This window comes from Nocardioides sp. P5_E3, from assembly GCF_054049275.1.
On sequence record NZ_JBFUMR010000031.1, the window covers coordinates 1 to 56,195 of the forward strand.

General features: G+C 69.8%; 55 protein-coding genes. 28 read left to right on the top strand and 27 right to left on the bottom strand.

Annotated features, from left to right (window positions below; translation table 11 throughout):
- Positions 1-200: 200 nt before the first annotated feature.
- The 10 genes from ACXJKB_RS18120 (at position 201) to ACXJKB_RS18165 (ending at position 10,208) form a co-directional block, all read left to right on the top strand.
- Positions 201-1,298, top strand: a complete 1,098-nt coding sequence (locus tag ACXJKB_RS18120) for a DegT/DnrJ/EryC1/StrS family aminotransferase (RefSeq protein ID WP_457190815.1) — start codon at positions 201-203, stop codon at positions 1,296-1,298.
- Positions 1,295-1,906, top strand: a complete 612-nt coding sequence (locus ACXJKB_RS18125) for a sugar transferase (protein ID WP_457190817.1) — start codon at positions 1,295-1,297, stop codon at positions 1,904-1,906. The genes ACXJKB_RS18120 and ACXJKB_RS18125 overlap by 4 nt, the downstream gene beginning before the upstream one ends.
- Positions 1,899-2,543, top strand: a complete 645-nt coding sequence (locus ACXJKB_RS18130; RefSeq protein ID WP_457190819.1) for an acetyltransferase — start codon at positions 1,899-1,901, stop codon at positions 2,541-2,543. Before ACXJKB_RS18125 ends, ACXJKB_RS18130 begins: the two co-directional genes overlap by 8 nt.
- Before the next feature lie 20 nt (positions 2,544-2,563).
- Complete coding sequence (locus ACXJKB_RS18135; protein WP_457190918.1) at positions 2,564-3,691, top strand: glycosyltransferase; 1,128 nt, start codon at positions 2,564-2,566, stop codon at positions 3,689-3,691.
- Positions 3,688-4,818 (top strand): EpsG family protein, encoded by a 1,131-nt coding sequence (locus tag ACXJKB_RS18140; protein WP_457190820.1) that lies wholly within the window; start codon positions 3,688-3,690, stop codon positions 4,816-4,818. Before ACXJKB_RS18135 ends, ACXJKB_RS18140 begins: the two co-directional genes overlap by 4 nt.
- A 28-nt stretch (positions 4,819-4,846) precedes the next feature.
- The gene (locus ACXJKB_RS18145; RefSeq protein ID WP_457190822.1) at positions 4,847-5,641 is read left to right on the top strand and encodes a glycosyltransferase; all 795 of its coding nucleotides are present in this window, start codon (positions 4,847-4,849) and stop codon (positions 5,639-5,641) included.
- A gap of 88 nt (positions 5,642-5,729) precedes the next feature.
- Positions 5,730-6,692: a WxcM-like domain-containing protein gene (locus tag ACXJKB_RS18150; protein WP_457190824.1), complete on the top strand. Its 963-nt coding sequence runs from the start codon at positions 5,730-5,732 to the stop codon at positions 6,690-6,692.
- Positions 6,689-7,810 (top strand): DegT/DnrJ/EryC1/StrS family aminotransferase, encoded by a 1,122-nt coding sequence (locus tag ACXJKB_RS18155; protein WP_457190826.1) that lies wholly within the window; start codon positions 6,689-6,691, stop codon positions 7,808-7,810. The genes ACXJKB_RS18150 and ACXJKB_RS18155 overlap by 4 nt, the downstream gene beginning before the upstream one ends.
- A 134-nt stretch (positions 7,811-7,944) precedes the next feature.
- Positions 7,945-9,009, top strand: a complete 1,065-nt coding sequence (locus ACXJKB_RS18160; protein WP_457190828.1) for a hypothetical protein — start codon at positions 7,945-7,947, stop codon at positions 9,007-9,009.
- A 308-nt stretch (positions 9,010-9,317) separates the two neighbouring features.
- Positions 9,318-10,208, top strand: a complete 891-nt coding sequence (locus ACXJKB_RS18165; RefSeq protein ID WP_457190830.1) for a glycosyltransferase family 4 protein — start codon at positions 9,318-9,320, stop codon at positions 10,206-10,208.
- A gap of 259 nt (positions 10,209-10,467) precedes the next feature.
- On the opposite strand, the gene cysN is transcribed toward ACXJKB_RS18165, so the two are convergent.
- Positions 10,468-11,760, bottom strand: coding sequence for a sulfate adenylyltransferase subunit CysN (gene cysN / locus ACXJKB_RS18170; RefSeq protein WP_457190831.1), 1,293 nt, complete (start codon positions 11,758-11,760; stop codon positions 10,468-10,470).
- Positions 11,760-12,674: a sulfate adenylyltransferase subunit CysD gene (gene cysD, locus ACXJKB_RS18175; protein WP_457190833.1), complete on the bottom strand. Its 915-nt coding sequence runs from the start codon at positions 12,672-12,674 to the stop codon at positions 11,760-11,762. The genes cysN and cysD overlap by 1 nt, the downstream gene beginning before the upstream one ends.
- A gap of 168 nt (positions 12,675-12,842) precedes the next feature.
- On the opposite strand from cysD, the gene ACXJKB_RS18180 reads away from it, so the two are divergent.
- Both ACXJKB_RS18180 and ACXJKB_RS18185 read left to right on the top strand, forming a co-directional pair.
- Positions 12,843-13,115: a hypothetical protein gene (locus ACXJKB_RS18180; protein WP_457190835.1), complete on the top strand. Its 273-nt coding sequence runs from the start codon at positions 12,843-12,845 to the stop codon at positions 13,113-13,115.
- An 83-nt stretch (positions 13,116-13,198) separates the two neighbouring features.
- Positions 13,199-14,350, top strand: a complete 1,152-nt coding sequence (locus ACXJKB_RS18185) for a family 16 glycosylhydrolase (RefSeq protein WP_457190837.1) — start codon at positions 13,199-13,201, stop codon at positions 14,348-14,350.
- On the opposite strand, the gene dtd is transcribed toward ACXJKB_RS18185, so the two are convergent.
- Together dtd and ACXJKB_RS18195 are read right to left on the bottom strand one after the other, a co-directional pair.
- Positions 14,347-14,775: a D-aminoacyl-tRNA deacylase gene (dtd, locus tag ACXJKB_RS18190; protein ID WP_457190839.1), complete on the bottom strand. Its 429-nt coding sequence runs from the start codon at positions 14,773-14,775 to the stop codon at positions 14,347-14,349. The two genes, ACXJKB_RS18185 and dtd, sit on opposite strands and share 4 nt — an antisense overlap.
- Before the next feature lie 19 nt (positions 14,776-14,794).
- The gene (locus ACXJKB_RS18195) at positions 14,795-15,949 is read right to left on the bottom strand and encodes a hypothetical protein (protein WP_457190841.1); all 1,155 of its coding nucleotides are present in this window, start codon (positions 15,947-15,949) and stop codon (positions 14,795-14,797) included.
- A gap of 23 nt (positions 15,950-15,972) precedes the next feature.
- Here ACXJKB_RS18195 and ACXJKB_RS18200 point away from each other — a divergent pair, with 23 nt between their 5' ends.
- The gene (locus tag ACXJKB_RS18200) at positions 15,973-16,794 is read left to right on the top strand and encodes a 3-keto-5-aminohexanoate cleavage protein (protein ID WP_457190843.1); all 822 of its coding nucleotides are present in this window, start codon (positions 15,973-15,975) and stop codon (positions 16,792-16,794) included.
- A 25-nt stretch (positions 16,795-16,819) separates the two neighbouring features.
- Here the strand turns inward: ACXJKB_RS18200 and ACXJKB_RS18205 are convergent, their stop codons facing one another.
- The 5 genes from ACXJKB_RS18205 to cysC form a co-directional block, all read right to left on the bottom strand.
- Positions 16,820-18,211: a polysaccharide biosynthesis tyrosine autokinase gene (locus tag ACXJKB_RS18205; protein WP_457190845.1), complete on the bottom strand. Its 1,392-nt coding sequence runs from the start codon at positions 18,209-18,211 to the stop codon at positions 16,820-16,822.
- Positions 18,212-18,370: 159 nt separating this feature from the next.
- Positions 18,371-18,733 carry an endonuclease domain-containing protein gene (locus ACXJKB_RS18210; RefSeq protein WP_457190847.1) on the bottom strand — a complete coding sequence of 121 codons (363 nt, stop codon included), beginning with the start codon at positions 18,731-18,733 and terminating at the stop codon, positions 18,371-18,373.
- 511 nt (positions 18,734-19,244) lie between these two features.
- A complete protein-coding gene (locus tag ACXJKB_RS18215; protein ID WP_457190849.1) occupies positions 19,245-20,255 on the bottom strand; it encodes a sulfite exporter TauE/SafE family protein in 1,011 nt (336 codons plus the stop codon).
- Positions 20,248-20,784 carry an arsenate reductase/protein-tyrosine-phosphatase family protein gene (locus ACXJKB_RS18220; protein ID WP_457190851.1) on the bottom strand — a complete coding sequence of 179 codons (537 nt, stop codon included), beginning with the start codon at positions 20,782-20,784 and terminating at the stop codon, positions 20,248-20,250. Before ACXJKB_RS18220 ends, ACXJKB_RS18215 begins: the two co-directional genes overlap by 8 nt.
- Positions 20,777-21,970 (bottom strand): adenylyl-sulfate kinase, encoded by a 1,194-nt coding sequence (gene cysC / locus ACXJKB_RS18225; protein WP_457190853.1) that lies wholly within the window; start codon positions 21,968-21,970, stop codon positions 20,777-20,779. Before cysC ends, ACXJKB_RS18220 begins: the two co-directional genes overlap by 8 nt.
- Before the next feature lie 40 nt (positions 21,971-22,010).
- On the opposite strand from cysC, the gene ACXJKB_RS18230 reads away from it, so the two are divergent.
- On the top strand, positions 22,011-22,997 hold the full coding sequence (locus ACXJKB_RS18230; RefSeq protein WP_457190855.1) for an asparaginase: 987 nt from the start codon (positions 22,011-22,013) through the stop codon (positions 22,995-22,997).
- On the opposite strand, the gene ACXJKB_RS18235 is transcribed toward ACXJKB_RS18230, so the two are convergent.
- Positions 22,932-23,432: a VanZ family protein gene (locus ACXJKB_RS18235; protein ID WP_457190858.1), complete on the bottom strand. Its 501-nt coding sequence runs from the start codon at positions 23,430-23,432 to the stop codon at positions 22,932-22,934. The two genes, ACXJKB_RS18230 and ACXJKB_RS18235, sit on opposite strands and share 66 nt — an antisense overlap.
- Before the next feature lie 143 nt (positions 23,433-23,575).
- Here ACXJKB_RS18235 and ACXJKB_RS18240 point away from each other — a divergent pair, with 143 nt between their 5' ends.
- The 3 genes from ACXJKB_RS18240 to ACXJKB_RS18250 all read left to right on the top strand — a co-directional run bounded on the left by ACXJKB_RS18240 (position 23,576) and on the right by ACXJKB_RS18250 (position 27,621).
- Complete coding sequence (locus tag ACXJKB_RS18240) at positions 23,576-24,070, top strand: helix-turn-helix domain-containing protein (RefSeq protein ID WP_457190860.1); 495 nt, start codon at positions 23,576-23,578, stop codon at positions 24,068-24,070.
- Positions 24,071-24,123: 53 nt separating this feature from the next.
- Entirely contained in the window at positions 24,124-24,846 is a 723-nt protein-coding gene (locus ACXJKB_RS18245; RefSeq protein WP_457190862.1) for a hypothetical protein, read from the top strand.
- A 189-nt stretch (positions 24,847-25,035) separates the two neighbouring features.
- Positions 25,036-27,621, top strand: coding sequence for a hypothetical protein (locus ACXJKB_RS18250; RefSeq protein ID WP_457190864.1), 2,586 nt, complete (start codon positions 25,036-25,038; stop codon positions 27,619-27,621).
- Here ACXJKB_RS18250 and ACXJKB_RS18255 read toward each other — a convergent pair.
- From ACXJKB_RS18255 to ACXJKB_RS18280, 6 genes are read right to left on the bottom strand one after another with little or no spacing between them, the layout of a single operon-like run.
- Positions 27,603-28,325, bottom strand: a complete 723-nt coding sequence (locus tag ACXJKB_RS18255) for an urease accessory protein UreD (RefSeq protein WP_457190866.1) — start codon at positions 28,323-28,325, stop codon at positions 27,603-27,605. The genes ACXJKB_RS18250 and ACXJKB_RS18255 overlap by 19 nt on opposite strands.
- Positions 28,300-29,013, bottom strand: coding sequence for an urease accessory protein UreG (ureG, locus tag ACXJKB_RS18260; protein WP_457190868.1), 714 nt, complete (start codon positions 29,011-29,013; stop codon positions 28,300-28,302). The genes ACXJKB_RS18255 and ureG overlap by 26 nt, the downstream gene beginning before the upstream one ends.
- Positions 29,006-29,638, bottom strand: coding sequence for an urease accessory protein UreF (locus tag ACXJKB_RS18265; RefSeq protein ID WP_457190870.1), 633 nt, complete (start codon positions 29,636-29,638; stop codon positions 29,006-29,008). Before ACXJKB_RS18265 ends, ureG begins: the two co-directional genes overlap by 8 nt.
- Positions 29,638-31,335 (bottom strand): urease subunit alpha, encoded by a 1,698-nt coding sequence (locus ACXJKB_RS18270; RefSeq protein ID WP_457190872.1) that lies wholly within the window; start codon positions 31,333-31,335, stop codon positions 29,638-29,640. The genes ACXJKB_RS18265 and ACXJKB_RS18270 overlap by 1 nt, the downstream gene beginning before the upstream one ends.
- The gene (ureB, locus tag ACXJKB_RS18275; RefSeq protein WP_457190874.1) at positions 31,328-31,651 is read right to left on the bottom strand and encodes an urease subunit beta; all 324 of its coding nucleotides are present in this window, start codon (positions 31,649-31,651) and stop codon (positions 31,328-31,330) included. Before ureB ends, ACXJKB_RS18270 begins: the two co-directional genes overlap by 8 nt.
- A gap of 10 nt (positions 31,652-31,661) precedes the next feature.
- Positions 31,662-31,964, bottom strand: coding sequence for an urease subunit gamma (locus ACXJKB_RS18280; RefSeq protein ID WP_457190876.1), 303 nt, complete (start codon positions 31,962-31,964; stop codon positions 31,662-31,664).
- A 77-nt stretch (positions 31,965-32,041) separates the two neighbouring features.
- Between ACXJKB_RS18280 and ACXJKB_RS18285 the strand changes: the two genes are divergently transcribed.
- Entirely contained in the window at positions 32,042-32,335 is a 294-nt protein-coding gene (locus ACXJKB_RS18285) for a DUF2516 family protein (protein ID WP_191193302.1), read from the top strand.
- Positions 32,336-32,474: 139 nt separating this feature from the next.
- On the opposite strand, the gene ACXJKB_RS18290 is transcribed toward ACXJKB_RS18285, so the two are convergent.
- From ACXJKB_RS18290 to ACXJKB_RS18300, 3 genes are read right to left on the bottom strand one after another with little or no spacing between them, the layout of a single operon-like run.
- Positions 32,475-33,893: a sugar nucleotide-binding protein gene (locus tag ACXJKB_RS18290; protein WP_457190878.1), complete on the bottom strand. Its 1,419-nt coding sequence runs from the start codon at positions 33,891-33,893 to the stop codon at positions 32,475-32,477.
- Entirely contained in the window at positions 33,890-34,888 is a 999-nt protein-coding gene (rfbB, locus tag ACXJKB_RS18295; protein ID WP_457190879.1) for a dTDP-glucose 4,6-dehydratase, read from the bottom strand. Before rfbB ends, ACXJKB_RS18290 begins: the two co-directional genes overlap by 4 nt.
- A gap of 10 nt (positions 34,889-34,898) precedes the next feature.
- Complete coding sequence (locus ACXJKB_RS18300; protein ID WP_457190881.1) at positions 34,899-36,803, bottom strand: DUF4012 domain-containing protein; 1,905 nt, start codon at positions 36,801-36,803, stop codon at positions 34,899-34,901.
- 63 nt (positions 36,804-36,866) lie between these two features.
- Here ACXJKB_RS18300 and rfbA point away from each other — a divergent pair, with 63 nt between their 5' ends.
- The 5 genes from rfbA to ACXJKB_RS18325 all read left to right on the top strand — a co-directional run bounded on the left by rfbA (position 36,867) and on the right by ACXJKB_RS18325 (position 40,997).
- A complete protein-coding gene (rfbA, locus tag ACXJKB_RS18305) occupies positions 36,867-37,733 on the top strand; it encodes a glucose-1-phosphate thymidylyltransferase RfbA (protein WP_457190883.1) in 867 nt (288 codons plus the stop codon).
- 78 nt (positions 37,734-37,811) lie between these two features.
- Positions 37,812-38,390 carry a hypothetical protein gene (locus ACXJKB_RS18310; protein WP_457190885.1) on the top strand — a complete coding sequence of 193 codons (579 nt, stop codon included), beginning with the start codon at positions 37,812-37,814 and terminating at the stop codon, positions 38,388-38,390.
- Positions 38,387-38,698, top strand: coding sequence for a hypothetical protein (locus ACXJKB_RS18315; RefSeq protein WP_300047301.1), 312 nt, complete (start codon positions 38,387-38,389; stop codon positions 38,696-38,698). Before ACXJKB_RS18310 ends, ACXJKB_RS18315 begins: the two co-directional genes overlap by 4 nt.
- Positions 38,695-40,470 carry an alpha/beta hydrolase gene (locus ACXJKB_RS18320; RefSeq protein WP_457190887.1) on the top strand — a complete coding sequence of 592 codons (1,776 nt, stop codon included), beginning with the start codon at positions 38,695-38,697 and terminating at the stop codon, positions 40,468-40,470. The genes ACXJKB_RS18315 and ACXJKB_RS18320 overlap by 4 nt, the downstream gene beginning before the upstream one ends.
- 11 nt (positions 40,471-40,481) lie before the next feature.
- Positions 40,482-40,997 carry a hypothetical protein gene (locus ACXJKB_RS18325; RefSeq protein ID WP_457190889.1) on the top strand — a complete coding sequence of 172 codons (516 nt, stop codon included), beginning with the start codon at positions 40,482-40,484 and terminating at the stop codon, positions 40,995-40,997.
- 6 nt (positions 40,998-41,003) lie between these two features.
- Here ACXJKB_RS18325 and ACXJKB_RS18330 read toward each other — a convergent pair whose 3' ends face one another.
- A complete protein-coding gene (locus tag ACXJKB_RS18330) occupies positions 41,004-41,939 on the bottom strand; it encodes a GDP-mannose 4,6-dehydratase (RefSeq protein ID WP_457190891.1) in 936 nt (311 codons plus the stop codon).
- Positions 41,936-42,916: a GDP-mannose 4,6-dehydratase gene (gene gmd / locus ACXJKB_RS18335; RefSeq protein WP_457190893.1), complete on the bottom strand. Its 981-nt coding sequence runs from the start codon at positions 42,914-42,916 to the stop codon at positions 41,936-41,938. The genes ACXJKB_RS18330 and gmd overlap by 4 nt, the downstream gene beginning before the upstream one ends.
- 42 nt (positions 42,917-42,958) lie before the next feature.
- On the opposite strand from gmd, the gene galE reads away from it, so the two are divergent.
- Positions 42,959-43,972: a UDP-glucose 4-epimerase GalE gene (gene galE, locus ACXJKB_RS18340; RefSeq protein WP_457190895.1), complete on the top strand. Its 1,014-nt coding sequence runs from the start codon at positions 42,959-42,961 to the stop codon at positions 43,970-43,972.
- Positions 43,972-44,739, top strand: a complete 768-nt coding sequence (locus tag ACXJKB_RS18345; protein ID WP_457190897.1) for an N-acetylmuramoyl-L-alanine amidase family protein — start codon at positions 43,972-43,974, stop codon at positions 44,737-44,739. Before galE ends, ACXJKB_RS18345 begins: the two co-directional genes overlap by 1 nt.
- A gap of 25 nt (positions 44,740-44,764) precedes the next feature.
- Here the strand turns inward: ACXJKB_RS18345 and ACXJKB_RS18350 are convergent, their stop codons facing one another.
- A complete protein-coding gene (locus ACXJKB_RS18350) occupies positions 44,765-45,667 on the bottom strand; it encodes a dihydropteroate synthase (RefSeq protein ID WP_457190899.1) in 903 nt (300 codons plus the stop codon).
- A gap of 31 nt (positions 45,668-45,698) precedes the next feature.
- On the opposite strand from ACXJKB_RS18350, the gene ACXJKB_RS18355 reads away from it, so the two are divergent.
- The gene (locus ACXJKB_RS18355) at positions 45,699-46,382 is read left to right on the top strand and encodes a dihydrofolate reductase family protein (RefSeq protein ID WP_457190901.1); all 684 of its coding nucleotides are present in this window, start codon (positions 45,699-45,701) and stop codon (positions 46,380-46,382) included.
- Positions 46,383-46,385: 3 nt separating this feature from the next.
- Here the strand turns inward: ACXJKB_RS18355 and ACXJKB_RS18360 are convergent, their stop codons facing one another.
- Genes ACXJKB_RS18360 through ACXJKB_RS18370 form a run of 3 tightly spaced genes read right to left on the bottom strand, consistent with a single transcriptional unit; the run spans position 46,386 to position 48,665 of the window.
- Positions 46,386-46,910: a type 1 glutamine amidotransferase domain-containing protein gene (locus tag ACXJKB_RS18360; protein ID WP_457190903.1), complete on the bottom strand. Its 525-nt coding sequence runs from the start codon at positions 46,908-46,910 to the stop codon at positions 46,386-46,388.
- 57 nt (positions 46,911-46,967) lie between these two features.
- Positions 46,968-48,128: an acyl-CoA dehydrogenase family protein gene (locus tag ACXJKB_RS18365; RefSeq protein ID WP_457190904.1), complete on the bottom strand. Its 1,161-nt coding sequence runs from the start codon at positions 48,126-48,128 to the stop codon at positions 46,968-46,970.
- 42 nt (positions 48,129-48,170) lie between these two features.
- On the bottom strand, positions 48,171-48,665 hold the full coding sequence (locus tag ACXJKB_RS18370; RefSeq protein WP_457190906.1) for a DUF1707 SHOCT-like domain-containing protein: 495 nt from the start codon (positions 48,663-48,665) through the stop codon (positions 48,171-48,173).
- 94 nt (positions 48,666-48,759) lie between these two features.
- Between ACXJKB_RS18370 and ACXJKB_RS18375 the strand changes: the two genes are divergently transcribed.
- Both ACXJKB_RS18375 and ACXJKB_RS18380 read left to right on the top strand, forming a co-directional pair.
- Positions 48,760-50,112 carry an MFS transporter gene (locus ACXJKB_RS18375; RefSeq protein ID WP_457190908.1) on the top strand — a complete coding sequence of 451 codons (1,353 nt, stop codon included), beginning with the start codon at positions 48,760-48,762 and terminating at the stop codon, positions 50,110-50,112.
- A gap of 79 nt (positions 50,113-50,191) precedes the next feature.
- Positions 50,192-53,374: a reprolysin-like metallopeptidase gene (locus ACXJKB_RS18380; RefSeq protein WP_457190909.1), complete on the top strand. Its 3,183-nt coding sequence runs from the start codon at positions 50,192-50,194 to the stop codon at positions 53,372-53,374.
- A gap of 17 nt (positions 53,375-53,391) precedes the next feature.
- Here the strand turns inward: ACXJKB_RS18380 and ACXJKB_RS18385 are convergent, their stop codons facing one another.
- Together ACXJKB_RS18385 and typA are read right to left on the bottom strand one after the other, a co-directional pair.
- Positions 53,392-54,045 carry a hypothetical protein gene (locus tag ACXJKB_RS18385; protein ID WP_457190911.1) on the bottom strand — a complete coding sequence of 218 codons (654 nt, stop codon included), beginning with the start codon at positions 54,043-54,045 and terminating at the stop codon, positions 53,392-53,394.
- A gap of 7 nt (positions 54,046-54,052) precedes the next feature.
- Entirely contained in the window at positions 54,053-55,945 is a 1,893-nt protein-coding gene (gene typA / locus ACXJKB_RS18390; RefSeq protein ID WP_457190913.1) for a translational GTPase TypA, read from the bottom strand.
- Positions 55,946-56,195 lie beyond the last annotated feature (250 nt).

The window sequence follows — 56,195 nt, forward strand, 5'->3', positions numbered from 1 at the left end:
CACGTGAGCCCCTTGTCGGCCAATGTCGTGCGTGCCTTCGACCTGGACACGGCGCATCTCGGCCTGCTCCAGGCATTCGAGGACTGGGTGCACCTGCCCGACGCCGAGGCACCTTTCACCCGGGTCGCCGAGAGCGAGACTCTGGCATCGTGACTGATGGAGCGGTGACACGGCGTCGCATCCTCCTGTCGCCTCCCGACGTGGGGGAGCTCGAGCAGGAGTACGTGCTGCGGGCGATGCAGTCCGGTTGGGTGGCACCCGCGGGACCCGACCTGGCTGCCTTCGAGGAAGAGGTGGCCGGACGTGTCGACGTGAACCACGCTGTCGGCCTTGCGTCGGGCACGGCTGCTCTTCACCTCTGCCTCGTCTCGTGGGGGGTGGGGCCGGGTGACGTGGTGCCGGTGTCGACCTTCACGTTCGCCGCGACGGTGAATGCCATCCGCTATGTAGGCGCCGAGCCCTACTTCATCGATTCCGACGAGTCCTCGGGCAACATGAGCCCGACGTTGCTCGAGCGAGGACTTGCGGATCTGCGGTCCGCGGGGCGCCGTGTCCCCGTGGTGATTCCGGTGGACCTCTTCGGCAAGAGCGCCGACTACGAGGCATTGGGCGCCGTCGCCCGAGGCTCAGGAGCGCGCATCCTCTCCGACGCAGCGGAATCGCTGGGCGCGAGTCGAGGGGGCCGGCCCGCCGGGTCGTGGGGCGCCGCCGCGGTCGTGTCGTTCAACGGCAACAAGATCATGACCACGTCCGGCGGTGGGATGCTGCTGACGGACGACGAGCTCCTCGCTCAGCACGTCCGCAAGCTCTCCACGCAGGCCCGTGAGCCGGTCGTGCACTATGAACACGTCGAGGTCGGTTACAACTACCGGCTCTCCAACATTCTCGCGGCGCTCGGCCGGGCGCAGCTTGCCCGTCTCGACGACATGATGAAGCGCCGCCGCGAATGGCGCGAGCGCTATCGCGCCCTGTTCGCCGGGCACGAGGGCGCACGAATCCTCGGGGGAGACGACGACACCGAGGACAACTGCTGGCTCACGCCTCTCGTGGTGGACCCCTCCGTGTCCCGATTCACGGCGGGTGACCTCGCCGCCGCCCTCGAGCAGGCCGACGTCGAGTCTCGCCCGCTGTGGAAGCCGATGCACCTGCAGCCGGTCTCGCAGGGCTTCGACGGCGCGATCGACGGTACGTCCGAGCGTCTGTTCGAGCACGGGCTGACCCTGCCGACCGGCTCTGCCATGCAGGACGAGGAGTTCGCTCGTATCGAGGCAAGCATCCGTGAGGTAATCGCACGGTGAAGCTGTACGACCCCGTCAAGCGCGCGGTCGACCTGGTGGTCGCTTCTGCTGCGCTGATCCTCTCGAGTCCCGCTCAGGCCGTCATCGCCGTCGTCGTTCGTCGCCGCCTCGGTTCCCCGGTGCTCTTCCGCCAGGACCGGCCCGGAAAGGACGGGGAGATCTTCGAGCTGGTCAAGTTCCGCACGATGCTCGAGCCCGACGCCAGCCGCGGGCTGGTCTCGGATGCGGACCGCATGACGCCCCTCGGGTCCTTTCTCCGCTCGACGAGCCTCGACGAGCTGCCGACACTGTGGAACGTCGTCAAGGGCGACATGAGCCTGGTCGGTCCTCGTCCCCTCCTGGTCCGCTACCTCGACCGCTACTCCGAGGGCGAGGCGCGGCGTCACGAGGTGCGCCCCGGTATCACCGGTCTGGCCCAGGTCAGCGGTCGAAACGCGATCACGTGGGCGGAGAAGTTCGCCAAAGACGTCGAGTACGTCGACACCCGGAGCCTGCGCGTCGACATGTCCATCGTCTGGCGAACCGTGGCCCAGGTTCTCCGGCGCGACGGAATTTCAGCTGCGGACGACGCCACGATGCCCGAGTACATGGGGACGGGTCGTGGCTGAAGCTCTCGTGATCGTCGGAGCGGGCGGCTTCGGACGGGAGTCAGCGGACGTGGTGGATGCCATTAACCACGCTGAGCCGAAGCCTCGTTGGAACTTGGTCGGCTTCGTCGACGACGCCATCTCGAAGGACAACGCGGCTCGACTGTCCGCGCGCGGCATCCCTCACGTCGGAACGCTGGACGAGCTCGTCGAGGGCCATGACCGACCGGCGTACGTGGTTGGCATTGGCGCTCCTGCCGTGCGGCAGGTCATCGCGGACCGGCTCGACCGGGCGGGGTTTGTCGCTGCCACACTGATCCACCCGGCCGCCACCATCGGCTCGGAGGTGGGCGTCGGGGCCGGGACGATCGTGTGCGCCGGAGCCCGCGTCACCACAAGTATCGCAATCGGCCACCATGTGCATCTCAACCCGAACGTCACGGTTGGCCACGACACCGTCCTCGGCGACTTCGTCAGCATGAATCCCGCGTCCTCCGTCTCCGGAGACTGCGTAATCGGGGACGGGGTTCTCATTGGAGTTGGTGCCGTCGTCGTGAACCAGCTCCTTGTGGGCCGCGGTGCGGTCGTGGGCGCTGGAGCGTGCGTGGTCCGTGACGTTGAGGAAGGTATGACTGTGAAGGGGGTGCCCGCTCGATGATTGATCCCAATAGGTATGTGATGTACGCCGTCACGTCATCGGTCACCGCGCGAGCCTTTCTCGTAGGTCAACTCAGCGCCGTGTCGGAACGCGCGCGTGTCTCTCTGCTCGTGGGGGATGACCTGCCCACCGAGTTGCTGGCAGCAGAGGGAGTGGACGGGTTTACATTGGGGTTGCCCCGGAGGCCGTCGCCTTTCCAAGACCTGCGAGGACTCGTCAGATTGGTGATTCTTCTGCGCAGGGAGCGACCCAGCGTCCTGATCTTTGGCACGCCCAAGATGGGTTTGTTGGCCGCTATCGCAGCCGCACTGGTTCGGACCCCGCGGCGGATCTATGTAATTCACGGCGTCCGTTGGGAGGCAATGACTGGTGCGCCGCGCATGCTGCTTCGGGCTCTCGAGATGCTCTCTTGCCGGTTGGCCACTGATGTGGTGGCTGTGAGCGACTCCGTGCGCTCGATCGCGGAACAACAGCTGCGCGTCCCCAACAACAAAGTCAGAGTCATCCACCATGGTTCGGCCAATGGAATCGACTCCGAGCGCTTTGTCCCGTTGCTTGGGGCGGCCCGGGACAGCGAGCGGCGTAGGCACGGAATAGCCGCTGAGGCTGTCTTGTACGTCTTCGCGGGACGCCTAACCCGGGATAAAGGCATAGAGCAACTCGTCAGAATCTGGCCGCGGATTGAAGAACAAGTCGGCGACGCCCACTTGGTCGTTGTCGGGCAACCCGAGCCTGTCGATTCTGTGGACGAGCAGGCTATATCTCAACTCGGACGTATGTCGTCGGTTTCCCTTCTGAGCCCGACGCCGGAAATCGAGCTCCTATTCGGAGCAGCGGACTTGAACTTATCCCTGAGTCGGCGGGAAGGAATGCCCACCGTCATCCTCGAAGCGGCGTCTTGCGGGGTCCCGACGGTCGGTTTCGCGGTGACCGGTGTCGTTGACGCCGTGAGTAGCACGACCGGAGTACTCGTACCGTTGGACGCCCAACCCCGCTTCGTCGCCGAGGCCGTCTCCCTTGGGCTGAACCCGGGGGCACGGAATGCTCTAGGTTTCAATGCGCGCGCCCGGATTCAACGCGATTTTGTACCCGAAGACGTGTGGGAAGCTTGGGCGCAATTCCTGACGCTCGATAGGAGCCAGGCGTGAGCCAAGTCTTCTCCTTCGTGCCAGCAAGCCTTGTCATCATCTCTATCCTGATGATTGCATTAGCGATATCGCAGGACCCGCTTATCAGGAACCGGTGGCCCGCCCGAGTTGTGGCCGGCTATTGGGCCGCCATGGTCGTCTACTTCGTGGGTACGAGAGAAGTGCCGTACGACAGCGATATGGCGGTCTATCTCGGGCAATTCGCACGTGCCGCCGCGACTCCATCCCTGATGGACTATCTAACGAGCGTCGACGGCGACCGCGCGTTTGCTGTTTTCCAATGGGGTCTTTCCCGGGTGGGGGCGGACCCACGGATCTTCACTCTGGCAGTTGCTCTAGTCACTGTTGCAGCCACCTGGCTGGCTTCAAGGTTAGTCCTGCCTGCGCCTTCCGCCGCAGTCGCCTTCTTTGCGTGCACCCTCTCGCCGTTCTTTGTCTTCTACGCGACGAACACGGTGCGGCAGGGGCTGGCTGTCTCCGTGCTGTTGGCGGGATCCGTTGCGCTGATGAACGACAGACACAGTGTCCGTCGGTGGGGGCTTGCGCTCGTCGCTCTTGCGCCCCTTGTGCATCTGTCCGCAGCTGTACCTGCCGTGCTGGCCATCTATTTGTGGTGGCGTCCCATGCGGACGTCCCGGTGTCTGATGCTCTGGGCAGTCGCTGGGCTGACCTACGTGACTGGCTTCAATGCGAAGTTGCTGGCCTACTTCGGCGGTGACGAGCGACTATCCCAATACGCGGATGCAGACGTTCTCAAGGCTTACGGCGGTGGTGTCAATCGACTTGACTTCCTTGTGTTGAGCGTAATCCTGGTTATTGGCGCTATGATTCTGGCGCGAAGTGCGCTCGACGCTGAACCTGCTGAAGCCGAGCGGATGCATTTTCTAGTAAATCTGCTAATCCTGTGGAACGCGTATTTCTTGTGCATGGGATTTCTTGCCTATTCGGACCGCTTTGCAGCCTACTCGTGGCTTCTGTTCCCGCTTTGTGCTGGGCGCCTCGTGTTGTCTCCGTCCCCCGGGAAGGGTGACCTACTCAAGCTTGCGTTTGTTACCGCACCTATTGCCCTAACGGTGTACCTGCAAGGCGTTCCGGACGTGATTCAGCAGACCTCCGTGATTGGATAGCATGCCCGAAAACGAAGTAAGTGAAACTGTGAGTTTCCTGATGCCCGTGGCGAGTCCTGCCCCTTTTCTTGCGGAGACGCTCGCTAGTGTCCGGTCGCAAACCTATGAGGACTGGCGGTTGACGGTGGTTCTCGACGGCGAGGACGAGACATCCGAGTCCTTGATCCGAGGGCTGGTCCCGGACGACAGGTTGACGCTCGTCACCCTTTCAAACCGCGGGGGCATAAGTCGGGCTCTAAACATGGGGTTGGAAGCCACAAAGGCCGAGTGGGTCGCTCGAATTGACGCGGATGACCGAAATCTTCCACGCCGCCTTGAGTCGCAGATGCGGTACGTGACGAAACATCCGGAAACCGTCCTACTGGGGGCGAGCGCACGCCTCATCACTGAGACCGGAGATCCTTTCGGAAACCGCGACGTGTACTCGGGACCAGACATCCGGCGGGCGCTGCTAGTAAAGAACCGTATCGTCCACTCGACGGCTCTCTTCAGGAGGCGTGATGTGATAGCTGTCGGCGGGTACAACGCGCGTTGCTTTCTTCGCGAAGACTACGAGCTGTGGCTCCGCCTCAGTACGCTCGGACGAATCGCGAACCTAACTGAGCGACTCGTGGAGTACCGATTGAGCCCGAGCCAATCGAGCCGTCGTCCTTCCACACCAGCCGCATTGAGGTACGTGTCAGCAGCCCGCCGAGACGCCTGCGCCGCTCTGGGTGTGTCGAAGCCGCGCTCGATGGTATTCGATGTTGCGTGGCGGGCCGCGCAACAGCCGCGAGTCCAAGCCGCACTTTCGAACGCTAGGAATGGAAGTCTCAGGAAGTGAAGGCAAGACAGGGGCTAGCGCCACCGGTTGGCGTCCATGAGGTCGTGATGACCGAGCCATGCGACAAAGGAAATGAGAGGGGCTCGCCATGACAGGGACATCGCAAGACGGTGCCGACGATGCGGATGACGGCCTTGTGCTCGTCCATCAGCACGCAATCGTAGAGTCCTCCGAGATTGGCCCTAGATCTCGGATAGGCGCATTTGCCCATGTGCGGCCCGGCGCGCGCATCGGCTCGGCCGTCGATATATCCGACGGCGTCTTCATCGAGAACGACGTGATTGTTGGCGACCGGGTCACGGTGAAGTCTGGCGTTCAACTGTGGGACGGCTTACGCATCGAGGACGACGTGTTTGTCGGTTCGAACGCTACGTTCGCGAACGATCGTTTTCCTAGGAGCCAGCCGGGACGCTTCCTGCCCATCATCCTCAGGGAGGGTTGCAGTGTGGGCGCGGGCGCTGTGGTGTTGCCAGGCGTCACCATCGGTGAAGGCGCCATGGTGGGGGCCGGCGCGGTGGTCACGTGTGACGTTCCGCCGCGAGTTGTCGTCGCGGGCAACCCAGCGCAGATCATCGGATACGCCGACGTAACGCGGGAGTCAGACGGCTCCTCGGGCACCGCGCTGGCGGCATCATCCGGCGAGCAACAGGAACCACCGGTCTTCACGACCCTGTTACGTGTCCCTGATCTCAGGGGTGAACTTATCGCGGGAGAGGTAGAAAACGGGCTGCCCTTTGCGCCGCAACGCATATTCATGGTGCACTCGGTTCCCAGTCGGAGGGTTCGTGGGGAACACGCGCATCGTCAGTGCCGACAGTTCCTGATCGCTGTGGCTGGGTCCGTGCGCGTCGTCATGGAGACTGCGGATAGCAGGCGCGAGGTGCTACTGGACTCACCTCATCGCGGCTTGCTCATAGAGCCAATGGTTTGGGGAGTCCAGTACAACTATTCGGCGGACGCCGTCCTCTTGGTGCTCGCCAGTCACCCTTACGACGAAGGGGACTACATTCGCTCCTATGACACGTGGCGTTTAGAGGTCAACAAGCGATGATTATGCAAGTTCCTTACCTTGACCTCCGCAGACAGCACGCCGAGCGGTTAGCCTCATTCGCAGACGCTTGCGCGTCTGTTGTCAGGTCAGGCTGGTACGTCCTCGGGGATGAAGCGGCCTCATTTGAACGCGAGTGGGCCGACTACTGCGGTAGTTCCCACTGTGTAGGCGTAGCGAACGGGTTGGATGGCCTAGAGCTATCCCTCCGCGCTTTGGCGTTGCCTCCTGGAGGCGAGGTCATCGTCCCGAGCAATACATACATCGCTACGTGGCTGGCTGTCTCCAACATGGGACTGGTCGTCCGTCCCGTCGAACCCGACCCCGAGACGTTCAACCTGAGCGGCCCAGGCGTTCAGGAGGCTATGAATCATGACACCGTCGCCATCATGGGGGTTCACCTGTTCGGTCAACTCGCGGACACCGGCATTGAAGCTGTGGCACGGAAGGCCCGAGTCCCTCTGGTGCTCGATTCAGCTCAAGCGCACGGAGCCAGGGCCGGTTCGGAAGTCACGAGTGGCACGTTGGGAACGATGTCTGTGTTCTCTCACTACCCAACGAAGAATCTCGGGGCCATGGGCGACGCCGGCACGGTGATGACTGACAACCCTGATCTAGCTCGCACCATTTCGGTCTTACGGAACTACGGCTCTGAGCGTAAATATCACAACGAAGTTCGTGGCCGGAACAGCCGGCTGGATGAGATCCAAGCAGCGATCTTGCGAGTGGGGCTCAGGTTTCTCGACGACGACAACGGAAGGCGTCGTGAGATCGCCGCTAGGTATCATGATGGGCTCCGAGGCGCTTCCGGCATCACTACTCCTACGGCGCCGTCAGATATACATGCCCACGTCTGGCACGTCTACAATGTCACGTGCTCCTCTGCCGAAGAGAGGGTCAGGATCTCTACAAGGCTTTCCGAACTCGGAGTCGGAACGCAGTTGTTCTACCCGGTCCCCCCGCACATGTCGCGGGCCTACGCAGACCTAGGCTGGGAAGCCGGTGACTTCCCAATCGCAAAGAAGCTTGCCGAAACCAGTATCGCCCTTCCGATAGCGCCCTATCTGAATGACTCCGAGGTCGACTACGTCATCAGTGCCGTCAGATCGTGCGTAGATTAGGTCTCGGAACCGCGGCGGGAGTCCTTTCTGCCTCAGCGGTCGTGGCGGTGTGCGCGCTGGGCTCGGCGCTGGTGACGGCGCGCGCGCTGGGTGCGTATGGCCGCGGCGAGCTTGCATCCGTACATGCTCCGTACTTGCTGATCGCGGCTCTCGTCGCAGGAGGGTTGCCGTACGCGTTCGCCTCGGCATTGCACGCGCGGGGGCTGTCCTCTTCGCTGGCGTCGGTGGGCGTCGTCATGACAGGCTCAATGGGCCTCGTCGGAGCGGTAGCGATCTTGGTGTGGGCATTGGTGACAAATGCGCCGGAAGCGTGGATCGCCGCGTTCTGTTTGCCAGCGGCTTCGGTCTTTGCGCTCTACCTTGAGTATGAGCGACAAGGTGGTGCGGGCCGGGCATACAACCTCAGCAGGGTTGTTCCAGCCGTTCTCACGCTAACTGGGTGCGCATTGCTCTTGGCTCTCGACGTTCGGGATGTGGGCTGGTACTTGGCGGCGATGATAGTCCCGACCACGGCAATGACATTGAAGCTCTATTGGTCGCGTATCGGACTATTTCGTGCAGGGCGCCTCAAAATCAGCGGTCGGGTGCCACCGGACGTCTCGGGGCAGGCGCTGAAGGCTTGGCCGAGCGCGATCACGGATTCTTTGCTGCTTCGTCTTGACCAAGTCATGCTCGCGGTTCTACTAGCTCCTCAAGCTCTCGGGAAATATGCCGTAGCCGTACTGCTGGCCGAGTCTGTCGGTATCATCCGCCACGGTCTCTGTGCGGCGCGGTTTCGTTCCTTGACGGTCCCCGTTGGTGAGGAGCTTTCCCGCAGTGTTCGCGCGTTCTTGACACAACTGAGCGTGATAGCACTGCCTTGCTATGCCGCTGTTGGGCTGTTTGCCCAGTTCGCAGTGGTTCCTCTGTTGGGCCCGTCCTACAAAGGTGTGGCCGCCGTGGCCTGGGTGCTGCTTGCCGCTCAGATTGCCCTGGACTGGCACCTAGCTCTGGGTACGGTCCTTTTAGCACAGCAGAAGCCGGCCGCGTTCTCCCGAAGCTCGGTAACGGCCCTCGCGATTCATGTGTTAGCGTTCTTTGCACTTACACCCACATTTGGGGTTATTGGAGCGGCTATCGCTACTTTAGTGGGGTATTTAACGGCAGCTTCTATGACTGGGGTGGCAACGAAAAGGCTTTCTAGAAAGGCAATGGTGTGAGGGTACTGTGCATTGTCCCAGAATACTTCGGAGACCTTCCAGACCGGGGGCTGGGTGGGATAACTACATATTTTATGAATATGGCAGCGGGCTACGTGTCGCAAGGTCTGGAAACGATCATGTTGACCGGGGCGATCGCTGCGCCGCTTGGGTCACATCGCTCCGGACCTTCTGGCGAGCTTGTCGTGGCGGCTTACAGGCACAGGTCGGCGTATGGCGCAGGGGTCGGAGGGCGGTTGCGCTATGAAGTGCAGCGCGAGTGGCGCTTGGCGTGTGTTACATGGAAGTACCGGCAAGGCATACAAGCGATGGAGATCCCTGACTGGCAGACGCCGTTGGCCGCCCCGGTACTGGTGCCACGCTCCACCTTATTCATGAAGCTCCATGGGCCGTCTGACTTCGTTCGTATCATCAACGGCCAAAGTCCGAGACCGCACTGGCGCCTCTTAGACTTCCGTGAGAGATTCTGGGCCGCACGGGTCGGCCTCATCACATCCGGCGCGCACGTCTTGGTCAAGCACGCAAAAGAAGTCTGGGGGCTGAAGCGTGCAGTCCCTGTGACGCTGGACCCCATTGCATTAAGCGTGGTTTCGCAAGAGTACGCCCCGGTAGAACTTCACACGAGGTCGTCAAATGAGGTTCACATCGTCAATGTGGGAAGGTTGGAACACCGGAAGGGACAGCACATCGTTTGTCGAAGCCTGTCGATGCTCGTCGGCGATCTGCCACCATGGAGATTGCACTTCGTTGGTCCTGACACCGACACTGGTCCTGGTGGTTCGAGCTACAGGGACTACTGCTTAAGCCTCGTGCCAGCGGAGTTACGTGAAAGGGTCTCATGGCATCCCCCAGTTGACTTGGGTGTCCTGTCAAGCGTCTACGGTCGAGCTGATGTAGTGCTGATCTCGTCATTGGACGGCAATTATGGCTACACCACGCTTCATCCTCTCGCAGCCGGCAGTTGTGTCATCAGCACTCTCGAACCGGGTTGCAGCGACTCGGCATACATCGTCCACGGCGTGGACGGCTACCTATACCCCAGCACCGACGCGTCCGTGCTGGCGTCCCTCCTCAGCGATCTGGTTGCCGACCCGGAACGTCGTGCACTTCTGAGAAGTGGCGCGATGCGCCGCGCGGCCAGTGAACTGGATCCTGCGGTCGTGGCTTCGCGCGTCCTGCACGATCTGGCAGGTGGGTGACGGCCGCTCTTATGTTTGAGGCCTTGCGCAGAGGATCGCGCTTGGAATGTGGCTTCAGCCAGGCCCGTCTAGCTGGTCGACGCGCGAGGGCGGATGGCGCGGCAGCCCAGCAAGGGCAATCCAGTTGTGCCCGACCGCGCAGCCTACGTGGACGAGATAGACAACCACGCCCACCCAGCGCAACAGTTAACGGTCGGTCGCAGAGATAACCGCAGCGGGCGAGTCGGATCGACTCGCCCACTATCTTGCGGGTAGTCGATCAGGTGCCGGAGTTGATCATCCCGGCGCCCACGGTGACGCCGGTGGCCTCGTCGATCAGGATGAACGAGCCCGTGGTGCGGTTCTTCGAGTACGGGTCGCAGAGCAGCGGCACGGTGGTGCGCAGCTGGACGCGGCCGATCTCGTTGAGGGAGAGCTCGCCGGCCTCCTGGTCGCGGTGCAGCGAGTTCACGTCGAGGCGGTACTGGATGTCCTTGACCATCGCGCGGCCCATGYGGGTGGTGTGCTTGATGGCGAGCTTCTGGCGCGGACGCAGCGGCTCGTTGGTCATCCAGCAAATCATCGCGTCGATGTCCTGGCTGGGCTTGGGCGCGTTCTTGGGGCGGGCGATCATGTCGCCGCGGGAGACGTCAACGTCGTCCTCGAGGTGGATCGTCACCGACATGGGCGGGAAGGCCTCGGAGATCTCCTGGTCGAAGAGCTCGACCTTGGAGATGGTCGACGTCATGCCGCTCGGAAGAACGACGACCTCGTCGCCCTTCTTCAGCACGCCGCCGGCCACCTGGCCGGCGTACCCGCGGAAGTCGTGGTACTGGTCGGACTTGGGGCGGATGACGTACTGCACCGGGAAGCGGGTGTCCACGAGGTCGCGGTCGGAGGCGACGTGGACGTGCTCGAGGTGGTGCATGAGCGTCGGGCCGGAGTACCACGGGGTGTTCTCGGACCGGTTGACGACGTTGTCGCCCTGCAGCGCCGAGATCGGGATGACCTCGAGGTCAGGGATGTTGAGCTTCGTCGCGAAGGTCGTGAACTCCTTGTGGATCTTCTCGTAGACCTCCTGCGACCAGTCGACGAGGTCCATCTTGTTGATCGCCAGCACGAGGTGTGGCACGCGCAGCAGCGAGAGCAGGACCGCGTGGCGGCGGGACTGCTCGGTGAGGCCCTGACGGGCGTCGACGAGGACGAGGCCCAGGTCGGCGGTCGAGGCGCCGGTGACCATGTTGCGCGTGTACTGGATGTGGCCCGGGGTGTCGGCGATGATGAACTTGCGCGCCGGGGTGGCGAAGTAGCGGTAGGCCACGTCGATGGTGATGCCCTGCTCGCGCTCGGAGCGCAGGCCGTCGGTCAGCAGCGCCAGGTCGGTGTAGTCGTAGCCCTTGGACTGGCTCGTCGACTCCACCGCCTCGAGCTGGTCCTCGAAGATCGACTTCGAGTCCAGCAGGAGGCGCCCGATGAGCGTGGACTTGCCGTCGTCGACCGAACCGGCGGTCGCGAAGCGGAGCAGGTCCATCTCGCCCTGAGCGGCGGTGTGGGCGTCAGTGGTGCTGGCCATCAGAAGTAGCCTTCCTTCTTGCGGTCTTCCATGGCTGCCTCGGAGAAGCGGTCGTCGCCACGGGTGGCGCCTCGCTCCGTCACTCGGGCGATTGCGATCTCGTCGATGATGGCTGCGGTGTCGGTGGCAACCGACTCGACGCAGCCGGTCTGGGTGCGGTCACCCACGGTGCGGAACCGCACCATCTTCTTCTCGACCTTCTCGCCACCCTTGGGCTGGATCTCCGGGCCGATGGAGAGCAGCATGCCGTCGCGCTCGACGACCTCGCGCTCGTGGGCGAAGTAGATGGAGGGGATCTCGATCTCCTCGCGGTGGATGTAGTGCCAGATGTCGAGCTCGGTCCAGTTCGACAGCGGGAAGATCCGCATGTGCTCGCCGGCGTGGATGCGGCCGTTGTAGAGGCTCCACAGCTCGGGGCGCTGCATCTTGGGGTCCCACTGGCCGAAGTCGTCGCGGTGGGAGTACACGCGCTCCTTGGCGCGGGCTTTCTCCTCGTCACGGCGACCGCCACCGAAGGCGGCGGTGAAGCCGTTCTCCTCGATCGCGCCGAGCAGGGTGCCGATCTGCATGCGGTTGCGGCTGGTCTTGCCGTCATCGACCACGTGACCCGCAGCGATCGCCTCATCGATCGTGGCCACGATCATCCGCGCACCCAGCCGCTCGACCCACGAGTCGCGGGTGGTCAGCACCTCGTCGAAGTCCAGGCCGGTGTCGACCTGGAGCAGCGGAAACGGCAGCTTGGCCGGGAAGAACGCCTTCTCCGCCAGGCGGAGCATGACGATGGAGTCCTTGCCGCCGGAGAACATCAGCACCGGCTTCTCGAACTCGGCGGCGACCTCACGGAAGATGTGGATCGACTCGGCCTCGAGCTGGTCCAGCTGACTCAGCTGGTAGTCGACGTGGGTGTTGGTCATGGCGTTGCAAGGACCTCTCTCAGGGACAGCAGCCATCATCGTAGCGACGGGCAGCGCCTCGGACGATTCGCACTGCCGGGTGTGGTCAACCCGTGGCTCCCGGGACCGGTTTCGGCTCCCCGGATTCGGAGAGGTTTGGGATCGGTGTGAGCGGGGTAACACGTCTTCATGTTGATATGGGCGGCGGTGATCCTCGCAGCGTGGATCCTGCTGTCCCTCCCCGTCGCCGTGATTGTCGGCCGGATGTTCGAGGCCCGTCCCGGCGCCGTGGCCCCGCCCGTGCGAGTGCCGTCCGTCGCGGTGGACCGAGTGGCACACCTCTCGCGCGTCGAGTGCCGCCGCAGCGAGGCATCGCGGTGGGCGCACGAGGCACGGGTGCTCGCCACCTCGCGTCGGCGGGTGGCAGTGATGTCCGGGAGTGCCGCACGCATCACCGGGTGACCGCCGGCCCCTGACGGGCTGACCCGTCTGGCGGGTCCGGGACGATTGGTCTCGGTCGCGGTCCCTTCGCCACAATGGCGCGCATGCGAACCACCCCCCGGGCCCTCGCGGCCGTTCTCGCAGGCGCCCTGCTCGTCACCGGCTGCAGCTCGTCCGACGACGGCGACCCCACGCCGCCGTCGTACGAGAATAGCGACAGCGTGCACGCGCAGGTGCTGCCCCAGCTGGCCGCCAACGGCGAGGACGTCGAGTCCGCCAATGACGCCGCCTGGGTCGTGGACGCCACGATCGGCGACGCGGAGGAGGGGACCGCGGTCACCCTGGTGGCGAAGGACGACGACGGCTGGTCCGACGTCGACGAGCAGGAGACCGACGCCAAGGGCCGTGTCTCGCTCACCAGCCGCGACTCCGGCGACCTCCACGTGGTGGTCGGCGACGGCGACGACGCGATCGGCACGAAGGTCTCGACCGACGACGCCCCCGAGGCCACCTTCACCGACGACTTCGACGACGAGGACTCCGTCGACCACCCCGACGGCTCCTGGCACACCCGGGACCAGGGCTACACGGGCGTCCGTACCTGCTCCAAGGCCAGCGCGGACGCAGCCGAGGTCGCTGACGGCGTGCTGAAGCTCAGCGTGATGGAGGACCCCGACCGTCAGGGCGACGAGTGCCAGCTCCCCGGAAAGCGCAAGAAGTTCCCGTACCGCCTCAACGGCCACGTCGGCACCGAGGGCCGGATGGAGTTCACCTACGGCTTCGCGGCCGCACGGATCAAGACGCAGGCGGCTCGCGGGCAGCACGCGGCCTTCTGGATGCAGGCGGTCGGCGGGCAGGGCACCGGCGGCCCGAAGAAGGGCGGCGCCGAGATCGACGTCATCGAGTACTTCGGCGACGACCACCCCGAGGGCGGGCTGACCAGCTTCACCTACTTCCTCGACAAGAACGGCGAGAAGCAGACCGTCGGCGGCTGGCTTCCCAACGCCGACGAGCTGGGCGACGACTGGGCCGAGCAGTACCACGTCTTCTCCGTGGAGTGGACGCCCGACGAGTACGTCTTCCGCATCGACGGCAAGGTCACCCAGCGCCTGAAGGGGGAGACCTCCGGGCGTCCGGAGTTCCTCATCCTCAGCCTGCTGTCGTCGGACTACGAGCTGCCGCGCTTCAACGGCAAGCTGCCCGAGACCATGGACGTCGACTGGGCACGGGTGTGGGAGACGGGGCCGAAGCCCTAGGGCGTTTCCAGGACGAGGGTGATCGGGCCGTCGTTCACGCTCTCGACGCGCATGTCCGCGCCGAAGCGGCCGCGCTCCACGCGGGCGCCGAGGCGTTCGAGCTCGGCGCAGACGGCGTCGTAGAGCGGCTCGCTCACCGGGCCCGGCGCGGCCGCCTGCCAGGTGGGCCGGCGGCCCTTGCGCGCGTCGCCGTACAGCGTGAACTGGCTGACGACCAGCACGGGCGCGCCGACGTCGCTGGCGCTCTGCTCGTCGCGCAGGAGCCGCAGGTCCCAGATCTTGCGGGCCGTCCACGCGACCTCGGTCGCGCCGTCGTCGTGGGTGACACCGAGGTAGACCAGCAGTCCCGGGCGGTCGAGCTCGCCGACGACCTCGCCGTCGACGCGCACGCTGGCGGACAGCACCCGCTGGATGACGGCACGCACGTCGTTGCTCCTGCTCGCGTCAGACGCGGGTGAGGACGCCGACCTCGACGAGGTCGTCGACGTGGGTCTGGACGAGCGACCTGGCGTCGCCGGACTCGGGCTCGCCGAGCTCGACGAGGAGCGCCTCGCCGAGGCGGTCGAGGCTGGCCGACCCGTCACCGAGCAGGGTGAGGACGCGGGTGGCCAGGAAGGACAGTGCGACGACGGTCTCGCCTAGCATCACGCAGCCGACGCCGTCGCTGACGTGGAAGTCGACGAAGTCGCTGCGGCGTACGCGCTCCCCGCTGTCGGTGGTGTCGGGTCCGAGGAGCTCGACGACGGTCGGCTCGGGCGCCGCATCCGGCTCGAGGTCGCGCGACGGCGGGTGGTTGAGCAGCTGCTGGGTGACGGCGACCAGGTCGTCGGCCTCGCGGTAGTCAACCCGGTGCACCCCGCCCACTTCCTCGACGAGCGCAGCCAGGCGGTGCAGGGGCTTGTCGAGCGAGCGCAGGTAGGACGCGTTGCCCGACAGGTGGGCGATCGCCTCCGCGGTGGGGAGCTCGGTGAGCACGGGCGGGACGAAGCCCTCGGCGTGGCGCTCGAGCAGGAGCACCGCCGCCGGGCGGAGGTCGCCCGGCGCCTGGCGCAGGCCGAGGTCGTCGGGGGACAGCAGGCCCTGAGCGGGGTCGTCGGTCGAGAGCAGCGGCTTGCTGTAGGGGAGCAGGTCGAGCGCTGCGGTGAAGGCGACGGTGTCGTCGGTGACGTAGCCGAAGTGGCGCGCGAGCGTCCGGGCGGCGGTCGAGCGCCCGCTGCCGGCGGGGCCGACCAGCACGACGCACCGGCCGGTGTCCGGGTCGGCGACGGCCGCGGCACGCAGCATCAGGAGGTCGCCCTCGTTGGCCTCCATCGCCTGCAGGGTGACGGCCAGGGCGACCTGGTCGCCGACGACCGACCCGTCGGAGCCGGCGATCGCACCATGGGCCGCGGCGTCCTCGACCGCGGCGGGGTCGTCGTCGACCACCACCCGCACGCTCGGGCCCGCCGCGTCGTCGACCAGGCGGGCGTCGCAGCGCGACCAGGCGCGGACCAGGTCGTCGGCGAGGCTGTCGGCATGGCCGCCGGCCACCTCGACGTGGACCTGGGTCCCGAGGGCGGTCACGGCGACGACGTGGCGAGGGCTGGCCGAGAGGGTCACGCGCGGGAGTCTAAGGTGCGCGCATGGACGAACTGCTCATCACGGTGGCACCGACGGGCGCCGAGACGGCGAAGGCCGACTGTCCGCAGCTCCCGACCACCCCGGAGGAGGTGGCTCGCACCGCGGCCGACTGCGAAGCAGCCGGCGCGGCGATGATCCACCTCCACGTGCGCGACACCTCCCACCAGCCCACGCTCGACCAGGGACTGCTGCGCGAGTGGGTCGCCGCGGTGCGCGAGTCGTCCTCCCTCGTCGTCCAGCTCTCGACCGGCGGCTCGGTGCACGACCCGCTCGACGAGCGGCTCAAGGTGCTCGACGCCGAGCCCGACTCGTGCTCGCTCACCATGGGCACGACCAACTTCGGCGACGACGTCTTCCTCAACCCGTGGCCCTTCGTGAAGGACCTCTACCAGCTCGCGCTCGAGCGTGGTGTGGCTCCGGAGTTCGAGCTCTTCGACCTCGGACAGGTGCACGCGCTCGGCCGTCTCATCCAGCAGTACGGCGCCCCGGCCGGCGGCAAGGTGCACGTCGACTTCGTGATGGGCGTTCCCGGTGGCATGCCCGGCACCGCCCCCGCGCTCGTCGCCGGTGTCGCCGCCCTCCCGCCCGAGGTGACGTCGTGGTCGGCCACCGGCATCGGCCGCTCGACGCTGTCGGTCGCGATGGCCTCGCTGTCGATGGGCGGCCACCTGCGCGTCGGCATGGAGGACGTGCTCACCATCAGTCGCGGCGTGCCGGTCGAGTCCAACGCCCAGCTCGTCGAGCGCGCGGTCGAGCTGGGACGGATCGCGCAGCGTACGCCGATGAAGCCGGCACAGTGCCGCGAGCTGCTCGGCCTGGCCTGATTACTCCGGGCTGGTCCGGGGTGGTTCAGCGTCGGCGGCGCTTGCCGCCCCCCGCCGTCGCGGTCTCGTCCTCGAGCGGGGCGTAGCCGTAGCCATAGCCATAGCCGCTGGCTGACTTCTTGGCCGGGGTCTGGTTGACCACGACGCCCAGTGTCGTGGCGTCCACGGACTCGAGCCGCTCGATGGCCGTCGACAGCTGGTCGCGCGTCGTACGCCCGTGGCTGACCACGACGACCGCGCCGTCGGCGCGGGTGGCGAGCAGCGCCGCGTCGGTGACCGGCAGGAGCGGCGGCGCGTCGAGGATGACGACGTCGTAGCGCTGGCGCAGGTCGAGCAGCAGCATCTCCATCGCCTGTGACTGCAGGAGCTCCGAGGGGTTGGGCGGGATCTGGCCGCACACCATGACCTCGAGCGACGTGTCGGCGTACTGCTGCATGACGTCCTCGGCGGTGACCTTGCCGATCAGCACGCTGGTGGTGCCGATCGCGCCGTCGAGCTCGAGGCGGTCGGCGATGAGCGGACGGCGGAGGTCGCACTCGACCAGGGCGACCTTCTGGCCGGCCTGGGTGAGGGTGACCGCGAGGTTGACCGCGGTCGTGCTCTTGCCCTCGCCGGGCAGGGCGCTGGTGACGACGATGACCTTCTGGGCGTTGTCGATGTCGACGTACTGCATGTTGGTTCGCAGCACCCGGAACGCCTCGGCCCACGGGGTCGCAGTGAAGAGGACCTCGCTCGGGGCGCGCTTGGCGTCGGCGTCCTGGAAGATGTTGCCGAGGACCGGGGCCGAGGTGATCTCGGCGATGTCGTCGGCGCCCTTCACGCTGGTGTCGAGGAGCTCACGTGCCACGGCCAGGCCGACGCCCAGCAGCAGCCCGAGCACCGCCCCGAGCGCGAGGTTGCGCACTGGCTGGGGTGATACCGGTGACGAGGCCACCTGGGCGTCGTCGATGAGGGTGGCCTTGACGACGGCCGAGGACTTGCCGTTGGGGGTCTCCAGCTCCTCGACGAGCAGCTGGAGCTGCTCGGCGTAGGCCTGGGCGATGTCTCGGGCCCGCTCCGGATCGGCGTTGGTGGCCGTGATCTCCAGCAGCACGGTCTCGGGCACCGCGGATGCGGTGACCTGGCCACGCACGGCCGTGGCATCGCCCTCGTCGAGCTCGCCGGCGACCCGCTCGGCGAGCTGGTTGCTGGTCACCAGGTCGGCGTAGGACGCCACGCGCTGGGTGGCGAAGAGGTTGCCGGTGTAGGCACTGTTCTCGTCAGTCTGGCTCGTCGACACGAAGAGCCGGGTGCTCGACGAGTAGAGCGGGGTCACCGACCACGTCCAGACGGCGGCGATGGCCAGCACGACCAGAACACTTCCGAGAACCAGCCGCCACCGTCGTCGGACGGTGCGCCAGTAGTCCTGCAGCTCCACGGGCTTCCTTCTTCTTGTCAACAAAACTTTGACAAGAGTAAGCGCTGGGTCGCCCTCGCCCTTCATCCTCGCGGGCGGGGCGGAAGGGGGGCCGATCCCGGTCCGCCGCGCCCGCAACACGCCGTACGACGTCTCGCGACACGCCGCCCGTGACCTGCTTCAGGCCGCCCGAACGGCCCCGAGGTCGCGGGAGGTGAGAGCGAGGGCGGCACGGACCGTGGTGACGACCTCGTGAGGGGAGAACATCACCTGCTCCCAGGCGAAGCGGAGCACGATCCACCCGCCGAGGACGAGGGCGTTGTAGCGCCGGCAGTCCTCGTCGTGCTCCGCCTTGCCGGCGCGGTGCTTCCACGAGTTGGCCTCGATCGCGATGCCGGCGAACGGCTCCGCGAGGTCGGGGTGGTAGGTGACGTGGCCGATCGTGGTCTCCCACTGTGGGACCACGGCGATCCCGGCCTCGATGAGGATCGCGCGCAGCACGGACTCGAAGGGATTGGCCGCCAGAGGCGTCGCGTGGGCCACGACCCGTCGAGGACGGTGCGCACCCTGCTCGTGCCCAGCCGTCGATGTCGTGTCGGGGCACGTCGCGGACGTGCACCTCCGCCTCCACAGCCCGACGCGGCTTGGTGCGGACGCCGAGCTGCGGGTAGCGCGCCGGCCACTTCGACTCCCAACCCCAGTGGGCCACCGCGCTGAGGAGTCGCAGGTGCCCGTCGATCTCAGCAGCGAGCTCGCGCGCCACGTCGGCCGAGCGCAGGGCGTAGCGACCGCGCGCCAAGAGGATCACCGAGCGGGCCGCGACTGCGTGGCGCAGCCGCCTGCGGGTGGCGAGTCGGAGGATGTCGGTCGTCGAGCCGATGCCGCCGAGGCGGGTGAGGGCTGCGACGGCATCCATGGTCGGAGTCTGTCGAGACGCGTCGGCCACCGCGAACGGCTCTCCACAGGGGCCGTAGGACGACCGCGACACCCGCGACACGCCGTACGCCGTCCCGGACACGCCGGGCTTCCACGCATCGCGCGCGAAGGAGCGGCCCTACGGCCGGTCGACCTTCTTCATCCCCACGACCCCGGGCTGGTAGTCGGGGTCCTCGAGCTGGGCGATGGTCGGCGAGCCGAACATCGGCAGGCCCTGCTGCTTTCGCAGGAAGCCCCAGACGATGGGCAGGACGACCAGCACGACGAGGCCGATGCCGGCGATGAGGATGGGGTGGGTCTCCTCGACGCCGAGGGGCGCCCAGCCGGACTTGTCGAGCAGCGCGACGCCGCTCATCGTCAGCACGACGACGATGCCGCGGCGGATGAAGGACTGCGGCACGCGCGGGGCGAGGCTGGCGCCGAGGATCGTGCCGGGCACCGAGCCGATGAGGAGGGGGACCAGGATCGACCAGTCGATGCCGTGGAGGGCGATGTTGGAGATCGCCGCGGCCAGGACGAGCGGCACGGCCTGCACGAGGTCGGTGCCGACGAGCCGCACGGCCGACAGGCCGGGGTAGAGCATCAGCAGGGCGATCATGATGACCGAGCCGGAGCCGACGCTGGTGATGCCGACGAGCAGGCCGCCGAGCATGCCGACGAGCAGCGTGGGCACGATCCGGATGGCGGGGTTGTCGTCGTGGACGTGGGTGCCCGAGCGGACGCGGAGCAGGTTGACGTACAGGCGCAGGGCATACGTCGCCGCCGCGAGCAGGAGCGCGAAGCCGATGCTGATGACCAGCACGTGGTTGAGCTCTTCGGTGTCGTCGGTGAACCACGCGACCAGGTGTGGCCCGAGCAGCGCCATCGGGATGGAGCCGATCATCAGCCACATCGCGAGCCGCATGTTGGGCGAGCCCTCGCGCTTGTGCACGATCGCGCCACCGGTCTTGTAGACCGCGGCCGCGGTCAGGTCGGCGGTCACGACCACGGCCGGGGAGCCGACGCCCAGGAACAGCAGCGCGGGGGTCATCAGGGCGCCACCGCCCATGCCGGTGAGGCCGACGACGATGCCGACGAGGAAGCCGGCGGCGAGGATCGAGAAGAACGCGGCAGTCAGCAGGTCAGCCACCGGAGCCTCCTGGAGCGAGCCGAGGGACGATCACACCCAACATTCGCGACATTGTGTCTGCTGCCGTGGCCGCAGCCGATTCCCCGCGCCGGTAGGGGTCGGCGATGTCGTGCTCGCGGCGCGCCGCCGTACGACGTGCGCCGACCGCGGCGACCAGCTCGCGCCCGCGCAGGTCGGGGTGCTCCTCCACCGCGGCGGCGAACTGGCCGACGGTGAAGACCTTGCGGAGGTGCTGGGGGAACTCCTCGAGGATGAAGCTGCGGTGCGTGGCCTCCGCGGTCAGCACCAGGTCGGCCTCGGCGAGGAGCGGCCCGGTGACGCGGCGGCTCGCGAACCCGGACGAGGTGTCCTCCACGAGTGTGGCGACCATGACGTCGTCCATCGCGTGGCTGTCGAAGCCGTGCGTGCCCGCGCTGGAGAACTCCACCCCGGAGCCGGGGCCGGACAGGCGGCGCGCGGTGAGCTCGAGGAAGGGCGAGCGGCAGATGTTGGCGGTGCAGACGAAGAGCACCCGGAGCGGTTCAGTCATCGGTGCCCCGCAGGTGGAGGTAGCCGGCCTCGTCGAGCGCGACCAGGACGTCGTCGAGCGCGTCCTCGATGGTGCGGCCGGTGGTGTCGACGCGCACGGCGGGGTCGACGGGCTCCTCGTAGGGCGAGGAGATGCCGGTGAACTCGGGGATCTCACCGGCGCGGGCCTTGGCGTAGAGGCCCTTGCGGTCGCGGCGCTCGCACTCCTCGAGGGGCGTGGCGACGTGGACGAGGAAGAACGCGCCCCCGGCGGCCCCGACCATCCCCTGCACCTGCTCGCGGGTCTCGGCGAACGGAGCGATCGGCGAGCACACCGCGATGCCGCCGTGGCGGGCGATCTCCGCGGCCACCCAGCCGATGCGCCGGATGTTGGTCTCGCGGTCGGCCTTGCTGAAGGTCAGGCCCGCGGACAGGTGACGTCGTACGACGTCGCCGTCGAGGCTGGTCACCGTGCGCCCGCCCTGCTCGAGCAGCAGGTCCATCAGCGCGCGGGCGAGCGTCGACTTGCCGCTCCCGGACAGGCCGGTGAAGAAGAGCACGAGGCCCTGCTCCTCGGGCTCCGGCTGGTCGGCGTCGACGATGGCGGCGATCGCGGCGGGGTGGCCCACCGGCTCGCCCGACGAGGAGGTGTCCGCCAGGGCGTGGACCGGGTCACCGCCGGCGTAGGTCTCGACCACCTGGGTGCCAAGGGCGTGGTCGGCGTCGGCGTCACCGTGGGCCGGGAGCGGGATGGCCACGACGGACGCGTCGTCGAGCAGGTCGGCGGCCGCCAGCGTGGCGCGCACCAGCGCGACGGGGGACAGCGACGAGGTGCCGGTGCCCATCAGGGCGAGGAGCACGACGCGGCCGAGCCCGCGCAGCTCCTCGAGGTCGGCCTCGGTGAGCGCGTCGACGACGGGGACGAAAGTGGCGCCGGCGTGCTGCTCGCGCGCCTGGGCGGGGGTGAGGTGCAGCCGGCGGAAGGGGCCGTACTGCGCGTGCGTGAGCGGCTCCAGCGAGCCGTCGGCGGCGACCCGGGCCAGCGGCAGGCCCTCGGGGTCGACGAGCTCGGCCTCGGTGGCTCCGTCGGGCAGGTCGAGGGTGACGACGCTCCCGTCCTCGTTGAATCGGGAGAGCGGGGCGTAGGCGCCGGAGACCAGGAGCTCCAGGTCGTCGAGCTCGGTCGGCGTCGGGCAGTGCTGGATCACCCGCGCATCCTCTCAGAACTGCGGTGAGTAGCCTGCCGCCATGTCTGTCGCTGGGTCTGTTGCTGTGTCGGTCGGTCTCCCCGTCGTCGCCGAGATCGTCCGCTCCGGGTTCGTCGAGGGTCACCACTACGGCTCCGTCGTGGCCCTGGCCGCCGACGGCTCGGTCGCCTGGTCGGTCGGCGAGGTCGCGGCCCCGGTGCTGCCGCGGTCGAGCAACAAGCCGATCCAGGCCCTCGCGATGGTCGAGCTCGGCCTCGACCTGCCCGACGACCTGCTCGCCCTGGCGTGCGCCTCGCACTCCGGCGAGCCGTTCCACGTGGAGGGCGTACGCCGCACGCTCGCGTCCGCCGGCCTCGACGAGTCCGCGCTCCAGACGCCCGCCGACTACCCCCTCGACGACGACGCCCGCGAGGCCGTCGTACGGGCCGGGGGTGCGAAGGCGCCGGTCCTGATGAACTGCTCCGGCAAGCACGCGGCGATGCTCGCGACGTGCGTGCTGCGGGGCTGGGACACCGCCACCTACCTCGACCCCGCCCACCCGCTCCAGGTCGCGATCGCCGACACCTTCGCCCGGCTCACGGGGGAGCCGATCGACGCGGTGGCCGTCGACGGGTGCGGTGCGCCGCTGCTGTCCACGTCGCTCACCGGGCTGGCGCGGGCGTTCGCGTCCCTCGCCACCGCGACCGACGGTCCGCAGCGCCGCGTGGCCGAGGCGATCCGCCGCCACCCCGAGCACGTCAGCGGCACCACGCGCGACGAGCTCGCCCTGCACCGGGCCGTCCCCGGGCTGATCGGCAAGGCCGGCGCCGAGTCCTGCTACGCCGTCGCGCTCCCCGACGGACGCGCCTGGGCGCTCAAGACCGACGACGGGGCTGCGCGCGTACGCCCGGTGCTGATGGCCGAGGCGCTGCGCCGCTCGGGTGTGCTGGACGAGGACGGCGTGGACGCCGAGGCGGTCCGCTCAACGGGGCGGTTCGAGCTCCTCGGCGGAGGACTGCCGGTCGGGGAGATCCGCGCGGCCTTCTGAGGCCCTCGACTCCAGGATCCTCGCCACCAGAAGCCCGAGGAGCGCGCCGACCAGCATCCCGAGGGTGTTGGCGACAACGTCCGAGTGGGTGGCCGAGCGCCCGTCCAGCGCGACCGCCTGCACGACCTCGACCAGGAACGAGGCCACGAAGCCCAGTGCCGTCCAGTCCCGCCACGTGAGACGTGGCCACAGTGCGCTGCCCAGCAGGCTCAGCGGCACGAAGGCCGCCACGTTGAGGATGAACTCGACACGGGCCGGCGCCGCGAGGGCGTCCGGCACACCCAGGCCGGCGAAGAAGTTGGCGACCGTGCTGACCAGCCAGGACGGGCCGGCCGCCGACGGCGCGAGAAGGGTGACGGCAAGGATGACCGCCCAAAGGCCCAGCGCGGCAGCGACTGCCGTACGCGCTCGGCGGCTCAGGAGACGGGCGGACACGGGTGGATCCTAGGTCGGCACCGCACGCGACATCCGGTGCGAACCGTCTGCTAGCGCGGAACCAGGCTCCGGCAAAGGACTTGTGAGAGGTCTCACGTGCCCTCGATTTGATTTCTGCTAACTCTTGTTAGCAAAATGGGGGCATGGCCAAGGACAAGATGACCCCGGCCAGGGCGAGTTCGAAGAAGGCGTCGAAGGCGGCTTCCAAGACCGGCAGCAAGACGAGCAAGGCGGTCGTCGGCTCGCTCGGCACGCTGGGGGACTACCTCAAGGAGCAGCGCCTCGGCGCGCAGCTCTCCCTGCGACAGCTCGCCGACCAGGTCGGAGTGAGCAACCCCTACCTCAGCCAGATCGAGCGCGGCCTGCGCAAGCCGTCGGCCGAGGTGCTCCAACAGCTGGCCCGCGCCCTGCGCGTCAGCGCCGAGCAGCTCTACGTCCGCGCCGGCATCGTCCACCCCGACCCCGGGCAGCCCGGGTCGGTGGAGCTCGCGATCCTCGCCGACGCCGCGCTCACCGAGCGGCAGAAGCACTCGCTGCTCGACGTGTACGCCTCGTTCCTCGCACTCAACGAGCGCGATGCGGCGCCGGCCCTACCCGCCGAGCCCGTCGAGTCCGTCGAGCCCGCCGACGAGCTCTAGCCACAGACCACCAGAACAACTGTCAGCACCATCCCCCATTGAAGGAGAACCCCATGGCCACCACCAAGCGCGACCTCAAGACCGAAGCCCTCAAGCCCGTCCTCGCCGGCGTCGGCGTCACCGACCTGGCCGTCGAGGCCGTCCGTGAGGCCGTGGCCGACGTGCAGAAGCGCGTCGCCGCCGTGCAGAAGGACGTCACCACCCGCGTGACCGACGTCCAGAAGACCGCGACCGACCCGAAGGCGCTGCGCAAGCAGGCCCAGGCCCGCCGCGCCGCCATCGAGGCCCGCGTCGCCGAGCTGCAGACCGAGGCCCGGGCGTACCCGGCCAAGGTCACCACGCAGGTCTCCGCGCTCGTCGACGGCAACGTCTCCGCGGCCAACGCCACCTACACCGACCTCGTCAAGCGCGGCGAGTCCCTCGTGGGCCGCATCCGCCGCCAGGAGTCGACCAAGGCCACCGTGACGTCCGCCAAGACCACCGTGACGAAGGCGAAGACCACCGCGACCCAGGCCAAGAAGGCCGCCGAAGCCACCACCGCCGCCGCCGACAAGACGGCCGCCACCAAGGTCGCCCCCAAGCCGAAGCCGACCGCCAAGAAGGCCACCCAGAAGGCCGCGGGCAAGAAGGCGGCCGCGACCACCGCCCGCAAGACCGCGGCGAAGAAGACCGCCACCGCGCAGAGCAGCGCCAAGGCCACCGCCAGCGCCGCCACCGCCACCGCGACCAACGCGGTCAAGGCCGTCGCCGACGCCGCCGAGAAGGTCGGCGACTGAAGAGCACCAGCCGATGAGCAGCAGCTGATGCTGTTCTGAGCAGGGCCGAGGGCCCCCGTCCACCAGGGCGGGGGCCCTCGTCGTTGCCCGTCTTTGCCGGGCATGGACAACTGTGGACAACTCCGCTCCAATGGGAGGGGCGGCAGCGGTGAGTTCTCGACCCGCCGCGGGAGGCCGCGGAGGCTGGCCATGGATGTCACGAGCGCGAAGATCGTGGAGCTGCGGGTCCACGGCGTCAGCGGGACGCCGCCGGAGGAGATGCTCGAGACGCACCATGCCCGGCAGGAGGCCGGCGACGAGTACTCGCGGTTCTTCGTCGCGGTCGACTGCTTCGGCGACAAGCCACCCGACCCCGTCGAGGACGGCACGGGTCCGCACACGCGGTCGACCAGGCTGGAGGGCTTCCACTGGGGCCGCTACACCTCGGGCAACTGGCGACAGGCGCTGTGGCTGGCGCTGGTCCCGTTCGGCATGGTCAACGCCGCGCAGTTCATGCTCAGCCCGCCCTCGACGTGGCGCGAGCGGTTCTTCCACACCGTCGTCGGCGGAGCGCTGCGGCTGCTCGCCCTCGGCCTGACCGCGACGTTCGCCCTGGCTGCGTCGTCCATCAGCATCGACCTGGTCGCCAGGCAACGGCTCGCCACCACCCGGCTCGGCCAGGCGTTGGGGGAGGGCACGCTCCTGGCGGCGGGCGCGCTGGTCGCGGCCGGCGGCGTGCTCGTGCTCTACCGGCTCGGGCGGCGCAACACGACCGTGCGCCAGCCGCCCGACGCCGCCGACACCCTGGGCCGCTCACTGGGCGAGTCGTCCGGCCTGACCCGGGAGAACTTCTACGCCGGCGACCCCGATGCCACCAGCCTCGGACGCCTCCACCTCGCGGGCGGCTGGGCGACGGTGGCCCTCGTCGGCAGCCTCACTGACGGCGACGCGCAGCTGGGCACCAGCCTGAGCTCGTTCGTGTACGCCGCCAGCGCGGGGCTGCTGGCGGCCCTCGCCGTGCTGGTGGCGGTGCTCGGCGACCCCGAGCACAGCGCTCCCCGGTCGTGGGAGCGCGACTCGGTGCTGGAGAGCTGGAACCGGGTCCTCCAGCGACCGGCGGTGGGCCTGACGGCCGCGTCCCTCGCGCTCGCTGTCCTGCTGTCGTCGGTGGTGATGCTGCTGCTGCGCGGGGTGAACCCCGACAACCCGCTCGCAGCCGTGGACGAGGTGTCCAACACGCTCGTGGTGGTCCTGACGGGCACGCTGATCGTCCTCTTCGCCGCCTCCGCGGGTCTGGCGCACGCCACCCGGCACCTCGACGCGRAGGTGCCCCGACCCTTCCGCCGCTACGCCGCAGGGATGGCGGCGCCGGTCGTCGCCGCGCTCGGCGGGTTCCTCGCCGTCGGATACTCGGCGGCGCTGCTGCTGGCCAGCGCCGAGCTGCTGGTCGACGACGCCGCGCTGCCCAAGCTGGTCGAGGGCGTCACCTTCACCTGGGGCGTCTCGGTGCTGCTCATGGTGGCCGTCGGCCTCGTGCTCGGGTTCCGCACGTGGACGGACCGCGACTGGCGTACCGAACGGGTGCGGCGCAGCTTCGGCCTCGTCTACGGGTCCTCGTCACGCGACGGGACGGGCGACGGGGCGGGCGACGGGGCGGGCGACGGGGCGGGCGAGGGGTCCGACGCGCCGACGTGGCTCACGGACGAGCGGGTACGCCGGATCGCGACGGCCAGCGCCGTCGCGCGGGTCAAGCTCGGGCTGCCCGTCGTGCTCGTCTGCTTCTCGTTCCTCGGCATGGCGCTCGCGGTGCTGCTCGCCATCGACCTCATGACCGGCGTGGGCGCACCGCGCGACGGACTCCCCGACGACTGGGTGGAGGTGATCTCCCGGCTCGGCGCCCTGACGCTGATCGCCCTGGCCGGCCTGCTCATGACCACCGCACGCCAGTCCCTGCGGGCCCGTGACCGGCAGCGGGTCGTCAACGTGGTGTGGGACGTGGTGTCGTTCTGGCCGCGGTCGGTGCACCCGTTCGTGCCGCCGCCGTACTCGCAGTTCGCGGTGCAGTCGCTGCGCGACCGGATCCGGCACCACCTCGGCACCTGCACCGAGGCGGAGCCGTCGACCACCGAGGTCGCCGACGCGGTCGTCGTGGAGGCGCACAGCCAGGGCAGCTTCATCTCGGTCGCCGCGCTGCTGTGGCTGAACCCGCAGGAGCTCGCGCGCGTCGGCTTCCTCACCTTCGGCTCCCAGCTGCAGGTGATCTTCCCGCGCGCGTTCCCGGCGTACACGAGCTACCACGTGCTCACGTGCCTCGACCGCGCGCTCGGAGGTCGCTGGATCAACCTCTTCCGCGACACCGACCCCATCGCGGGCCCGGTGCTCAGCTGGGCGCACACCGGTGAGGAGACGCAGCAGGTACTGCGCTCGCGCCGGCTGGGCCCGCCGGCGAGCACCGAGGACCCGTGGCCGCTCGTGCCCGACCTCCTGCCCGCCGTCCGCACCGGGCGACGCGAGTGCGGACGTGACTGGCGGCTGCTCGACCCCAGCCCGCCCGACCGCGAGCTGCACGCCGAGCCCCTCACCTCGATGATGCAGCACAGCCACTTCGCCCTGTCCCCGGACTGGGACGACGCCGTCGAGTGGCTGGCCGCCCGGACCCTGGGCACGACCTCGGGCACCCCGACGGTGCCGTCGCCGCGCGAGGACGTACGTCAGGAGTCGGCCTCAGCGACCGCCGACACGACCGACGACGCGGGCGACATGATGGGACCGGTCGACTACCAGGCGCACGACTGAGCCGCGCGGTGCAGGGCCGTCCACACCGGGTCGAGCGCTGCGGCGGTCTCGTGCGCCTCGCGCCCCAGCCTCCGCCACAGCCGGTCCCCGCGGTCCAACCGGAACGGGGACGGACTGCCCGGGGGTGGCTGGTGGCAGGTGCCGACCGCCAGGACGCTGTCCAGCACCCGGTGGGGCGCCAGGTGGTCCGAGCGCAGCTCCTCGACGAGCAGCGGACGGGCTTCGCGGGTGATCGTCGTCCGTGACACGAGGGAGCCGGATGGCTCGCCGGACCGGCCCAGCACGAGGGTCTCCCGGGCCAGCAGCGTGGCCGCCTCGTCCAGCCGGACGGACGTCGTCCGGGTGACGTGAGAGCCGCCCGACGACACCCAGGGCAGCGCGTCGAGCACCAGCCGAGACCCGACCCCGATCCGGGCGGTGAACGACCACGACGCAGACCCGCCGCGCATGTCGTACGCCACGGTGCCGCTCGTCTCCTGCACGTGGAGCGTGAGCCCGTCCCCGACGTCGCACTCCACCTCCACGGCGTCCCCCGCCAGCAGCAGCGCGCGGGTGGGCACCAGCGCCACCCGGGCCACTCCGTGTTCCGCCGAGAGCGTGACGACACGGAAGGGACCGCCGCGAGCGGTCACCCGGACGCGGGCGTCGCTCGTGCGGGCGACGGTGAAGGAGCAGGCGTCAGTGCGCGTGGACGTGGTCGCCATGGTCGTGCCGGCTCCCCTCGGCATGGACGTGCGGCGCCATCGGACCGGGGTCGGCCGGGACCAGGTCGCCGGTCCGCTGCCGGGCCACCATGGCCCGCACCCAGTCCAGGAGCCGGGTGACCGAGTCGGGGTCGTGCCTGGAGAGGGCGATGACCGGCCGGTCGTCGCGGGCCGCGAGGGCGTCCGAGCGCATCAGGTCGACGTCCACCCCGACGTGGGGAGCGAGGTCGCTCTTGTTGACGACCAGCAGGTCGGCACGCTCGATGCCCGGTCCGCCCTTGCGGGCCACGTCACCACCCCCGGCGACATCGATCACGAACACCTGGACGTCGACGAGGGCAGGTGAGAACGTCGCGGTGAGGTTGTCCCCACCCGACTCCACCAGCACCAGGTCCAACGGCCCGTGCTCGGCGACGAGGTCCTCGACGGCCAGCAGGTTGGCGGTGATGTCGTCACGGATGGCGGTGTGCGGACATGCTCCGGTCTCGACCGCGACGATCCTCGCGGGGTCCAGCACGCCCGCAGCCCGGATCATCCGGGCGTCCTCGTCGGTGTAGATGTCGTTGGTGACGACCCCGATCTCCAGCTCGTCTCCGAGGTGGGCGCAGAGCAGCATGATCAGCGAGGACTTGCCGGTGCCGACGGGGCCGCAGACGCCCAGCCGGAGCTCGCGGGGACTTTCAGGCACGGAACAACCTCCTGGTGGTGACGGCGTGGTCCTCGGCGAGCTGCTCGATCCACGGTGATGCGGTGGCGGGGATGTCGGTGGGTGACTCGAGGTGCGCGACCTGCGAGACCAGGACCGCCAGCCGCGGCAGCGCCGCCACGACCCAGCCGGTGGCGACGGCCGGGTCGAGCGGCCGCAGCTTGAGGGCCGCCGACGCGACGGTCTGCAGGTCGTCGTACCCGATCACCTCGGCCACGTCCGTCGCGGCGAGCCCGGTGACGTGCGCGACCGCGCCGAGCACCATCGGCCGGGGCAGCCCGGTCAACACCGGCGGCAGGTCCCACAGCACCTCAGCCAGGCGCAGCAGCCCGCGGCCCAGCTCGCGCGAGGTGTCGCGCATCGCGGCACTGGCCGTGCGGGCGGCCCAGGCGTCGTACACGGCGTCGAGACCCTCGCCCCGGTGCAGGTGGGCCAGGGTCACCACGGCGGTGGCCGCCTCGGTCCGCGTCACCGTCGCGAGACGCAGGGCGAGGTAGGCCGGAATGTCGACGGGTCCGGCGGCGAGCGCGGGCTCGAGACTCCCGGACTGGGTGTGGCCGGCGACGGGCAGCCGCGCGTCGGCGAGGAGCAGGGCGAGTGCGCTCATCAGAACATCGAGTAGAGCTGCGCCAGGGGCAGCGTGGTCGCGGGCGACGGCTCGACCAGCTCGCCCTCGACGGTGATGGCGAACGTCTCGGGGTCGATGTCGATGGCGGGCAGGGCGTCGTTGTTGACCATGTCGGCCTTGCCGACGTCCCGGGTCGGCGTCACCGCCGCGAGCCGTCGACGGAGCCCCAGCGCCGACGCGAGCCCGGCGTCGAGGGCCGCGGGCGCCACGAAGGTCACCGCGTGGTCGGCACCGTCCGCCCCCACCAGCGTCGGCCTCATCAGCACGGGCTGGGGTGTCGGGATCGACGCGTTGGGGTCGCCCAGCGCGCCCCACACCAGCGCCCCTGCCTTGATGACCGCCTGGGGCCGGATCCCGAAGAACCGCGGGTCCCAGAGCACCAGGTCGGCCAGCTTGCCCGGCTCGACCGACCCGACCTCGTGGGCGATCCCGTGCGCGACGGCCGGGTTGATCGTGTACTTCGCGACGTAGCGGCGGGCACGGACGTTGTCGGCGGGACCCCCCACGGAGCCGAGGCGGGCCTTCATGACGTGCGCGACCTGCCACGTGCGGCAGATGACCTCTCCGATCCGTCCCATCGCCTGCGCGTCGGAGGACGTGATCGAGAGCGCGCCGAGGTCGTGCAGCAGGTCCTCGGCCGCGATCGTCGTCGCCCGGATCCGCGACTCGGCGAACGCGAGGTCCTCGGGCACCCGGGGGTTGAGGTGGTGGCACACCATGAGCATGTCGAGGTGCTCGGCGACGGTGTTGACGGTGTGCGGGAGCGTCGGGTTGGTGGAGCCGGGGATGACGTGCGGGTGCGACGCGACCTTGAGGATGTCGGGGGCGTGCCCGCCCCCGGCGCCCTCGGCATGGAAGGCGTGGATGGAGCGGCCGCCGATCGCCGACAGCGTCGACTCGAGGTAGCCGGCCTCGTTGAGGCTGTCGGAGTGCAACGCCACCTGGAGGCCGAACTCGTCCGCCGCACGCAGGGCGGCGTCGATCGCCGCGGGCGTCGCACCCCAGTCCTCGTGCACCTTGTACGCCGCCGCGCCGGCCAGTGCCTGCTCGGCCAGGCCCTCCGCCGACACCGTGTTGCCCTTGCCCATCAGCAGGACGTTGACGGGGAGCTCGTCCAGCGCCCGGTGGACGGCCCGGAGGTGCCAGGCTCCCGGGGTGACCGTGGTCGCCTTCGAACCCTCGGAGGGGCCGGTGCCACCGCCGCCGATCGTGGTGGTCCCGGTCGCGAGGGCCTCCACGACCTGCGAGCGCGACAGCAGGTGGACGTGGACGTCGATCGCCCCCGCCGTGAGGATCTTGCCCTCGCCCGAGATGACGTCGGTGCCGGGACCGATGACGAGGTCCGGGTGCACGCCGTCGGCGATGTCGGGGTTGCCGGCGCGCCCGAGCGCGACGATGCGACCCTCGCGCAGGCCCACGTCGGCGCGGACGACGCCCCAGTGGTCGAGCACGACCGCATTGGTGATGACCGTGTCGAGCGCACCCCCGGAGCGTGGGACCGCCGACTGCGCCATCGACTCGCGGATCGACTTGCCCCCGCCGAAGACCGCCTCCTCGCCACCGAAGGTCAGGTCGTCCTCGACCTCGATCCACAGGTCGGTGTCACCGAGGCGGACCTGGTCGCCCGTCGTGGGCCCGTAGATGGCGGCGTACGCCTCACGACTGATCTCAACCATCGGCGCGCACCTGGATCCCGGGGACCACACGTCGGCCCCGCAGCGCGACGATCGCCACCGAGCGCGATGCACCCGGCTCGAAGCGCTGGGAGGTGCCCGAGGGGACGTCGAGCCGGAAGCCCGCCGCAGCGTCCCGGTCGAAGTCCAGGGCCGCGTTGACCAGCGGGAGGTGAACGTGGGAACCGATCTGCACCGGCCGGTCGCCGGTGTTGGTGATGACGACGGTACGCCGCTCGTCGGGGTTTCGGTCCGCGTTGAGGACGTGGGTACCCGGTGCGCACCGGATCGCCCCGGGGCCCTCGGTGTGGGTGGCCATGGCTCGCCTCTCAGCCGATCGGGTCGTGGAGGGTGACGAGCTTGCGGCCGTCAGGGAAGGTCGCCTCGACCTGCACCTCGGTCAGCATCGGCACCACGTCGGGCATCACCTGGACCGAGGTGAGCACCTCTCGGCCCGTCGACATCAGCTCGGCGACCGATGCGCCTTCGCGGGCGCGCTCGATCACCCAGGTGCTGAGCAGCGCGACGGACTCCGGGTAGTTGAGGCGGACGCCGCGGGCCAGCCGGTCGCGGGCGACCATGCCGGCCACGGCGAGCAGCAGCTTCTCGGTGTCGGAGGGGGTCAGGTGCACCCACGCAACGTAGGCAGCCGCTGTTTCGGGCACGTGACGTCACCGTCACGTCTCGCTACGTCGACTACCCTCGTGCCGTGAACATCTACGCGTTCCAGAGCACCCTCATGCTGGTGGTGCTCGTCGTGCTGCTCGCGGTCAAGGGATTCGCGTTCATCAACTCGCTGACCTACTCGGCCGAGGCCTACGAGGCGGCCGGCAAGCTCACCAAGCAGGCGTGGTGCGCGATCACCGGCCTCGGCTTCGCCGCCCAGCTGATCCTCATCGGCTCCTCGCCGCTCGGGCTGATCCACCTCGTCTTCACCATCGCCTCGCTCGTCTACATCGCCGACGTCCGCCCGGCGCTCGCCGAGGTCACCTCACGCCGCTGATCTTCGCCGCCCGTCTCGCCGCCCGTCCGTCTCGCCGGCGCGTGAGGGTGGCGGCAGATTGCTTGCGGGGCATGCGTGCGGGTGCGAGGTGCCGCCACCCCCGGCTGCAGGTGCGGGTGGCTGGAGGACTACGGAGCCGTCAGCCCGCCAGGTAGCGGTCGAGGGCGGACGTCGCGTCCTCGGGCTCGAACCCGGTGGCGCGGAGCTTCTCGAGCGACATCGCGGAGTTGAGCGGACGCGGGGCGAACGGGTTGCCCTGCGCCAGCACCCCCTCGGCGTACGACGCGGTGCTCGTGCCCGACACGTCGTCGGCGCTGCGGCCGGAGCGCTCGAAGACCGCCTGCGCGATCTCGCGCCACGACATGGCGGGGCCGCCGTTGGACACGTGGTAGGTGCCGAACGCGGCGTCGCTGTCGAGGAGGTGGCGGGTGGCGCGGACCAGCTCGTCGGTGAAGGTGAGCCGGCCGACCTGGTCGTCGACGACGCTGGGGGAGACGCCCTTCTCGGCGAGCGACTGCATGGTGCGGACGAAGTTCTTGCCCTCGCCGATCACCCATGAGGTGCGCAGGACGTAGTGGCGCGGGGCCAGCGAGACGGCGACGTCGCCGGCGGCCTTGGTCTGCGCGTAGACGCCGAGCGGTGAGAGCGGCTCGTCCTCGGTGTGACCGGGCTCGAGGGGCGCGGTGCCGTCGAAGACGTAGTCCGAGGAGAAGTGGACGAGGGTGAACCCGTGCTGGCGGGCGAGGCCGGCGAGGGTGGCGGGGCCGGTGGCGTTGGCCGCCCAGGCAGCGACCCGCCCCTCTGGGGTCTCCGCGGCGTCGACGGCGGTGTAGGCCGCGGCGTTGAGCACGACGGCGTACTCGTGCCACGGCCAGGAAGCGACGGCCTCGGTGTCGGTGACGTCGAGCTCCGCGCGGGTGACCGTGTCGCAGCCCGGGAAGGCGTCCGCGAGGGCGAGGCCCAGCTGGCCGCCGCTGCCGAGGACGAGCGTCTTCTTGGCGGGGATCGCCGTCGACGGGTCGAGGCCGGGGTTGTTCTGGTCCTTCTCGCTGATGACGGCCTCGCCCAGCGGGATCGGCCAGTCGATCGCGACCGTGGGGTCGTCGAGGGAGAGGGCGGGGTAGGCGATGCCGGGGCGCCAGTGCTCGTTGACCAGGTAGGTGTAGGCGGTCGCGTCCTCCAGCACCTGGTAGCTGTTGCCCACGCCGCGCGGCACGAAGACCGCGACGGAGGTGTCCATGTCGAGGGTGAACGTCGCGCCGAAGCTGTCGCCCTCACGCATGTCCACCCAGGCGCCGAAGATCCGGCCGGTGGCCAGCGAGATGAACTTGTCCCACGGCTCGGAGTGGATGCCGCGCGTGACACCGCGATCGGCGTTGAAGGAGACGTTGTTCTGGACCGGCCCGAAGTCGGGCAGGCCGATCGCGAGCATCTTCTCGCGCTGCCAGTTCTCCTTGAAGAACCCGCGGGCGTCGTCGCGGCGGTCGAGCCGTACGACGACGAGGCCCGGGATCGGCGTCGTCTCGAGGCTCGGCAGACTCTGGGGGGAGAGGCTCACTGGCCCTTCTCCGCGTACTTCGCCTCCGTCGCGTCCTTGTGGGGGCGCCACCAGTCCTCGTGGTCCTGGTACCACTCGACGGTGTTGGCCAGCCCCGCCTCGAAGTCCTGGAACTGCGGCTGCCAACCGAGCTCCTGGCGCAGCTTGCCCGACTCGATCGCGTAGCGCATGTCGTGGCCGGCGCGGTCGTTGACGTGGTCGAAGTCGTCCTCCGACCTGCCCATCAGCTTGAGGATCAGGCGGACGACCTCGAGGTTGTTCTTCTCGCCGTCGGCACCGATGAGGTAGGTCTCGCCGATGGTGCCCTTCTCGAGGATGGTGAGCACGGCCGAGGAGTGGTCGTCGGCGTGGATCCAGTCGCGGACGTTCTCGCCCGAGCCGTAGAGCTTGGGGCGCACGCCGTCGATGACGTTGGTGATCTGGCGCGGGATGAACTTCTCGATGTGCTGCCAGGGCCCGTAGTTGTTCGAGCAGTTCGACACCGTCGCGCGCACGCCGAAGCTGCGGACCCACGCGCGGACCAGGTGGTCGGAGCCGGCCTTGGAGGCGGAGTAGGGGGAGGATGGGTTGTAAGGGGTGTCCTCGGTGAAGCGCTTGGGGTCGTCGAGCTCGAGGTCGCCGTAGACCTCGTCGGTCGATACGTGGTGCAGGCGCTTGTCGTGCTTCCGCACCGCCTCGAGGATCGTGTAGGTCCCGAGGATGTTGGTCTTGATGAACGGGCTCGGGTCGTTGAGCGAATTGTCGTTGTGCGACTCGGCCGCGTAGTGGACGACCGCGTCGTGGGCCGCCACCAGCGGGTCGACGACGTCCTCGTCGGCGATGTCGCCGATTACCAGCTGCACCCGGTCCTCGGGCAGACCCGCCAGCGACTCCTTCGAGGCGGCGTAGGTCAGCTTGTCGAGCACCGTGATCGTCAGGTCGGTGTGGTTGACGAGGTGGTGCACGAAGTTCGACCCGATGAACCCCGCGCCCCCGGTCACAAGAAGGCGTTCCATGCCGCGGAGTCTAGGGGCGAGCGACGATCTCGAACGACTCGACCACCTCGAGCGCGTCGGTGGTGTACGTCGCCACGCGGCCGCCGCGCGTCGACCAGCCGTCGGGCAGGCCGGTGCCGGACGGGCTGGCGTCGACGGCGTAGCCGCGCGGGAAGCTGACCCGGACCCGGACGTCCTGCGGGTCGACCATGCCCTGTGGGTCGAGCGCCAGCCGGTAGGCGAGCCCGTCGCCGTCGCCGTCGCGGACCGCGGCGGCGGGGACGTCGTACGTCACCGCCAGGGTGTGGCGGGCCTGCGGCGCGAACTCGATCTCCGGGCGGATGAAGTAGCGACCATAGAAGTTGCGCGGCGAGATCTCGACCGGCTCGCCGTCCATCCTCGCCGAGATGGAAGCAGCTCCCTTGGGCAGGAACGGCGCGATGCTGAGCGTGTTCCATCGGGTGAAGTAGCCGAGACGGGGATCTGGTCCGGGCTGGAGGTAGGGCGGGGAGTCGTTGTGGACCTCCACCTCCATCTTGACTCGCGCGCTTCCGTCCTCGCGCACCGCAACGTCGGTGCTGACGGTGCGGCGCTGCCAGTAGTCGGACTTGCTGGGCACCTTGTTCTGCGTGAAGACGCCGATGTAGTCGTGCTCGGTGTCGGAAAGCCGGCCGGTGAGCCCCAGTGCGTCGAAAACAGCCTGCTCGTCGGGGCTGCGGAAGAACATTGCGAAGCGCCGCTCGTCTGCAGCGTCGGCGAGAGAGCGCCCGGTGCCCACGGGGTCGTTGCCGGAGAGAAGTCGTTCGACGAAGACGGGCCCGATTGCCCGGTTGACAGCCCGACGGCTGTTCACGTCGGGGTAGGTGTCGTAACTGCCGATGAGCTTCTCCACCAGGTTGTCACCGGTCAGCGTGCCGAGGGTCGGCAGCTCGAGCGGGCCGGTGAGCTCGAGCATCCGGGACAGTGCAACCACGTCGATCACCACGACACCGGCGAGCCGACGACCGCGCAGGCTGCGCCAGGCGTTGGCGAGCTCGTTGCCGGAGACCCGCCAGTCGGGAGCCATGGTGGCGAGGGCGGGCTTCATCTGGCCGCGGTGCAGCGGGTTGCCCTTGACCTTCTTCCAGTAGCGGGGGACAGCTACGCCTGGTGCGGCGGTGCCATCGAGTGTCGGTCCCACCGTCAAACGGCCTGCGTCGAGGTCGGCAATCACGAAGTTCTGCGGCGTCCCACCGGAGAAGAGCATCTCAGCCGGGTTGAGCAGCGCCACCAGGTACTGCCGGCTGGCGTCGCGACCCAGGATCTTGGGCAGGTGCTCGAGCAGCGGGTCGATCGTCTCGAGCCCCTCGGCCAGCGGGTCCACCTCGCCCTGCGCCTGGTCGCGGGCCTCGGCGAGCCGATCACCCACGATGACGCGCGAGTCGGCGACGTCGGCGAGCTCGGCCTGCGCGTCGGCCAGTCGCGTCGACACCTCGCGCAGGTCGTCGATCACGTCCTCCAGCACGTCGATGTCGACGTTTCCGTCGTCGACGAGGGTCGACTCCTCGCCGCGCACCTGCGGCAGGATGCGTACGCCGGTCTCCGCCACGGCGACGAGCTGGTCGAGGGCGTTGCCGAGGCGTCGTACGTCGCGCACGGGGCCGCCGGCGACCGGCATCCGGCTCCACACGTCGCCGCCGATCCCCTGGACCGAGCCCTGCAGGTCGTCGGTCTCCGAGCGGGCGCGCTCCACGGCCGCGACCGCGGCGTCGGTGTCGCCGGCGTCCAAGGCGTCCTTGGCGGCGGTGAGCTCGGCGCGCGCGTCCTCGGCATGGCCCGGGGCCGAGAGGAAGGGGATCGCGAGCAGGGCCAGGACCACCAGCAGCAGGAGCAGCCCGCCGATGACGGTCGCCGGCCGGATCAGCCGTCGCGGCGCGACGCGACGGGTGGACGGCATGCGTACATGGTGCCAAAGGGGGCAGAACCCACAAGAATCCCGGACGCACCCTAGGGTTCACCCATGCGTGGAATCATCCTGGCCGGTGGCACCGGCTCGCGACTGCACCCGATCACCCAGGGGATCAGCAAGCAGCTGGTGCCGGTCTACGACAAGCCGATGATCTACTACCCGCTCTCCACGCTGATGCTGGCGGGGATCCGGGACGTCCTGATCATCACGACGCCCCACGAGGCCGACGCCTTCCACCGGCTGCTCGGCGACGGCTCGCAGTTCGGCATCAACCTGACCTTCGCGGTGCAGCCGAGCCCCGACGGCCTCGCGCAGGCCTTCATCATCGGCGCCGACCACATCGGCGCCGAGCGGTCGGCCCTCGTCCTCGGCGACAACATCTTCTACGGCTCGGGCCTCGGCCAGCAGCTGCTGCGCTTCTCCGAGCTCGACGGCGCCGCGGTCTTCGGCTACCACGTCGCCGACCCCCGCGCCTACGGCGTGGTGGAGTTCGACGACCAGGGCCGGGCGCTGTCGCTGGAGGAGAAGCCGGAGCACCCGAAGAGCGACTTCGCGGTGCCGGGCCTCTACTTCTACGACAACGACGTGGTGGAGTACGCCGCCGAGCTGGCGCCGTCCGCGCGCGGCGAGCTCGAGATCACCGACCTCAACCGGCGCTACCTCGAGGAGGGTCGTCTCCACGTCGAGGTGCTCCCGCGTGGCACCGCGTGGCTCGACACCGGCACCTTCGACTCGCTCAACGACGCCTCCAACTTCGTCCGCACCATCGAGGGCCGCCAGGGCTTCAAGGTCGGCGCCCCCGAGGAGGTCGCCTGGCGGATGGGCTTCCTCTCCGACGACGAGCTCGTCGCCCGCGCAGAGCCGCTCCGCAAGAGCGGATACGGCGAGTACCTGCTCGGTCTCCTCAAGCACGGCTGACCGCGTTTGGGCGGGTCCCCGGCGGGGGAGGGTCAGGAGTAGCGGAGAGCACCCCAGCCGCATCCTGAAGGAGGCCCCGTGCCCGATCCGACCTCGCTCGACCTCGTCTCGGGTGCGCCCGCGGCCCGACAGGTGCTGCAGGACCCGTTCTGGGCGACGGTGCTCCGTCGCCACGACGACGTCGACCTCGTGGTGCTCCCGCCCGAGTCGCCCGATCGCACCGAGGTCCCGGCCGGCGAGCCGACGGTAGACCCCGAGGCGGCGCGTCAGGAGCTGCGAGCCCGGATGGCCGGGCTGTGGGCGGCCCTCGGCCTCGACGCTGAGCCGACCCACCTCGACGACGTGTGGTTCGCCGGGTCCGCGCCCGGCACCTTGCGGTGGCAGGGCACCGCGACCTTCGACGACCTCGACCCGGTCGTCGCGTCCGGCGCGCTCCAGCGCGCCCAGGACCTGCTCGACGAGTCCGACGGGTGGCACGTGCTGGCGCCGCCCGACGGCGTACCCCGTGTGCTGGCCGGACGCCCCGGGACGATCGGCCGTGAGGACGTGCAGGTCCTGGCGCCCGCCGCCGGGCGGGTGGTGCTGAGGATCCGCTCCGCCCTCGTCGTCGTGGGCGACGCTGCTGTGGCCGAGGCGATCGGCGGGGGTGCGCGATGAGCGACCCGTTGGTCTGGCAGATGGAGACCCTCCGTCGCGGCACCCAGGGGTGGGAGTCGCAGGAGACGCTGATGGAGACCTCGGCGCGCGAGCTCGGCGGCGCTGCCGCCTCGTCGCTGCCGCCGAGCGTCCAGGGCGCGGCGACGACGTTCCTGACGCGGTGGTCCGGCTACGCCGGGGAGAGCGCCGCCATCGCGCAGGGCTTCGTGGGCGCGCTGCACGCGACCGCCGACGACTACTCGACCACCGACGACGCCACCGACCGGCAGTTCAGCGACCTCGACGGACGTCTGGGGTCGGCCCGATGACCGTCACGATCGAGATCCCGGCGTCGGTCCCGGCGCAGATCAAGAAGCCCGAGGGCGACGCGGGCGGGGCCGACGGGCTCGCCACGACCATCTACGCCGCGGCCGGGCGCTACGAGGAGTTCGCCGACCGTTGTCGCGAGCTGCAGGAGCTCGGCAGCTGGGCCGGCATCGCCTACCAGTCCTACAAGGAGGCCTCCGGCGAGGCGTCGACCGAGCACTCGGCGATGGCCACGACCGTGCGCCGCGTCGGGCGCGGGGTGACCGCCTTCGCCGACACCCTGCGCGACCTGCTGCGCGACCACGAGGACCTCGTCGAGCGCAAGCGCGGTCTCGACGACCGGCGCACCGCGCTGATCGCCGACATCAACGCCTCCACCGAGGCCACCGACAACGAGATCGCCGCCTTCCGCGAGCGGGCGGTCGAGCTGCGCATCGACTACTCCGAGCTGGTCACCGCCGACGACGACCTGCAGCGACGCGTCCGCGACAACGAGACGCTTCTGCGCCAGGTCTTCCAGGCCGCCGACACCCTGCCGGAGGCGCTGTCGTCGGACGGCGGCATCCCGCCGACGGCGGAGTCGGCGATGAACCGTCCCGGCGCGCCTGGCAGCGGCGCCACGCCCGAGGAGGTGCAGCGCTGGTGGGACAGCCTCACCGAGGCCGAGCGCGAGGCCGTGATCGCGGCCTACCCCGAGCGGATCGGCCAGGGTGACGGCCTCCCGGCCGGCGCCCGCGACCAGGCCAACCGGGTGCTCCTCGACGACGACCTCGCGCGGCTCGCCGCCAAGGACGAGGACGGCACCATCTCCCCGCTCGAGCGCAAGATGCTCGCCAACGCGGGGCAGGCGCGCGACGCGCTCGCCAACGCCGACGCCTACACCGACCCGCTCGACCCCGACCTGAAGCCCGGCGGCGTGCTGTGGCTCTACGACCCCGCTGCCTACGAGGGCGACGGCCGGGTCGCCGTCGCGGTCGGCGACCTCGACCACGCGACCGACGTCGCGGTCTTCACGCCGGGCATCAACACCGACATGGGCGACACGACCTACTACACCGACCGGATGATGAACCTCTACGAGTCGACGCGCTACAACGGCGACGGCTCCAGCGTCGCCACCATGTTCTGGCTCGGCTACGACGCGCCGCACGGGCCGACCGACCTCGCGACCCTCAGCGAGGGACGCGCCGAGGAGGGCGGCCGCAACCTCGCCGATGCCATCGACGGACTGCGTGCCTCCCGGCCCGACGACCCCGCCCACCTCACTGCCGTCGGCCACAGCTACGGCTCCACCACGACGTCGTACGCCACCCACGGCGACACGTCCGACGTCGACGAGGTGGTCCTCATCGGCAGCCCCGGTGCGGGTCCGGCCGACCACGCCAGCGACCTCGGTCCCGGGGCCGACCACGTCTACGTCGGTCGCGACAGCCGCGACTTCGTTGCCGTGCTCGGCGACGAGGGGTGGGTCGGCAAGTTCGGCATCGGGCTGGGCACCGACCCGTCGTCGGAGGACTTCGACGCCAACCGCTTCGAGGCCGAGGACGTCGACCGCAGCTGGCACCGCAACACCGGCGACGCGCACAGCTCCTACCTCGACCAGGACACCGAGTCGCTATACAACATCGGGCGCGTCGTCGACGGCCACGGCGACGACATCAACACCGCGGAGCAGAGCTACGACCCGTGGTGGGGCCCGCCGCAGGACCCCGAGTGGGACCGCGACCCGACCGCCAACCAGCCCGGTCGTTCCGACACGAGCCCCGACCGGTGAGGATGGAGCGCATGAGACTCCTCCCGCTCCGGCTCCTCCTGGCCCTCGCGCTCGCCGTGGGGCTGGGGTCGTGCGGCGACCCCGACCCCGAGCAGGCCGCCGCCGACCTGGCGTCGATGAAGCAGGCGGTCAACGCCGAGCTCCGCGACATGGCCGCCGCGATCACCGGCGCCGGCCTCGCCGTCGAGCGCGCACAGGGCCGGGTCGAGAGCGAGGGCATGTCGACCTACCGTGCCGAGGACTACAAGGCGTCGGCGGTCGTCGTCGGCGAGGGTGCCGAGGGCGAGCAGGTCGACCAGGCCGCGACGGCGCTCGAGGACGCCGGGTGGAAGCGGACCTCCGACGGCCTCGACGCCTCCGAGCCGTGGGCGCAGCTCGAGCGCGACGACTTCCGCACCACCATCGGGTGGACCAAGGTCGGCGAGCGCGAGCTGGTGCTCACCCTCGACCAGGAGGGCGAGGTCGAGGTGCCCAAGGACTCCGAGCCGGTCGACCGGGACAACTCCGAGGACATCCCCCTCGACTGACCCGTCTCAGCGCAGGTCGGTGGCGACCATGCGCCGCACGATCTCGGCGAAGTCCACCGTGGGCGCCCAGCCCAGCTCGTCGCGCGCGCGGCTCGCGTCGCCGACCAGCTCGGCCGGGTCGGCCGCCCGGAAGAACGTCGCGTCCTGCCGCACGAGGTGCTCCCAGTCGTCGATGCCGGCCGCCGCGAAGGCAGCGGCCACGAAGTCCCGCACGGAGTGGGCGATCCCGGTCGCGACGACGTAGTCGCCCGGCTCGTCCGCACGGGCGGCGCGGACCATCGCGTCGACGTAGTCGGGGGCCCACCCCCAGTCGCGGCGTACGTCGATGTTGCCGAGGACCAGCTCGTCGGCCTCGCCGCGGGCGATGGCGGCGACCGTCGAGGTGATCTTGCGGGTCACGAAGCGCGGGTGCCGGCGCGGCGACTCGTGGTTGTAGAGGATCGCGCTCGAGACGTGCAGGTCGCGCTGGCGGAAGACGCGGGCGGACAGGTGGGCGAAGGCCTTCGCGGCGCCGTACGGGTTGACCGGCGCGATGGGCGTGGCCTCGTCCTGCGGGGAGGTCGCGGCATCGCCGAAGATCTCCGCGCTCGACGCCTGCACCAGGCGTACACCGTCGACCTCGCGCGCCGACTCCATCAGGGCCACCGCGGCCAGGCCGTTCACGTGGGCGGTGCGGTCGGGCTCGTCCCACGACTGCGCGACCGAGCTGATCGCGGCGAGGTTGTAGACCTCGCGCGGAGCGATCTCGCGCACCAGCCGCCGGGTGGCCTCGACATCGCCGAGGTCGCCGGCGTGGAGGACCACCTCGTCGGGGCAGTGGGCCGGGTGGCCGTCGGCCTCGAGGACCAGCGCGTGCACCTCCAGTCCGTCGGCGAGCAGCCGCTCGGCGAGGTAGCTGCCGTCCTGCCCGCCGATGCCGGTGATGAACGCGGTCGCGGTCACCAGCCCGCCTTGGCGGCGGCGATGTCGGCGTCGACCATCATCGCGACGAGCTCGTGGAAGGAGACGGTGGGCGTCCAGCCGAGCCGGTCGCGGGCCTTGCTCGCGTTGCCGATCAGCATCTCGACCTCGGCCGGGCGCATGAAGCGCGGGTCCTGGGTGACGTGCTTGCTCCAGTCGTCGATGCCCACGTGGGCGAAGGCGACGTCGAGGAAGTCGCGGATCGACCACGTCCGACCGGTGGCGATGACGTAGTCGTCGGCCTCGTCCTGCTGCAGCATCCGCCACATCGCCTCGACGTAGTCGCCGGCGTATCCCCAGTCGCGTCGCGCGTCGAGGTTGCCGAGCGCCACCGAGTCCTGCTGCCCGAGGTGGATCCGGGCGACTGCCTGGCTGATCTTGCGGGTGACGAACTCGGGCCCGCGGCGTGGCGACTCGTGGTTGAAGAGGATGCCCGAGGACGCGTGCATGCCGTAGGACTCGCGGTAGTTGATCGTCATGTAGTGGCCGTAGACCTTGCTGACCCCGTAGGGCGAGCGGGGCCACAGCAGGGTGCGCTCGGACTGCGGCACCTCCTGCACCTTGCCGAACATCTCCGAGCTCGAGGCCTGGTAGAAGCGGATCGCCGACGGGTCGTCGCCGGCGTGGAGGCGTACGGCCTCGAGCATGTTGAGGACACCCATGCCGGTGACGTCGCTGGTCACGAAGGCGTTCTCCCACGAGTAGGCGACGAAGGAGATCGCGCCGAGGTTGTAGACCTCGTCGGGATCCGAGTCGCGCATCGCCCGCATCAGGCTAGAAAGGTCGGTCAGGTCACCGGTGTGCAGCCGGACGTCCGGGACGAGGTCCTCGACCAGCGCGCGCCGCGGGTTGTTCTGGCCGCGGAGCAGGCCGTGGACGTCGTACCCCTTCTCCAGCAGGAGCTCGGCGAGGTAGAGCCCGTCCTGCCCCGTGATCCCGGTGATGAGCGCGCTGGGCATGCGCGGCATTCTGTCAGGGCGCCGTCTCGTTAGGGTGGCCGCATGAAGATCCTCGTGAGCGGCGGCGCCGGCTACATCGGCTCGCACACCGTCGTCCAGCTCGTCGCCGCAGGCTACGACGTCGTCATCGTCGACAACTTCAGCAACTCCCACCCGACGGTGACGGGGCGGCTCGAGGCGCTGACCGGGACGCGGATCACGCTGCACTCCTTCGACCTCACCGACCACGACAAGACCGAGCACCTCTTCGCGACCGAGCACTTCGACGGCGTGATCCACTTCGCCGGCCACAAGGCCGTCGGCGAGAGCGTCGAGAAGCCGCTGGAGTACTACGAGAACAACCTCGTCTCCACCTTCGCGTTGGTGCGGGCGATGCAGCGCTACGACGTCGACAAGCTGGTCTTCTCCTCCAGCGCGACGGTCTACGGCGAGGACCAGGCCGCCGCGACCGAGGACCGCCCCACCTACGCGACCAACCCCTACGGCTGGACCAAGGTCATGCAGGAGCAGATCCTGCGCGACGTCGCGATCGCCCGTCCCCGGATGCGGTTCGCGCTGCTGCGCTACTTCAACCCGGTCGGCGCGCACCCCTCCGGCACGATCGGCGAGGACCCGTCGGGGATCCCCAACAACCTCGTGCCCTACATCGCCCAGGTCGCGGTCGGCAAGCGCGAGAAGCTGATGGTCTTCGGCGGCGACTACGACACGGTCGACGGCACCGGCGTGCGCGACTACATCCACGTCGAGGACCTCGCCGCCGGCCACATCGCCGCGCTGAAGGCGCTCGCCGACACCGACGAGGCGGTCCACACCTGGAACCTCGGCTCCGGTCACGGCACGAGCGTGCTCGAGATGGTGCGCGCGTTCGAGAAGGCCGTCGGCCGCGAGATCCCCTACGAGATCGTCGACCGCCGCCCCGGCGACGTCGCGACGTCCTACGCCGACCCCTCCAAAGCCAATCGCGAGCTCGGCTGGAGCACCGTGAAGACGGTCGACGACATGGCCGCCGACACGTGGCGTTGGCAGTCGCAGAACCCCCGGGGCTTCGCCGGCTGATGCTCCGCCGGGCCGCGGTCGTGCTCCTGCTGGGCTGCCTGCTGCCCGTACCGCCGGCGTCGTCGGTGGTCGAGGTGCCGGCGTCGAAGCCACTCGCCGGCCGGGTGGTCGTCATCGACCCGGGCCACCAGCTCGGCAACCACAACTTCCCGCGACGTATCCGCCGACAGGTGCCCGCCGGCGGCTTCACCAAGCCCTGCAACACCACCGGCACGGCGACCAACGGCGGCTACCCGGAGGCGACCTTCGTCTGGGAGGTGTCGAGGCAGGTCGCGGCGCGGCTGCGCGAGCTCGGTGCGACGGTGCGCCTGACCCGGCAGAGCAACCGTCAGGACCGCTGGGGTCCGTGCGTCGACGAGCGCGGCCGGGCCGGCAACGCCACCTCGTCCCGTCCTGCCGCCGACCTGAAGGTGTCGGTCCACGCCGACGGGTCGTACGCCGCCGGCGCGCGCGGCTTCCACGTCATCGCCCCGCCCGACCGGGCGCCGTGGACCGCCGACATCCACCGGCCGTCGATGCGGCTGGCGACCTCGGTGAAGGCCGGCCTGCTGTCCCAGCGCTTCGGCGTCGCGACCTACACGGCCGGCGGGGACGGGATCGACGTACGCTCCGACCTCGGCACGCTCAACCTCTCCGACGTCCCCACCGTGATGGTCGAGCTCGGCAACATGCGCAGCGCGTCCGAGGCCCGCGTGATGACCTCGCCCTCGGGCCGCGCCCGCTACGCCCGCGGCCTGGTCTCCGGGGTCCGCCGCTTCCTGGACTGACGTCAATTCAGAACGTCCGGCTCGGTCAGCGGACCTCGAGCTCCGCCATCGCGCGGAGGACGACGCGGAGGTGGGCCACCTCGTGGATCCGGAGGAGGTGGGAGCCACCGAGGGCGGCGAGGACGCCGTAGAAGCCCTCGGCCTTGCGGAACTCGTCGCCGAAGATGTCGTAGGTGTGGGGGAGCACGTTGCAGACGGGTAGGCCGAGGGGGCGCAGCTGGAAGGTCTGGGCGAGCACCCGGGCCTGGTGGCGCGCGCGGGTCATCGGGTCGACGAGGTTGCGATAGTAGAAGCCCATGCCGGGGTCGACGACGACCTTGTGCACGCCGAGGGAGCGGGCGTGCTCGAGCCGGGGTTCGAAGTGGTCGAGCAGCACCGGCATCGGATCGGCGTCGGGCGGCACGTCGGCGATGTCGCGGACGTTGGCGGTCGTGCCGAAGCACATGACGACAGCGGCGTCGTACTCCGCGGCGAGGGCGAGCATGTCGTCCTCGTGCTGACGGCCGGTCATGTTGAGCACGCGGGCGCCGGCGTCGAGGCAGGCGCGGACCACCTCCGGCTCGTAGGTCTCGACCGACACGATGGCCTCGGCGGCGAGCTCCTTCACGGCGGGCACGAGGGTGGCGATCTGGTCGGCGGCCGACACGCGCGCCGCGCGGGCGTTGCTCGACTCCGCGCCGAGGTCGATGAGCGCGGCACCCTGCGCGGCCTGGACGCGGCCCATGCGGACGGCGTCGGCGGGACCGGTGGCCACGCTCTCGCGGTAGGTCGAGTCGCGCGAGAGGTTGATGCAGCCCATCAGCGTCACCGGGCCGTCGCCGATCGACACCGGTCCGCGGGGACCGTCGAGGACGACCGGCGTGACGGGGCTGTCCCACGACCCGCCGTGCTCGGCATGCAGGGCGGCCAGATCCGCAAGGGTGATCACGGCTTCCAGCGTAGGCGGCAGGATGAAGGCCGTGAGCGACCCCCTCGAGCTGCGGCTGCAGCACCTCGCCGACCTGTCCGACGACGAGCTCGCGGCGGCCTACACGCCGGAGCGCGAGCCGTGGCTCCGGGTCAACTTCGTCAGCACCGTCGACGGTGCGGCGACCGGGTCGGACGGGCTCAGCGGCACGATCAACAACGACACCGACAAGCGGGTCTTCGACACCCTCCGGCGGCGCGCGCACTGCCTGGTGGTCGGGGCGGGCACGATCCGCGAGGAGGAGTACGACGTCCCGCGGGTGCCGATCGTGGTGGTCAGCCGGTCCGCCGACGTCCCGCCGACGCTCGCCGAGGCGCCGCCCGGGCGGGTGCTGATGGCGACGGTCGCGAGCTCGGACGGGCTGGCGGAGGCGCGCGCGAGCCTGGGTGAGGACAACGTGCTCGTCCTCGGCGAGGACCAGATCGACCTCGTCGCGCTCAAGGCCGCGCTGGCCGAGCGCGGGTGGACCGAGCAGCTGTGCGAGGGCGGGCCGTCGCTGTTCGCCGACATGCTCGCGGCGGGCGTCGTCGACGAGCTGTGCTGGACCCTCGTGCCGAGGCTGACCGGCGGCGACGCCGTACGCATCGCCACGGGCGCCGAGGTCGACGTGACGCTGCGTCCCGCCCTGCTCCTGGAGCAGGACGGGACGTTGCTGGGGCGCTGGCTGGTGGAGTGAGCCTCAGCCCAGCGCGTCGAGCAGGGCCTTGTTGAAGGCCGGGATGTCGTCGGGGTTGCGGCTGGTGATGAGGTTGCCGTCGACGACGACCTCCTCGTCGACCCACTCGCCGCCGCCGTTGCGGATGTCGGTCTGCAGGCTCGGCCAGCTGGCGATGCGCTTGCCCTTCACGCGGTCGGCCTCGACGAGGGTCCAGGGGGCGTGGCAGATGGCGGCGACGGGCTTGCCGGAGTCGACGAAGTCACGGATGAACGCGACCGCCTCCTCGTCCGTGCGGAGGGCGTCGGGGTTGGCGACGCCACCGGGCAGGACGAGGGCGTCGTAGTCGGCGACGGCCACGTCGGACACCCGTCGGTCGACCCGCTGGGTGCTGGACTTGTCGAGGTGCTCGAACAGCTGCACCTCGCCCTCGTCGATGGAGAGCAGCTCGGCGGTGTGGCCGGCGTCGACGGCTGCCTGCCAGGGCTTGGTGAGCTCGACCTCCTCGACGCCTTCGGATGCGGTCAGGAATGCGATGCGCTTGGACATGCTTTCCACCGTCGCTCGCACACAGTGGGCCGACAACACACCAAGGGGTGGAGCGACCTACCCGATGGTCCCGGCGTTGTCCTTCGCCAGCGAGCGCGAGATGACCATCCGCTGGATCTGGTTGGTGCCCTCGAAGATCTGCATGACCTTGGCCTCGCGCATGTAGCGCTCGACCGGGAAGTCGCGGGTGTAGCCGTAGCCGCCGAGCACCTGCACGGCGTCGGTGGTGACCTTCATGGCGTTGTCGGTGGCGATCAGCTTGGCGACCGAGGCCTCGCGCGAGAACGGCAGCCCGGCGTCGCGCAGCCGTGCGGCGTGGAGCATCGTGGCGCGGGCCGACACGATGGCGGCCTCCATGTCGGCGAGCACGAACGCCAGGCCCTGGTGGTCGATGATCCGGGTGCCGAAGGTCTCGCGCTCGCGGGCGTAGGCCACGGCGGAGTCGAGCGCCCCCTGGGCGAGGCCCACGGCGACGGCGGCGATGCCGAGGCGGCCGGAGTCGAGCCCGGCGAGAGCGATCTTCAGACCCTCGCCCTCGGCGCCGAGCCGGCGGGAGGCGTCGATGCGGACGTTGTCGAAGCGCATCGTCGCGGTGGCCGAGCCGGTGAGGCCCATCTTGCGCTCCGGCGGGTCGGCGCTCAGGCCCTCGGCGGAGGCAGGGACGAGGAAGCACGAGATCCCGTTGCGGTCGTCGGAGGTGCGGGCCATCACCTTGTAGAAGTCGGCGTGGCCGCCGTGCGTCGTCCAGGCCTTCGCGCCGTTGAGGACGTAGGAGTCGCCGTCGCGGCGGGCCGTCGTACGCATCGCGGCCGGATCGGAGCCGGCGTGCGCCTCGGAGAGGCAGTAGGCACCGAGCAGGTCACCGCTCAACATGTCGGGCAACCACTCGGCGCGCTGCTCGTCGGTGCCGTAGTAGGCCAGGCCGAAGCAGGAGAGCGCGTGCACGGAGACCCCGACGCCGACCGAGGACCACACGGCGCCGATCTCCTCGAGGGCCTGGAGGTAGACCTCGTACGGCTGCTCGCCACCGCCGTGCTCCTCCGGGTAGGGCAGCGACAACAGGCCGGCCTGGCCGAGCATCCGGAAGACGTCGCGCGGGAAGGTCTCGGTGGCCTCCGCCTCCGCCGACCGCGGCGCGAGCTCCTTGGTCGCGATCTCGCGGGTGAGGGCGAGCAGGTCGCGGGCCTCGTCGGTGGGCAGGTGGCGGCGAGCGGTCATGTGGCGCACGTTACCCGCGACGGGGCGAGACCGACCGATCGGTCAGGTGCGCGGGTGGGCCCACCGGTAGAGCGCGATCAGCCCGGGCAGGAACAGCAGGAGCAGGACCACGCCGAAGACCGACTCACCGGAGAACGTGAGCAGGGTGCCGACGAGGATGAAGGGAGCGGTGACCAGTCCGACGAGCCAGAAGACGAGCCGCGGAAGGACGCTCCGCTGGGGCAGCGGATAGCCCGGCATGACGGGGTGGTACGACGTCGTGGCGGGCGGCTCCAGCCCGGCCATCACGTCCTCGAGGTCGCCGTAGGTGCGCGCGGCGAGGGCACGCGACGTGCGGTCGTCGAGCTCGGGCGAGGTGATGCGACCTTCGCTGAAGGCGGCGGACAGCCGCCGGCACACCCCGTCGCGCTCGGCGTCGGAGACGAGCAGCCCGTCGTGCTGGGCGTCGGCCTGCTCCTGGAGGAGCCGCCACCGTCGGTAGGCCTCGTCAGGCCCGGGGTCGCCCGGTCCCGAGGGGGCGTCGTACGGCATGCTCATGCGCCACAGGGTACGGCGCCAGTGCGGGGCGCGAGGCCGTGTTCGGCGGATCCGCGGGGAATGGCGCAGGCGCGCTCGCTGTTGTTCCACGTCGATGACGACACCGAGCCCGGCCACCAGCCGCACCGACGCCCCGGACGACTCCAGGCGGGTCTCGATGCTCCTGGGCCTCCTCTTCGGCCTCGCCGGGATGGGCTCCTCGAGCGCCGCCGTGGCGCTCGCGCTCCTCGCCGAGGACCTCGGGGTGAGCGCCGGTCTGGCCGCCTGGGCGATCAGCCTCTACGTCCTGATGCTGGCCGTCACCACGGCGCTCTACGGGCGGATCTCCGACCTGGTCGGCGTCCGCGCCCCACTGCTCGCCGGTCTCGTGCTGATGTCGGTCGGCGCGCTGGTCGCGGCGCTCGCACCGACCTTCGAGGTGCTGCTGGGTGCGCGCATGCTGCAGGGCGCGGGCGCTGCCGCCGTGCCGACCCTCGGCGTCACCATCCTGTCCGCCAAGTACTCCGGCGAGGTCCGTGGCTTCGCCTTCGGCCGCCTGGCCGGCGTCGCGGCCGCCGTCAGCTGCCTCGGCCCGCTGATCGGCGGCCTTGTCGAGGCGGTGTGGGGCTGGCGCGCCGTCATGGCGCTGCCGATCCTCGGAGCGCTGGTCGTGCCGCTGCTGTGGCGCGCGCTGCCCACGGGCGGCAGCGGGGCCCGCCTCGACGTCGTCGGCGCGATCGTGGTCGCCCTGACAGCGTCCGGCATGGTGCTGCTCGTGCAGTCGCCCTCGGCCGGGCTGCTGGTGGCCGCGATCGGCGCGAGCCTGCTCGTGCTGGGCGTGCCGGCCGTGCGCGCGAGCGTACGACGTCGCCCCGACGGCTTCCTGCCGGTCGAGGTGATCCGCAACGCGACCGTCGTGCGCAGCGCCGTCGCCGCGTCGGCGGTCCCGGCGGCGTGGTTCGCGATGCTCATCGCGCTGCCCGCGGTGCTGCTGGCCGAGGGCTGGGAGGCGTGGCAGGTCGGCCTCGCCATGGTCCCGAGCGCCGCGGTCGCACTGCTCGTGCCGCAGGTCGCCGGGCCGATGCTGACCCGCGTCGGGCCGAGCCGGTCCCTGGCGGTCGCCGGGCTGGCCGCCTCGGCGGCGCTGCTGGTCGCCACCGTCGGCGCCCTCTGGGCGAGCGCGCCCGTGCTGGTCGCCGGCATCATCCTGGTGACCTTCGCCTTCGGCCTCGGCCAGCCGGCCCTGAGCGCCGTCGTCGGTGACGCCGTGCACGACGACGTACGAGGTGTGGCGATGGGTGTCTCGACGCTGCTGTTCCTGATCGGCGGAAGCGTCGGCTCGGCCGTGGTGGCCGGCCTCAGCGGGCCGCTGGGGATGCCCGCGGCGCTGCTCGTGCTCGCTGCCCTCCCGCTGCTCGGGCTCGTCGTGCTGGCCCCGACGCTGCGCGCCGAGCCGGTCGACGCCTGACGCCTTTCGCTACCAAAGAGGTATGGCGCGTGTCAGTGCGCCTACCTAGGCTGCGAGTTCCGCCTTCGAAGGAGCTCGTGTGCCATCTCGCTCTCGCCGTCTTGCCGCTTGTCTGGCCCTCGTCGTGGGAGCAGGTGCACTGAGCTCGATCGCTCCGGTCGCCGCCGCCCCCGACGGCCAGGCCTTCGCACCCCTCCGCGGCTTCGAGCCGTCCGGCGCGAAGGTCCGCGTCGAGCCCAAGGAGTACGCCGCCACCCGTGTCGACCTCGGCGCCCTGCGAGGTGAGCTTCCCCGGACGGGCGGCTCCGCGGTCGTGGAGATCCCCGGACCGGACGGCAGGCCCCAGTCCTTCCGCATCGAGCGCACGCAGCGGATGGAGTCCGAGCTCGCCGCGGCCCACTCCGAGATCGCCACCTGGTCGGGCGTCGGCGTCACCGACCCGCGCTCCACCATCGCCCTCGACATCACCCAGATGGGCTTCCACGCCTTCGTGCGCACGCCCGGCGGCCGGAGCGACTGGTACGTCGACCCCGCCTACAACCGCCCCGGCACGACCGCGCACCTGAGCTACCGCTCGGTCGACCTGCCGGCAGCGGAGGTGCGCCGCAAGGAGGGTGAGGTCGACGCGATCCGCGAGACGGTCACCGCGGCCGCCGCCGACCGCTCGACGGAGCCCGGCACGCAGGTGCAGCGCCACTACTACCGGCTCGCGCTGACCTCCGACCCGTCCTACGCCGCCTACTTCGGCACCGCCAACGTGCTCGCCGAGAAGGTCACCCTCATCAACCGGGTGAACCAGATCTACAACGACGACCTCGCGACCGAGCTGCGCCTGGTCAACGCGACCGACAAGCTCAACCTCGACACCGACGCCAAGGCGACCGGGGCCAACGGCCCCTGCGGCGTGGCGCCGTGCTTCGAGCCGTACGACGACAACGGCACGCCGGTCACCACGGACGACACCGACGGCGAGCTCGACTACTGCGACGTGCCGACCCTCGGCAAGAACCGCACCGTGCTCGGCCAGCTCGTCGGCGCCTCCAACTACGACGTCGGCCACATCGCGCTCGGCAACAACGGCGGTGGCATCGCCTACCTCGGCGTCGTCGGCGGCGACTACAAGGGCGGCGGCTGCACCGGCCTCCCGGAGCCCAAGGGCGACTTCTTCGCCATCGACTACGTCGCGCACGAGATCGGCCACCAGTTCGCCGGCAACCACACCTTCAACGGCGCCCTCGGCGCCTGTGGCGGCAACATCTCCGAGGCGTCGGTCGAGCCGGGCAGTGGTTCCTCGGTGATGGCCTACGCCGGCATCTGCGGCCAGGACGACCTGCAGCCGCACACCGACCCCTACTTCTCCTTCCGCACCATCGACGAGGTCGACGCCTATCGCGCGGACACCTACGACAACATCGAGGTGCAGACGGTCTCGCTGACCGAGGCCTTCGGCGCCGGCGACAGCCTCGTGCTGGGGTTCGACGGCAGCACCACGACGGTGCCGTTCGCCGCCTACAACACCGCCGGACTGGAAGCAGCCATCGAAGGCCTCACCGGTCGGTCCGTCTCCATCGCCCAGTGGGGCTTCGACGAGTTCGGCTACACACCGGTCGTCGGCACGCCGGACGCCCGTGGCTTCCAGGTCATCTTCAACGACCAGCCCTCGATCATCGCCGGTGCCGGCGACGTCCCGGAGGACGTCGACCAGCTGACCGTCGAGGCCGGCGGCGTGGACGGATTCGTCGGCGAGACCTCGCGCGGCGGACCGGCCCAGAACGACGGCGTCCAGCTGAGGCCCGACGACACGGGCCTCGCCGACAACACTGCACCCGTGGTCAAGGTGCCGGCCGACAAGACCATCCCGATCCGCACGCCCTTCGCGCTCACCGGCGTGTCGGGCACCGACGCCGACGGCGACGCCCTGGTCTACCTCTGGGAGCAGACCAACTTCGGTGAGGGCACCCGCCTGTCCGACAACACCAAGGTCTACGGCCCGCTGTTCCGGGTCTTCGGCGACGACGCCGTGGTCAGCGACGAGGACTCGCTGACGAGCCCGGCCCCGGGCATCAACACCGCAGACGGCAACCTCACGCGGGTCTTCCCCGACATGGCGCAGGTCCTTGCCGGCAACACCAACGCCGTGTCCGGCACCTGCCCGACGCCGACCACGCCGGTCAACCGGCAGCTGCCCGACAGCCTGCTCGACTGTTACTCGGAGTTCCTGCCGACGGCCGACTACCTCGGCAGCCTCGACGTCGACGACGCGGTGATGAGCTTCCGGCTCACCGCCCGCGACCGCTTCCCCAACGGGGGCGGCGTCGCGTGGGACGACGTGGCCCTCACCGTCGACAAGACCGCCGGTCCGTTCCTCGTCACCTCGCAGGCCACCGGCGGGACCGTCGCCGGCGGCTCGTCGGTCCCGGTCACCTGGGACGTCAAGGGCACCGACCGGCTGGCGAAGAGCGTGAAGATCTCGCTGTCCACCGACGGCGGGACGACGTTCGGCACGGTGCTCACCGCGAGCACGCCCAACGACGGGTCCGAGACGATGGTCATGCCCAACGTCGACGCAGGCAAGGTGCGCATCAAGGTCGAGGCGGTCGACAACTACTTCTTCGCCGTCAACACCGCCGACTTCGCGCTGAAGGCCACGCCCGCCCCCGACACGACGATCACGTCCGGCCCCGCCAACGAGTCGATCGTGCTGGAGCGGCGCCAGAAGTTCACCTACTCCTCGACCGTCACGCCCGCGACCTTCAGGTGCACGGTCGACGAGGAGATGCTGCCCTGCGACGCCTTCGGCGTGACCAGCCGCTTCCGGGCGGGCACGCACACCTTCGGGGTCGCCGCGGTCAACGCCGCCGGTGTCGCCGACCCGACTCCCGCGACCGTCTCGTTCACGGTGCCTCGCGACGAGAGCACCTTCGCGAGGAAGGGCACCTGGAACCGCAAGAAGGACAAGCGGGCCATGTTCGGCGACTACGTCACCTCGCGGCGCAAGGGTTCCGAGCTCGTCACCCGCGTGCCGACCACCGAGCGCATCGTGCTCGTCATCGGCAAGGTGAAGAACGGCGGCACGGCGCGCGTGTTCCTCGGCAAGCGCAAGCTGGGTGTCGTGAAGTTCGCCGGCAAGCAGAAGTTCAGCCAGCTCCGCACCTTCGAGCTGCCCCGGGCCCGCAAGGGCAAGCTGCGCGTCGTCGTGGCGAAGAACAAGCCGGTCCGGATCGAGGGCGTCGCCGTGGTGACCACCAAGAAGACCGGCTGACGTAGGAGGACGCCGGGTCAGCCCTGCGCCGAGCGAGTCCGCTCGGCCAGGGCGACCGCGGCGTGCTGCACGACGGACAGCTCCTCGGGGTCGCGTGCCGCCACGTGCGGCACCGCTCCGCCGAGCAGGGCGGCGGGCGTGGTCAGCCAGATCCAGGCCCGCCAGGGGTCGACGCCGGCGGCGAGCAGCGGCTCCAGCACCGCCAGCAGCTCCTCGCGCACCTCGCCGGTGTCGTCGAGCTGGAAGGCGGGGACGAGCGTGCCGCCCTCGTGCTGGACGAGGAGCACGGTCCGGCGCTGGGCGGCCTTGTGCAGGGCGAAGCGGGCGGCGTTCTCCGAGGTGCCGCGCAGGCTGCCGACGCCGGCGTAGTCCAGCCAGCCGCCGTCGAGGAGGGACTGCCGCACCTCGGCGTCACGTCGCAGCCGCACCAGCTCGACGGGTACGCCGTGGGCCGGGTCGTCACCCATCGAGCGGAGGGCCCGGTCGAGCTCGGTGAGCCGCTCGGCGTCGAGCTCCTCGCCGGTCGCCGGGTCGCGCCAGTGCACGACGTCGCCGTCGCGGTCGTACGTCGGCAGCCCGGCCGCGGCCAGCTGGCCGCTCAGGCCGAGGTGCTCGAGCCAGCCCGCTAGCTCTGCTGCGAGCGCGGGCTGGACGTCGGGCACCTCGGCCACGGGGCGACTACTTGTTGGCCTTGCGCGCCCGCGACGCCGTCTTGGCGCGGGCGTTGGCGTCGAGCACGACCTTGCGGATGCGCACCATCTCGGGCGTGACCTCGACGCACTCGTCCTCGCGGCAGAACTCCAGGCACTGCTCGAGCGAGAGGCGCTTCGGCGGGATCAGCTTCTCGAAGTTGTCGGAGGTGGCGGACCGGATGTTGGTCTGCTGCTTCTCCTTGGTGATGTTGACGTCCATGTCGTCGGCGCGGGAGTTCTCGCCGACGATCATGCCCTCGTAGACCTCGGTGGTGGGCTCGACGAAGAGCACGCCGCGCTCCTGCAGCGACGTCATGGCGTACGCCGTCGCCGCACCGGAGCGGTCGGCCACCAGCGAGCCGTTGTTGCGCGAGCGGATCTCGCCGGCCCACGGGTGGTAGCCCTCGGAGATGTGGTGGGCGATGCCGGTGCCGCGGGTCTCGGTGAGGAACTCCGTGCGGAAGCCGATCAGGCCGCGCGAGGGGACGACGAAGTCCATGCGGACCCAGCCGGTGCCGTGGTTGGTCATGCCCTCCATGCGGCCCTTGCGGGTCGCGAGGAGCTCGGTGATGGTGCCGAGGTACTCCTCCGGGGCGTCGATGGTGAGCCGCTCGAAGGGCTCGTGCACCTTGCCGTCGACCTCCCTGGTGACGACCTGCGGCTTGCCGACGGTGAGCTCGAAGCCCTCGCGGCGCATCTGCTCGACGAGGATCGCCAGCGCCAGCTCGCCACGGCCCTGGACCTCCCAGGCGTCGGGCCGCTCGGTCGGCAGGACGCGCAGCGACACGTTGCCGATGAGCTCGGAGTCGAGGCGGTCCTTGACCAGGCGGGCGGTGACCTTGGCGCCCTTGACCTTGCCGACCATGGGCGAGGTGTTGGTGCCGATGGTCATCGAGATGGCCGGGTCGTCGACGTGGATGAGCGGCAGCGCGATCGGGTTCTCCGCGTCGGCGAGGGTCTCGCCGATGGTGATCTCCGGGATGCCGGCGATGGCGACGATGTCGCCGGGACCGGCGGACTCGCCGGGCTTGCGCTCGAGGCCCTCGGTGACGAGGAGCTCGGTGATGCGGACGTTCTTGACCTCGCCGTCACGACGCATCCAGGCCACGGTCTGGCCCTTCTTCAGGGTGCCCTGGTGGACGCGCAGGAGCGCGAGCCGGCCGAGGAACGGCGACGAGTCGAGGTTGGTCACGTGGGCCTGGAGCGGCGCGCCCTCGTCGTACTGCGGGGCCGGGATCGTCTCGAGGATCGTCTTGAAGAGCGGCTCGAGGTCGGTGCCCTCGGGCATCGTGCCGTTCTCGGGCTGCTCGAGCGAGGCGATGCCGGCCTTGCCGGAGGCGTAGACGACCGGGAAGTCGAGGGCGTCCTGGCTGTGCGACTCGTCGAGGAGGTCCATGAAGAGCTCGTAGGACTCGTCGACGACCTCGGTGATGCGGGCGTCGCTGCGGTCGGTCTTGTTGACGACCAGGATCACCGGCATGTCGGCGTTGAGCGCCTTGCGCAGCACGAAGCGGGTCTGGGGGAGCGGGCCCTCGGAGGCGTCCACCAGCAGCACGATGCCGTCGACCATGGAGAGGCCGCGCTCGACCTCGCCACCGAAGTCGGCGTGACCCGGGGTGTCGATGATGTTGATGACCATCGGCTGGCCGCCGCCGGCCGGACCGGCGTAGTGGACGGCGGTGTTCTTCGCGAGGATCGTGATGCCCTTCTCGCGCTCGAGGTCGCCGGAGTCCATGACGCGGTCGGCCACGCTCTCGGCCTGGTGCGCGGTGAACGCGCCGGCCTGGCGGAGCATCGCGTCGACCAGCGTGGTCTTGCCGTGGTCGACGTGGGCGACGATCGCGACGTTGCGCAGGTCGGAACGGGACTGGGTGGGCATGCAGGGGCCTTCCGGGCGGAGATGAGGTGGCGACGCGGCTGAGAGCCGAACGCACGAGGGCACAGATCGCTGGTCAAGGTTACCGGCGGCACCGGTGAGGCACTCAATCCCGACGCCCGCTGGCCACGGCGAGGAGACAGTTCGCGCACGGGACGGCAACTGCACGTCCAAACCGTCTGGATGCCGGAGTACCCGTCAGTAGCGTCTGGTCCACAGACCGGGAGGGGCCGCGTGGGGATGTGGCCGGGCC

Excerpts from the sequence above, each read along its gene's own strand:
- ACXJKB_RS18255 (WP_457190866.1), bottom strand. The coding sequence starts at position 28,325 with ATGGCGACCACGTCCACGCGCACTGACGCCTGCTCCTTCACCGTCGCC.
- ACXJKB_RS18270 (WP_457190872.1), bottom strand. The coding sequence starts at position 31,335 with ATGGTTGAGATCAGTCGTGAGGCGTACGCCGCCATCTACGGGCCCACG.
- ureB (WP_457190874.1), bottom strand. The coding sequence starts at position 31,651 with ATGGCCACCCACACCGAGGGCCCCGGGGCGATCCGGTGCGCACCGGGT.
- ACXJKB_RS18230 (WP_457190855.1), top strand. The coding sequence starts at position 22,011 with ATGTCTGTCGCTGGGTCTGTTGCTGTGTCGGTCGGTCTCCCCGTCGTC.
- cysD (WP_457190833.1), bottom strand. The coding sequence starts at position 12,674 with ATGACCAACACCCACGTCGACTACCAGCTGAGTCAGCTGGACCAGCTC.
- rfbB (WP_457190879.1), bottom strand. The coding sequence starts at position 34,888 with ATGGAACGCCTTCTTGTGACCGGGGGCGCGGGGTTCATCGGGTCGAAC.
- rfbA (WP_457190883.1), top strand. The coding sequence starts at position 36,867 with ATGCGTGGAATCATCCTGGCCGGTGGCACCGGCTCGCGACTGCACCCG.
- ACXJKB_RS18365 (WP_457190904.1), bottom strand. The coding sequence starts at position 48,128 with ATGACCGCTCGCCGCCACCTGCCCACCGACGAGGCCCGCGACCTGCTC.
- ACXJKB_RS18360 (WP_457190903.1), bottom strand. The coding sequence starts at position 46,910 with ATGTCCAAGCGCATCGCATTCCTGACCGCATCCGAAGGCGTCGAGGAG.
- ACXJKB_RS18180 (WP_457190835.1), top strand. The coding sequence starts at position 12,843 with ATGTTGATATGGGCGGCGGTGATCCTCGCAGCGTGGATCCTGCTGTCC.
- ACXJKB_RS18240 (WP_457190860.1), top strand. The coding sequence starts at position 23,576 with ATGGCCAAGGACAAGATGACCCCGGCCAGGGCGAGTTCGAAGAAGGCG.
- ACXJKB_RS18245 (WP_457190862.1), top strand. The coding sequence starts at position 24,124 with ATGGCCACCACCAAGCGCGACCTCAAGACCGAAGCCCTCAAGCCCGTC.
- ACXJKB_RS18185 (WP_457190837.1), top strand. The coding sequence starts at position 13,199 with ATGCGAACCACCCCCCGGGCCCTCGCGGCCGTTCTCGCAGGCGCCCTG.
- ACXJKB_RS18150 (WP_457190824.1), top strand. The coding sequence starts at position 5,730 with ATGACAGGGACATCGCAAGACGGTGCCGACGATGCGGATGACGGCCTT.
- typA (WP_457190913.1), bottom strand. The coding sequence starts at position 55,945 with ATGCCCACCCAGTCCCGTTCCGACCTGCGCAACGTCGCGATCGTCGCC.
- ACXJKB_RS18300 (WP_457190881.1), bottom strand. The coding sequence starts at position 36,803 with ATGCCGTCCACCCGTCGCGTCGCGCCGCGACGGCTGATCCGGCCGGCG.
- ACXJKB_RS18265 (WP_457190870.1), bottom strand. The coding sequence starts at position 29,638 with ATGAGCGCACTCGCCCTGCTCCTCGCCGACGCGCGGCTGCCCGTCGCC.
- ACXJKB_RS18345 (WP_457190897.1), top strand. The coding sequence starts at position 43,972 with ATGCTCCGCCGGGCCGCGGTCGTGCTCCTGCTGGGCTGCCTGCTGCCC.
- ACXJKB_RS18325 (WP_457190889.1), top strand. The coding sequence starts at position 40,482 with ATGAGACTCCTCCCGCTCCGGCTCCTCCTGGCCCTCGCGCTCGCCGTG.
- ACXJKB_RS18165 (WP_457190830.1), top strand. The coding sequence starts at position 9,318 with ATGGAGATCCCTGACTGGCAGACGCCGTTGGCCGCCCCGGTACTGGTG.
- ACXJKB_RS18375 (WP_457190908.1), top strand. The coding sequence starts at position 48,760 with ATGACGACACCGAGCCCGGCCACCAGCCGCACCGACGCCCCGGACGAC.
- ACXJKB_RS18155 (WP_457190826.1), top strand. The coding sequence starts at position 6,689 with ATGATTATGCAAGTTCCTTACCTTGACCTCCGCAGACAGCACGCCGAG.
- ACXJKB_RS18135 (WP_457190918.1), top strand. The coding sequence starts at position 2,564 with ATGTACGCCGTCACGTCATCGGTCACCGCGCGAGCCTTTCTCGTAGGT.
- ACXJKB_RS18200 (WP_457190843.1), top strand. The coding sequence starts at position 15,973 with ATGGACGAACTGCTCATCACGGTGGCACCGACGGGCGCCGAGACGGCG.
- ACXJKB_RS18315 (WP_300047301.1), top strand. The coding sequence starts at position 38,387 with ATGAGCGACCCGTTGGTCTGGCAGATGGAGACCCTCCGTCGCGGCACC.
- gmd (WP_457190893.1), bottom strand. The coding sequence starts at position 42,916 with ATGCCCAGCGCGCTCATCACCGGGATCACGGGGCAGGACGGGCTCTAC.
- ACXJKB_RS18220 (WP_457190851.1), bottom strand. The coding sequence starts at position 20,784 with ATGACTGAACCGCTCCGGGTGCTCTTCGTCTGCACCGCCAACATCTGC.
- galE (WP_457190895.1), top strand. The coding sequence starts at position 42,959 with ATGAAGATCCTCGTGAGCGGCGGCGCCGGCTACATCGGCTCGCACACC.
- ACXJKB_RS18370 (WP_457190906.1), bottom strand. The coding sequence starts at position 48,665 with ATGAGCATGCCGTACGACGCCCCCTCGGGACCGGGCGACCCCGGGCCT.
- ACXJKB_RS18320 (WP_457190887.1), top strand. The coding sequence starts at position 38,695 with ATGACCGTCACGATCGAGATCCCGGCGTCGGTCCCGGCGCAGATCAAG.